Source organism: Pseudoduganella umbonata (assembly GCF_014192225.1).
Taxonomy (GTDB): Bacteria; Pseudomonadota; Gammaproteobacteria; order Burkholderiales; family Burkholderiaceae_D; genus Rugamonas; species Rugamonas umbonata.
The window spans coordinates 114433-172103 of sequence record NZ_JACHXS010000002.1; the positions used below are offsets into that span (position 1 = coordinate 114433).

47 protein-coding genes (2 of these 47 only partly in view) are annotated in these 57671 nt (G+C 65.6%); 33 read left to right on the plus strand and 14 right to left on the minus strand.

What is annotated here, in order from left to right; all coding sequences use genetic code 11:
* The 8 genes from FHS02_RS05560 to FHS02_RS05595 form a co-directional block, all read left to right on the plus strand.
* On the plus strand, positions 1–32 hold the final stretch of the coding sequence (locus FHS02_RS05560) for an NAD(P)(+) transhydrogenase (Re/Si-specific) subunit beta (RefSeq protein WP_137317551.1). Its footprint begins 1444 nt before the window's first position; 32 of the gene's 1476 nt are visible here — the last part of the coding sequence; the start codon falls outside the window, past its left edge; its stop codon occupies positions 30–32.
* A gap of 150 nt (positions 33–182) precedes the next feature.
* Positions 183–1607 carry a glycoside hydrolase family 30 protein gene (locus tag FHS02_RS05565; RefSeq protein ID WP_137314975.1) on the plus strand — a complete coding sequence of 475 codons (1425 nt, stop codon included), beginning with the start codon at positions 183–185 and terminating at the stop codon, positions 1605–1607.
* Positions 1608–1694: 87 nt separating this feature from the next.
* Positions 1695–2738, plus strand: coding sequence for a LacI family DNA-binding transcriptional regulator (locus FHS02_RS05570; protein WP_137314974.1), 1044 nt, complete (start codon positions 1695–1697; stop codon positions 2736–2738).
* A 117-nt stretch (positions 2739–2855) separates the two neighbouring features.
* A complete protein-coding gene (locus tag FHS02_RS05575) occupies positions 2856–4169 on the plus strand; it encodes a glycoside hydrolase family 5 protein (protein ID WP_217496837.1) in 1314 nt (437 codons plus the stop codon).
* A complete protein-coding gene (locus FHS02_RS05580) occupies positions 4159–5550 on the plus strand; it encodes a GH1 family beta-glucosidase (RefSeq protein ID WP_137314972.1) in 1392 nt (463 codons plus the stop codon). The genes FHS02_RS05575 and FHS02_RS05580 overlap by 11 nt, the downstream gene beginning before the upstream one ends.
* A 143-nt stretch (positions 5551–5693) precedes the next feature.
* Positions 5694–8414, plus strand: coding sequence for a TonB-dependent receptor (locus FHS02_RS05585; protein WP_137314971.1), 2721 nt, complete (start codon positions 5694–5696; stop codon positions 8412–8414).
* A gap of 36 nt (positions 8415–8450) precedes the next feature.
* A complete protein-coding gene (locus FHS02_RS05590) occupies positions 8451–10937 on the plus strand; it encodes a glycoside hydrolase family 3 protein (RefSeq protein ID WP_137314970.1) in 2487 nt (828 codons plus the stop codon).
* A 55-nt stretch (positions 10938–10992) separates the two neighbouring features.
* Positions 10993–12297 carry a sugar MFS transporter gene (locus tag FHS02_RS05595; protein ID WP_137314969.1) on the plus strand — a complete coding sequence of 435 codons (1305 nt, stop codon included), beginning with the start codon at positions 10993–10995 and terminating at the stop codon, positions 12295–12297.
* 68 nt (positions 12298–12365) lie between these two features.
* On the opposite strand, the gene FHS02_RS05600 is transcribed toward FHS02_RS05595, so the two are convergent.
* From FHS02_RS05600 to FHS02_RS05615, 4 genes are read right to left on the minus strand one after another with little or no spacing between them, the layout of a single operon-like run.
* Positions 12366–13517 (minus strand): FAD-dependent monooxygenase, encoded by a 1152-nt coding sequence (locus tag FHS02_RS05600; protein WP_137314968.1) that lies wholly within the window; start codon positions 13515–13517, stop codon positions 12366–12368.
* Entirely contained in the window at positions 13514–14860 is a 1347-nt protein-coding gene (gene pepP, locus FHS02_RS05605) for a Xaa-Pro aminopeptidase (RefSeq protein WP_137314967.1), read from the minus strand. The genes FHS02_RS05600 and pepP overlap by 4 nt, the downstream gene beginning before the upstream one ends.
* Positions 14857–15585: an N-acetylmuramate alpha-1-phosphate uridylyltransferase MurU gene (murU, locus tag FHS02_RS05610; protein WP_137314966.1), complete on the minus strand. Its 729-nt coding sequence runs from the start codon at positions 15583–15585 to the stop codon at positions 14857–14859. Before murU ends, pepP begins: the two co-directional genes overlap by 4 nt.
* A gap of 7 nt (positions 15586–15592) precedes the next feature.
* The gene (locus FHS02_RS05615; protein ID WP_371861409.1) at positions 15593–16684 is read right to left on the minus strand and encodes an aminoglycoside phosphotransferase family protein; all 1092 of its coding nucleotides are present in this window, start codon (positions 16682–16684) and stop codon (positions 15593–15595) included.
* A 136-nt stretch (positions 16685–16820) separates the two neighbouring features.
* On the opposite strand from FHS02_RS05615, the gene FHS02_RS05620 reads away from it, so the two are divergent.
* The 6 genes from FHS02_RS05620 (at position 16821) to FHS02_RS05645 (ending at position 25906) form a co-directional block, all read left to right on the plus strand.
* Positions 16821–19112, plus strand: a complete 2292-nt coding sequence (locus FHS02_RS05620) for an LPS-assembly protein LptD (protein ID WP_137314964.1) — start codon at positions 16821–16823, stop codon at positions 19110–19112.
* A 110-nt stretch (positions 19113–19222) separates the two neighbouring features.
* Entirely contained in the window at positions 19223–20647 is a 1425-nt protein-coding gene (locus FHS02_RS05625) for a peptidylprolyl isomerase (protein WP_137314963.1), read from the plus strand.
* 8 nt (positions 20648–20655) lie between these two features.
* Entirely contained in the window at positions 20656–21723 is a 1068-nt protein-coding gene (pdxA, locus tag FHS02_RS05630; protein ID WP_137314962.1) for a 4-hydroxythreonine-4-phosphate dehydrogenase PdxA, read from the plus strand.
* 220 nt (positions 21724–21943) lie between these two features.
* Positions 21944–22759 carry a 16S rRNA (adenine(1518)-N(6)/adenine(1519)-N(6))-dimethyltransferase RsmA gene (rsmA, locus tag FHS02_RS05635; RefSeq protein ID WP_137314961.1) on the plus strand — a complete coding sequence of 272 codons (816 nt, stop codon included), beginning with the start codon at positions 21944–21946 and terminating at the stop codon, positions 22757–22759.
* Between the two features lie 277 nt (positions 22760–23036).
* Positions 23037–25661: a TonB-dependent receptor gene (locus FHS02_RS05640; protein ID WP_137314960.1), complete on the plus strand. Its 2625-nt coding sequence runs from the start codon at positions 23037–23039 to the stop codon at positions 25659–25661.
* A gap of 80 nt (positions 25662–25741) precedes the next feature.
* Positions 25742–25906, plus strand: coding sequence for a hypothetical protein (locus FHS02_RS05645; protein WP_175424854.1), 165 nt, complete (start codon positions 25742–25744; stop codon positions 25904–25906).
* Between the two features lie 160 nt (positions 25907–26066).
* Here FHS02_RS05645 and FHS02_RS05650 read toward each other — a convergent pair whose 3' ends face one another.
* The 3 genes from FHS02_RS05650 to FHS02_RS05660 all read right to left on the minus strand — a co-directional run bounded on the left by FHS02_RS05650 (position 26067) and on the right by FHS02_RS05660 (position 28915).
* Positions 26067–26675, minus strand: a complete 609-nt coding sequence (locus tag FHS02_RS05650; protein ID WP_137314959.1) for a hypothetical protein — start codon at positions 26673–26675, stop codon at positions 26067–26069.
* A gap of 22 nt (positions 26676–26697) precedes the next feature.
* Entirely contained in the window at positions 26698–27297 is a 600-nt protein-coding gene (locus FHS02_RS05655) for a hypothetical protein (protein ID WP_137314958.1), read from the minus strand.
* A gap of 208 nt (positions 27298–27505) precedes the next feature.
* Positions 27506–28915 carry a metallophosphoesterase family protein gene (locus FHS02_RS05660; protein ID WP_137314957.1) on the minus strand — a complete coding sequence of 470 codons (1410 nt, stop codon included), beginning with the start codon at positions 28913–28915 and terminating at the stop codon, positions 27506–27508.
* A gap of 101 nt (positions 28916–29016) precedes the next feature.
* On the opposite strand from FHS02_RS05660, the gene FHS02_RS05665 reads away from it, so the two are divergent.
* Together FHS02_RS05665 and hrcA are read left to right on the plus strand one after the other, a co-directional pair.
* A complete protein-coding gene (locus FHS02_RS05665) occupies positions 29017–29727 on the plus strand; it encodes an HAD family hydrolase (RefSeq protein WP_137314956.1) in 711 nt (236 codons plus the stop codon).
* 54 nt (positions 29728–29781) lie between these two features.
* Complete coding sequence (hrcA, locus tag FHS02_RS05670) at positions 29782–30801, plus strand: heat-inducible transcriptional repressor HrcA (RefSeq protein ID WP_175424853.1); 1020 nt, start codon at positions 29782–29784, stop codon at positions 30799–30801.
* A 217-nt stretch (positions 30802–31018) separates the two neighbouring features.
* Here the strand turns inward: hrcA and fur are convergent, their stop codons facing one another.
* On the minus strand, positions 31019–31447 hold the full coding sequence (gene fur / locus FHS02_RS05675; protein ID WP_137314954.1) for a ferric iron uptake transcriptional regulator: 429 nt from the start codon (positions 31445–31447) through the stop codon (positions 31019–31021).
* Between the two features lie 153 nt (positions 31448–31600).
* On the opposite strand from fur, the gene FHS02_RS05680 reads away from it, so the two are divergent.
* From FHS02_RS05680 to FHS02_RS05700, 5 genes are all read left to right on the plus strand, one after another.
* Positions 31601–32206, plus strand: a complete 606-nt coding sequence (locus FHS02_RS05680; RefSeq protein ID WP_371861408.1) for an outer membrane protein assembly factor BamE — start codon at positions 31601–31603, stop codon at positions 32204–32206.
* A gap of 112 nt (positions 32207–32318) precedes the next feature.
* A complete protein-coding gene (gene dapB / locus FHS02_RS05685) occupies positions 32319–33128 on the plus strand; it encodes a 4-hydroxy-tetrahydrodipicolinate reductase (protein WP_137314952.1) in 810 nt (269 codons plus the stop codon).
* 14 nt (positions 33129–33142) lie between these two features.
* Positions 33143–33811 carry a MotA/TolQ/ExbB proton channel family protein gene (locus tag FHS02_RS05690; protein WP_137314951.1) on the plus strand — a complete coding sequence of 223 codons (669 nt, stop codon included), beginning with the start codon at positions 33143–33145 and terminating at the stop codon, positions 33809–33811.
* Positions 33812–33817: 6 nt separating this feature from the next.
* On the plus strand, positions 33818–34240 hold the full coding sequence (locus tag FHS02_RS05695; protein WP_137314950.1) for an ExbD/TolR family protein: 423 nt from the start codon (positions 33818–33820) through the stop codon (positions 34238–34240).
* On the plus strand, positions 34240–34566 hold the full coding sequence (locus FHS02_RS05700; RefSeq protein ID WP_137314949.1) for a barstar family protein: 327 nt from the start codon (positions 34240–34242) through the stop codon (positions 34564–34566). Before FHS02_RS05695 ends, FHS02_RS05700 begins: the two co-directional genes overlap by 1 nt.
* Positions 34567–34620: 54 nt before the next feature.
* On the opposite strand, the gene map is transcribed toward FHS02_RS05700, so the two are convergent.
* The 5 genes from map to FHS02_RS05725 form a co-directional block, all read right to left on the minus strand.
* Positions 34621–35412 (minus strand): type I methionyl aminopeptidase, encoded by a 792-nt coding sequence (gene map, locus FHS02_RS05705; RefSeq protein WP_137314948.1) that lies wholly within the window; start codon positions 35410–35412, stop codon positions 34621–34623.
* Positions 35405–35638 (minus strand): ParD-like family protein, encoded by a 234-nt coding sequence (locus FHS02_RS05710; protein WP_137314947.1) that lies wholly within the window; start codon positions 35636–35638, stop codon positions 35405–35407. Before FHS02_RS05710 ends, map begins: the two co-directional genes overlap by 8 nt.
* A 109-nt stretch (positions 35639–35747) precedes the next feature.
* Entirely contained in the window at positions 35748–36113 is a 366-nt protein-coding gene (locus FHS02_RS05715) for a VOC family protein (RefSeq protein WP_137314946.1), read from the minus strand.
* 73 nt (positions 36114–36186) lie between these two features.
* Complete coding sequence (locus FHS02_RS05720) at positions 36187–36951, minus strand: helix-turn-helix transcriptional regulator (protein ID WP_137314945.1); 765 nt, start codon at positions 36949–36951, stop codon at positions 36187–36189.
* 121 nt (positions 36952–37072) lie between these two features.
* Complete coding sequence (locus FHS02_RS05725; protein WP_137314944.1) at positions 37073–37816, minus strand: WecB/TagA/CpsF family glycosyltransferase; 744 nt, start codon at positions 37814–37816, stop codon at positions 37073–37075.
* 245 nt (positions 37817–38061) lie between these two features.
* Here FHS02_RS05725 and leuS point away from each other — a divergent pair, with 245 nt between their 5' ends.
* From leuS to FHS02_RS05775, 10 genes are all read left to right on the plus strand, one after another.
* A complete protein-coding gene (gene leuS, locus FHS02_RS05730; RefSeq protein WP_137314943.1) occupies positions 38062–40704 on the plus strand; it encodes a leucine--tRNA ligase in 2643 nt (880 codons plus the stop codon).
* Between the two features lie 5 nt (positions 40705–40709).
* Positions 40710–41408 carry an LPS-assembly lipoprotein LptE gene (locus tag FHS02_RS05735; RefSeq protein WP_137314942.1) on the plus strand — a complete coding sequence of 233 codons (699 nt, stop codon included), beginning with the start codon at positions 40710–40712 and terminating at the stop codon, positions 41406–41408.
* 1 nt (position 41409) lies between these two features.
* Positions 41410–42426 carry a DNA polymerase III subunit delta gene (gene holA / locus FHS02_RS05740; protein ID WP_137314941.1) on the plus strand — a complete coding sequence of 339 codons (1017 nt, stop codon included), beginning with the start codon at positions 41410–41412 and terminating at the stop codon, positions 42424–42426.
* A gap of 49 nt (positions 42427–42475) precedes the next feature.
* A complete protein-coding gene (locus FHS02_RS05745) occupies positions 42476–43753 on the plus strand; it encodes a glutamate-5-semialdehyde dehydrogenase (protein WP_229422255.1) in 1278 nt (425 codons plus the stop codon).
* 58 nt (positions 43754–43811) lie between these two features.
* The gene (locus FHS02_RS05750) at positions 43812–44240 is read left to right on the plus strand and encodes a CopD family protein (protein WP_137314940.1); all 429 of its coding nucleotides are present in this window, start codon (positions 43812–43814) and stop codon (positions 44238–44240) included.
* A gap of 108 nt (positions 44241–44348) precedes the next feature.
* Positions 44349–45620, plus strand: coding sequence for a THUMP domain-containing class I SAM-dependent RNA methyltransferase (locus FHS02_RS05755; protein ID WP_371870555.1), 1272 nt, complete (start codon positions 44349–44351; stop codon positions 45618–45620).
* 53 nt (positions 45621–45673) lie between these two features.
* Positions 45674–46960 (plus strand): multidrug effflux MFS transporter, encoded by a 1287-nt coding sequence (locus tag FHS02_RS05760; RefSeq protein WP_137314939.1) that lies wholly within the window; start codon positions 45674–45676, stop codon positions 46958–46960.
* A 202-nt stretch (positions 46961–47162) separates the two neighbouring features.
* Positions 47163–49355 (plus strand): HDOD domain-containing protein, encoded by a 2193-nt coding sequence (locus tag FHS02_RS05765; RefSeq protein WP_229422254.1) that lies wholly within the window; start codon positions 47163–47165, stop codon positions 49353–49355.
* A complete protein-coding gene (locus FHS02_RS05770; RefSeq protein ID WP_137314938.1) occupies positions 49352–51562 on the plus strand; it encodes a putative bifunctional diguanylate cyclase/phosphodiesterase in 2211 nt (736 codons plus the stop codon). The genes FHS02_RS05765 and FHS02_RS05770 overlap by 4 nt, the downstream gene beginning before the upstream one ends.
* A gap of 6 nt (positions 51563–51568) precedes the next feature.
* Positions 51569–53131 (plus strand): tetratricopeptide repeat protein, encoded by a 1563-nt coding sequence (locus tag FHS02_RS05775; protein WP_137314937.1) that lies wholly within the window; start codon positions 51569–51571, stop codon positions 53129–53131.
* A gap of 21 nt (positions 53132–53152) precedes the next feature.
* Here FHS02_RS05775 and FHS02_RS05780 read toward each other — a convergent pair whose 3' ends face one another.
* A complete protein-coding gene (locus tag FHS02_RS05780; protein WP_137314936.1) occupies positions 53153–54328 on the minus strand; it encodes a dienelactone hydrolase family protein in 1176 nt (391 codons plus the stop codon).
* Between the two features lie 142 nt (positions 54329–54470).
* Between FHS02_RS05780 and FHS02_RS05785 the strand changes: the two genes are divergently transcribed.
* On the plus strand, positions 54471–55508 hold the full coding sequence (locus tag FHS02_RS05785; protein ID WP_175424852.1) for a TraB/GumN family protein: 1038 nt from the start codon (positions 54471–54473) through the stop codon (positions 55506–55508).
* 342 nt (positions 55509–55850) lie between these two features.
* Positions 55851–57671: the 5' portion of a type VI secretion system Vgr family protein gene (locus tag FHS02_RS05790; protein ID WP_229422253.1), read on the plus strand. Its footprint extends 294 nt past the window's final position; the window shows 1821 of its 2115 coding nt (coding positions 1–1821); the start codon lies at positions 55851–55853; the stop codon falls past the right edge of the window.

The following is a 57671-nucleotide window of genomic DNA, read 5'->3' on the forward strand; positions in this document are numbered from 1 at the left end:
TCATCGAGGAAATGGTCAAGGCGGTCGAGTAACCGGACCATTTCCCGTAACGGGCAGGCGGGCGCTGTCGCAGATGCGGACGGCGCCATTTTTTTTTGTGGTGCCGCCATGAATTCCTGTATGATTTCGTCAAATTGGTAACGTTTCCATAAGCGAGACGTGGACGACATACGGGAGACGACATGGCGGGTTCGACTTCGCGGCGCTGGCTGGCGGCGCCGTTGCTGGTACCGTTGCTGGCGCTGTGCGCCGCCAGCGCGCAGGCGCAGACGGTGCAGGCGTGGATCACCAGCGGCGACCAGTCGCGGCTGATGCAGCGCGGCGCGGATGCGACCTTCGGCAAGGCCACGGACGAGCCGGTCGTCATCGACGTCGATCCCGCACGCCGCTTCCAGCAGGTGACCGGCTTCGGCGCTTCGATCACCGATGCATCCGCCTACCTGATCCAGCAGAAAATGACCGCGCCACAGCGCCAGGCGCTGCTCGACGAGCTGTTCGGCGCACCGCCCGCCGGCCTGGGGCTGTCGTTGACGCGCCTGACGATCGGCGCCTCCGATTTCTCACGCACGCATTACAGTTTCAACGACATGCCGCCTGGCGAAACCGACCCGGCGCTGAAGCACTTTTCGATCGATCCGAACCGCGCCGACGTGCTGCCGGTGACGAAAGCCGCGCTGGCGATCAATCCGCAACTGAAGGTGATGGCATCGCCCTGGAGCGCGCCCGGCTGGATGAAGAGCACGGACAGCCTGATCCAGGGCACGCTGAAGCCGGAGGCGTTCGCGCCGTTCGCCGCCTACCTGGCGAAGTACGTCGGCGCCTACCGGGCTGAAGGGGTGCCGGTCTTCGCCCTCACGCTGCAGAACGAGCCGCACTTCGAGCCGAAGAACTATCCCGGCATGCGCGTCGATCCCCAGCAACGGGCGGTATTCATCGGCGGCCACCTCGGTCCGCTGCTGGCGAAGGAACACCCGGACGTGCGCATCCTCGACTGGGATCACAACTGGGACGAACCGGGTTCGCCCGCCGCCGTGCTGCGCGATCCCGTGGCGAACAAGTATGTGGATGGCGTGGCCTGGCATTGCTACGGCGGCGACGTGCGCGTGCAGGCGGCGCTGCACGACACCTGGCCGGACAAGGAAACCTGGTTCACCGAATGCTCGGGCGGCGGCTGGGCGCCGGACTGGTCGAACAACCTGCTGTACTTCACGCGCACGCTGGTGATCGGCACCACCCGCGGCTGGGCGAAGGGCGTGCTGCTGTGGAACCTGGCGCTGGACGAGAACGGCGGCCCGCACCTGGGCGGCTGCGACAACTGCCGGGGCGTCGTCACGATCGATTCGCGCAGCGGGGAGGTAACGCGCAACGTCGAATACTATGCGCTGGCCCATGCCAGCCGCTTCGTGCGGCCCGGCGCGCACCGCGTGTGGTCCAGCAGCGGCTATGCGGACCTGGACACGGTGGCCTTCCGCAATACCGATGGCACGCTGGCGCTGGTGGTCGCCAATTCCGCCGGCGAGGCGCGCCGCTTCGCGGTACGCATCCGCGGCCGCGCGTTTGCCTACGAGCTGCCCGGCAGCAGCGTGGCGACCTTCGGCTGGAAGTAAATAATGGAAAAGAGCGATGGCCGGGCACGGTCGAATGCGCGGTCGATACAGTATGCTTGCGTCATTACAGCACGATAGGACAACGTAGTGGCAACCATCAAGGACGTGGCCCGGCTGGCGGGCGTGGGACTCGGCACCGCATCGCGCGTGGTCAGCGGCAAGGGCGCCGTATCGCCGGCCACGCAGGCCAAGGTGCGCGCGGCGATCGAGGCACTGGACTTCCGGCCGTCGCATGCGGCGCGGGCGCTGCTGTCCGGCTATTCGAAGATGATCGGCGTGTACATCCCCATCCTGAAGGGCACGTTCTACACGCCGATCCTGCAGATGATCGACACCGAGCTGCGCGCCAACGGCCTGCACATGGTGGTGGCATTCGGCGTGGGGCAGGGCGATGCGCTGCGCCAGGCGGTCGAAGGGATCGAATTCCTGCTGGAGCGCGGTTGCGACGGCATCATCTCGATGAGCAATATCCTGGGCGACGAGGACATCGCCGCACTGGGTGCGCGCGGCGCCAACATCGTCGTCGTCAACAACGCCACCAGCGGGCTGGGCGAGCAGGCATTCCAGGTCGACCATCGCAAGGGCGGCGCGCTGGCCGCCGAAGCGCTGCTGGCACAGGGACACCGCCGGATCGCCGTGATCGCCGGCCCGGCCGACGCGCCGGACAACGTGGAACGGATCGACGGCTTCCTCAAGGCGCTCAGGAAGGACGGCATCGATACCGGCGCGCTGTGGATCGCGGATAGCGACTTTTCGCCGGAAGGCGGCTTTGCCTGTGCGAAGGAACTGCTGGCATCGGGTTACGCATTCACCGCGCTGTTCTGCGCCAACGACGAGATGGCCGTCGGCGCGCTGTCGCACTTCCAGGAAGCGGGCATCGCCGTGCCGCGCGACGTGTCGGTGCTCGGCTACGACGATACGCCCAGCGCGGAGTTCTCGGCACCGCGGCTCACTTCCGTGCACATTCCGTGGCGCGACGTGGTCAAGGCCGGCCTGAATGCGCTGCTGAACCGCTGCTACGACGGCGACCGCCCGGTGGCACGCCGTTATCCACTCGGTGTCACGCACCGCGCATCGCTGGGCCCGGCGCCAGTGGCCAAGGCGCCCAGGCGCGGCAAGAAAGACATGTAAGGCCGGACATCCAGCGTATCCGGCAGGCAGGGCAGGGCGGCGCGCCCGGGTGGCGCGCCATTTTTTCGTGGCACGATGGAAAGCTTTCCATCATTGGCGAAGGTTGAGGAGGAGACGATGCGAAAACAAGTCATGGCGGTGCTGATCGCCACGGCCGGGCTGATGCACCTGCCGGGTGCCCGGGCACAGGCACAGGCGCCGTTGCCCATGCTGCACACCGAAGGCACGAAGTGGGTGGCTACCGACGGCCGGCAGGCGATCCTGCGCGGCACCAACCTGGGCAACTGGCTGATCAACGAGTTCTGGATGATGGAGCTCGACAAGACCAGCGGCGTGGAGGACCAGTGCCAGCTGGAGGCAGTGCTCGACAAACGCTTCGGCTACGCGGAACGCGAGCGCCTGTTCAAGGTCTTCCGCGACAACTGGATCACCGCGCGCGACTGGGACCTGATGCAGCGGCACGGCCTGAACGTGGTGCGGCTGCCGTTCATTCACAGCGTCATCGAGGATGAGAAAAAGCCGCGCACGCTGCGCGCCGACGCATGGCGCTACCTCGACGAGGCGATCGACCAGGCCGAGAAGCGCGGCATGTACGTGGTGCTCGACCTGCACGGCGCCGCCGGCAGCCAGGGCATCGAACACCACAGCGGCTGCGCCGGCCGCAATGCCTACTGGAGCGTGCCGGACAACCAGGCGCGCACCGTATGGCTGTGGCGGCAGGTCGCGCAGCGCTACCGGGACCGTGGCGCCGTGGCCGGCTACAGCGTGCTCAACGAACCGTGGGGCACCGATCCGGACACGATGGCGGCCAGCGTGCGCAAGCTGTACCAGGCGATCCGCGCGGTCGATCCGGACCACGTGATCATCCTGCCCGGCCATAGCAAAAACGGCATCGATTCGTACGGCAAGCCGGCCGATCACGGCATGCAGAACGTGGCGTTCGAGATGCATCCGTATCCGGGCCACTTCGGCTGGGGCAAGCCCGGCCTGAAGGTCCACAGGGACTGGCTCACCTGCGCGCCGGGCGAGGCCGACACCGTCTGCAAATGGGACGAACGGCTGCGCCGGCTGGACACCGCCTTCTTCATCGGCGAAATGCAGCCATGGGCCATGATGGGACTGGAGCTGGGCGGCCAGGTCGCGCGCGCCTCGTTCGACACGTACGCGAAGTACGGCTGGGCAGCCACCGCATGGTCGTGGAAAGTCATCACGCGGCAGGGCGGCCAGGGCGACGGCAAATGGGGCTTCGTCACGAACGCGGCTTCCCCCGCGGGCAAGCTGCCGCCGATCGATTTCGCCAGCGCGCCGAAAGCCGACATCGAAGCGCTGTTCCGCTCGTTCGGCACGCAACCCTACGAATTGCACCAGCCGCTGCTGCGCTGGCTCACTACTTCGACTCCCCGCGACATCCGAGAGATCCATGACCAATAACATACCCGATACCGCGCTGGCGCGCGGCGACTTCCCCGCCAACTTCACCTGGGGCACTTCCACGTCGTCGTACCAGATCGAGGGCGCCCGCCATGAGGACGGCCGCGTCGATTCGATCTGGGACACGTTCAGCGCCCAGCCGGGCCGCATCCGCGACGGTTCCAGCGGCGCGATCGCCTGCGATCACTACCACCGCTGGCCGGAGGACCTCGACATCGCGCGCGGCCTCGGCACGAATGCCTACCGCTTCTCGATCGCCTGGCCGCGCATCTTCGGCGCCGGCGGCGTGCCCAACGCGAAAGGACTCGATTTCTACGATCGCCTGGTCGACGGCATGCTGGAACGCGGCCTGCAGCCGTGGCCCACGCTGTACCACTGGGACCTGCCGCAGGTATTGCAGGACCTCGGCGGCTGGATGGCGCGCGACATCGTCCACCGTTTCGTGGACTACGCCGACGTCGTCACGCGCCGGCTGGGCGACCGGGTACCGCAATGGATCACGCACAACGAGCCATGGTGCACCGCGATGCACGGCCACATGGACGGCATGCACGCGCCAGGCATCCGCGACGTGGCTTCCGCGCTGCAGGCCAGCCACCACGTGCTGCTGTCGCATGGCCTCGCGGTGCCGGTGATCCGCGCCAACGTACCCGGCGCCCGCGTTGGCGCCGCGCTCAGCCTGCATCCGATTCGCCCGGCATCGGAAAGCCCCGACGACATCGCCGCCGCGCAACGCCACGACGGCCTGCGCAACCGCTGGTTCCTCGACCCGCTGTTCGGCAAGGGCTACCCGGCCGACGTACTGGCATACATACGCGAGTCGATGCGCGATGCGGCGCCGCGCATCGAAGCCGGCGACCTGGACGCGATCGCCGTACCGACCGATTTCACGGGCCTGAACTATTACTTCCCCGAAGTGATCGCGGCCGCGCCGGGCGAAGGGCCCCTGCATGCGCGCGTGGTCCATCGCGAAGGCGTGGAACGCACGGCGTTCGGCTGGGAAGTGGCGCCCGGCGGGATGGCGCAGCTGCTGAAGCGCATCCATGCGGAGTATGGGCCGAAGGCGATCTACGTGACGGAAAACGGTTCGTGCTACGACGACGTGGTGCAGGAAGGGCAGGTGCACGACGACCGGCGCACGTCGTACCTGGCGCGGCATCTCGCCGCGCTGAAGGACACCATCGGCGAGAGCGTGCCGGTGGCCGGCTACTTCGCATGGAGCCTGCTGGACAACTTCGAATGGGCGGAAGGCTACACGCGCCGTTTCGGTCTCACGTACGTCGATTTCGCCACCCAGCAGCGCATCCTGAAGGACAGCGGCAAGTGGTATCGGGCCTTCCTGGACGGCGCCCCTGCCGTGTCGAAATTTCCACAATCCTGATGTTCCGTTGACAAAAAAATCGGCCGGCCGCGATAATTGCGGCACAAATTGGTAACGTTTCCAATCGTGGCTGGAGAAACGGTATAAACCAATCCGAAGGACCGGAAAACCCGGCCTGCCGACAACACAATGGAGACGAAGAGATGACATACATCCCGCAACGGCAGGCGTTCTGCCTGACCCCGATCGCGGCCTGCACGGCGCTGCTGTTCGCTGGCGGCGCCTCGGCCCAGCAAGCCGATACCACTGAAGCGCCAGCCGCCGAGGGGACGGTGCAGTCGGTGGTCGTGACCGGCATGCGCCGCAGCATCGAGAACTCGATCGCGATCAAGCGCGATGCCGATTCGATCGTCGAGGCGGTCACCGCGGAAGATATCGGCAAGCTGCCCGACATGTCGATCGCGGAATCGATCGCCCGCCTGGCCGGCCTGACGGCGCAGCGCGTCGAAGGCCGCGCCCAGGTCATCTCCATCCGCGGCCTGGCGCCGGACTTCTCCGGCACGCTGCTGAACGGCCGCGAGCAGGTTTCCACCAGCAACAACCGCGGCGCCGAATACGACCAGTATCCGTCGGAACTGATCAACGGCGTTACCGTGTACAAGACGCCGGACGTGTCGCTGATGGGGCAGGGCCTGTCCGGCACGGTGGACCTGCAGACGGTGCGCCCGCTGGACATGCCGGGACGCACCATCGCCATCAACGTGCGCGGCGAGAAGAACTCGAACGGCAAGCTCAATGAAGGCGTCTCCGACCGCGGCGGGCGCGTGTCGGTCTCGTATGTCGACCAGTTCCTGGGCAATACGGTGGGCGTGGCCGTCGGCTTCGCGCACCTCGATGCGCCGGGCCAGCAGAAGGAATACAAGTCGTGGTGGTGGGGTGCCGAGAACAACCTGGGGCCGGACAACCAGGACGTGATCGCGCTGAAGGGCGCCGAAGTCACCGCCACGTCGCGCGAGATGGTGCGCGACGGGCTGATGGCCGTGCTGGAGTACCGGCCGGACCGGAATTTCCGCTCCGCGCTGGACCTGTACTACTCGCAGTTCGACCAGAAGACCACGATGCGCGGCGCCATGTGGAACTCGCACCAGTGGAGCAATATCGCCTACCGCGATCCCGTTATCGACACGATCGGCGGCACGCGGCTGCTGACCGGCGGCACGCTGGTGAACCTGGAACCGATCCTGCGCAACGACTACAACGAGCGCAAGGACAAGCTGGCCGCCTTCGGCTGGAACAACCGGTACAAGCTGGACAAGTGGTCGTTCGAGGGCGACCTGTCGTACTCGCATGCGAAGCGCCGCGAGCAGGTACTGGAGACCTACGCCGGCCTCGGTCCGGCCAACTCGGGCATCACCGACAACAATTTCGGGTTCAGCATCCCGGTCGGCGCCGGACTGCCCGTGTTCACGCCCTCGGTCGATTTCACGGATGCGAGCCGGATGCGGCTGGCCGACGTGGGCGGCTGGGGCAAGGATGCCGACTTGCACCAGCCGCGCGTGGAGGACAAGCTGGGTGCGCTGAAGCTGGGCGCCAAGCGCGACCTGGAAGGCCTGCTGCGCTATGTCGAGGGCGGCCTGTACTTCAGCAAGCGCGAGAAGGAGCACGGCGACACCAACCATTACTACTTCCTCAAGAACGGCCGCGCACCGGCCCTGGTGTCGGGCGACCTGCTGCGGCCTTCCACGTCGCTGGCGTTCGGCGGCATTCCGGCCGTGATCAGCTACGACGTGATGGGCGTGCTGGACAAGTACTACGACCGGCAGCCGGCGCGGCCGGACGACCAGGCCTTGCAGGACTGGGGCGTGACGGAAAAAACCTCGACCGGCTTCGCCAGGGTGGGCATCGACACCGACCTGGGCGCGGTGCCGCTGCGCGGCAACCTGGGCGTGCAGGCCGTGCACGTGAACCAGGAATCGCGCGGCGTCGCGGTGGTGGGCGGACAGCTCAAGGCAATCCATGGCGGCACCAGCTACACCGACTACCTGCCCAGCATGAACCTGATCTTCGACCTGGGCCGCTGGAGCGATGCGTGGACCGTGCGCTTCGGCGCCGCGAAGACGCTGGCCCGGCCGCAGATGTCGGACATGCGCGCCGGCGTCGCGGGCGGCGTCAGCCAGACCACGTTCGAATGGAGCGGCAGCGGCGGCAATCCGCAGCTGGAGCCATGGCGTGCCAATTCCTACGACCTGTCGATGGAAAAGTATTTCGGCAAGCGCAGCTACATCGCCGGCGCATACTTCTACAAGAAGCTCAAGACCTACATCTACAACCAGCAGACGGCGCACGATTTCACGGGCTTCCCGAATCCCTCGACGGTGGAGCCGATCACGAACATCGGCACGCTGAACCGCCCGGCCAACGGCGCCGGCGGCATGGTGCGAGGCGTGGAGCTCTCCGGTTCGCTGGAAGGCGGCATGTTCTGGGACCCGCTCGACGGCATCGGCCTGATCGCCAGCGTATCGGGCACCGAGAGCTCGATCCACCCGAACGGCCCGGGCACCAGGGAAAAGCTGCCCGGCCTGTCCGGCGTGGTGCGCAACATCACGCTGTACTACGAAAAAAGCGGCTTCTCGGCGCGCGTGAGCCAGCGCTACCGCTCCGCCTACCGGGGCGAAGTCACCGGCCTGTTCGCCCAGCGCTCGTTCAGCGAGATCCTGGCCGAGAAGCAGGTCGACTTCCAGCTCGGCTATGCGATCGAACAGGGCCAGTACAAGGGCCTGTCGTTCCTGCTGCAGGTGAATAACCTGAACAACGAACCGTACCAGACGCGCCAGGGCGACCCGTTCGCCAGCGGCGCCTATGCGCCGGAGCGCTATACCACCTATGGCCGGCAGATGCTGCTCGGCCTGAACTACAAGCTGTGATTTTTGAAGAACGCATTTAGGAAATACGGAGATACGATGAACCGACGCCTGACCCTCCTTGCTGCCGCCGTGCAGCTGCTTGCCGCCAGTGCCATGGCCGCCCCCGCATCAAAAGCTCCGCTATCGGACTGGCCGCGGCTGAAGAGCGCCGTGGCACCCGATGCTGCGCTGGAAGCGCGTATCAGGGAGATCGTGGCCGGCATGACGCTGGAACAGAAAGTGGGCCAGATGACGCAGTCCGAGATCAAGACCACGAAGCCGGACGACGTGCGCAAGTACTACCTGGGCTCGGTGCTGAACGGCGGCGGCAGCTGGCCGAACGGCAGCAAGTACGCCACGCCGGCCGACTGGGTCAAGCTGGCCGATGCGTTCTACGACGCATCGATGGCGACCGACATGCGGCACAGGATCCCGGTGATATGGGGCATCGACGCCATGCACGGCAACAGCAATGTGCTGGGTGCGACGCTGTTCCCGCATAACATCGGCCTCGGTGCCGCGCGCGATGCGAAGCGTGTCGGCGAGATGGCGGCGGCGGTCGGCAAGGCGGTACGCGCCACCGGCATCAACTGGGTATTCGCCCCCACGCTGGCGGTGGTGCGCGACGATCGCTGGGGCCGCACCTACGAAAGCTTTTCCGAGGATCCAGCGATCGTTGCCGACTATGCCGGCGCGTATGTGAAAGGCTTGCAGGGATCGCTGAAGGATGACGCCAGCGTCGTCGCCACGGCCAAGCATTACGTGGGGGACGGCGGCACAGACCAGGGCAAGGACCGCGGCGTCAACCAGGCCACGAAGGCCGACATGATGAACATCCACATGGCCGGCTACTATCCCGCGCTGGAAGCGGGTGCGCAGACCGTGATGGCGTCGTACAACAGCTGGACCGATGTCGCCGCCGGGAAGACCTATGGCAAGATGCACGGCAACAAGGAATTGCTGACGGACGTGCTGAAGCAGAAGATGGGCTTCGACGGCTTCGTCGTCACCGACTGGAACGGCATCGCCGAAGTGCCCGGCTGCCGCAACGACAGCTGCCCGCAGGCGATCAATGCCGGCATCGACATGGTGATGGTGCCGGACGACTGGAAGAGCTTCATCGCCAACACGGTGCAGCAGGTGAAGGAGGGCGCGATCCCGATGGCGCGCATCGACGATGCCGTGACGCGCATCCTGCGCGTCAAACTGCGCGCCAACCTGCAGAAGCCGTCGGCATCGGCCCATGCCGGCAAGATGGAATCGATGCAGGCGCGCGAACTGGCCCGCAAGCTGGTGCAGGAATCGCTGGTGCTGCTGAAGAACGATGGCAACGTCCTGCCGCTGGCGCGGGACCGGAAAATCCTCGTCGTCGGCAAGAGCGCCGACAGCATGGCGAACCAGAGCGGCGGCTGGACGCTGACATGGCAGGGCACCGACAACAAAAACAGCGATTTTCCGAACGGCGACACGATCCTGGCCGGCCTGAAGGAAGCGGCGCCGAACGTGACGTTCAGCGCGGACGCCGCGGGCATCAACGTTGCCGACTACGACGTGGTGGTGGCGGTGATCGGCGAAGGCCCGTATGCGGAAGGCGACGGCGACATCGGCCCGGCCGGCAACCTGCGCCACAGCGGCCGCTACCCGGAAGACCTGGCCGTGCTGAAAGCCGTGGCCGGCAAGGGCAAGCCGGTGGTGACCGTCTTCGTCACGGGCCGGCCGCTGTATGCGAACGACCTGCTGAACCTGTCGGACAGCTTCGTGGCGGCCTGGCTGCCGGGCTCCGAAGGCAAGGGCGTGGCCGACGTGCTGCTGCGCGGCGCCGACGGCAAGGTGAATGTGCCGTTCACCGGCAAGCTGTCGTTCTCATGGCCGAAGAACCCGTGCCAGGCACCGTTGAACGTGGGCGACAAGAACTATGCGCCGCTGTTCGCCTACGGTTATGGGCTGGAGTATGGCAAGGCGAAAAAAGTCGGCAGGCTGGCCGAGGACAACAGCACCGCGCCTTGCGGCAAGACCAATGCGTTCCCCGTCTTCAACCAGTCGGACCGCGCCACGTTCCCCCTGTATGTGCAAAGCGGCGGCGAGAACAAGGCGCTCGGCGCGGACCTGAACGCGACGCATGCGCTGCCCACGCTGAAGGTGGAAGTCGCCCAGGTCAATACCCAGCAGGATGCCAGGAAGGTGACATGGATGGGGCCGGGCACCATCGAGGCCCGCGCCGCGGCGCCACGCGCCTTGCCGGCGTACGCCACCAAGGATGGGGCGCTGGCGTTCGACACGATCGTCACGGCGGCTCCGCAGGGGCCGGTGCTGGTCTCGATCGGCACTTCGTCCGTGGACCTGGCCGGCGAATTCACGCGGCTGGCGGGGCAGGGCAAGAAGACCGTCAAGATTCCGCTGGCGTGCTTCAAGGGCGCGGACCTGGGCAAGGTGGACACGCCGTTTCGCGTGAACGCGCAGGGCGGCCTGGTGGCGGCGTTCGCCAATATCCAGGTCGTCGGCGGGGCCGGTGCCGACGCGGATGCCGTCGCCTGCTTGAAATAAACGGCAGTCCCATAGCCGACAGTCCCATAGCCGACAGTCCCGACAAGGAGTAGCCATGCAACATCATTCCCAGGCGGCGCTCGCGCCCGACGCCGGCGGCACGAACGCTTCCGGCAACAACACGGCCCCGCTGGTCATCGTCACGATCCTGTTCTTCATGTGGGGCCTGCTGACGTCGATGAACGACGTGCTGATCCCGCACCTGAAGGCGGTCTATACGCTGACCTACGTGCAGGCGATGCTGGTGCAGTTCTGCTTCTTCGGCGCCTACCTGCTGGTGTCGGTGCCGGCCGGGATGCTGATCCGGCGGCTCGGCTACCAGCGCGGCGCGGTCGCCGGCCTGGTCGTCGCGGCGATCGGCTGCGCGCTGTTTTATCCGGCCGCCACCTCCGGCTATGGCGTGTTCCTGTTCGCGTTCTTCGTGCTGGCCGGCGGCATCACCGTGCTGCAGGTGGCCGCCAATCCGTACGTCACGGTGCTGGGCGATCCGCGCACCGCATCGAGCCGGCTGACGCTGACGCAGGCGTTCAACTCGCTGGGCACGACGGTGGCGCCGGCGCTGGGCGGCATGCTGATCCTGTCCGGCGGCATGCTGGGCGCCGAGCAGCTGGCCGCGCTGCCGGCCGCGGAGCAGCTGGCGTACCGGGCGCGGGAAGCGGCCAGCGTGCAGGGGCCATACCTGGTGCTGGCTGGTGCGCTGCTGTTGCTGGCCGTGCTGTTCGCGCTGGCCCGGCTGCCGAAGATTGATGCTTCAGCTGGTGATGCGGCGGCCGACGGCGAGTCCGCCGGCCGCTTCGGCGACCTGTTCGCCCACAGGCACCTGGTGCTGGGCACGCTGGGCATCTTCCTGTACGTCGGCGGCGAGGTGTCGATCGGCAGCTTCCTGATCAACTTCCTGGAGGACCCGGAGATCGGCGGCATGACGGCCGCGCAGGCCGCCCACTACGTCAGCCTGTACTGGGGCGGTGCGATGGTGGGCCGCTTCATCGGCTTCGCCGTGATGCGCAAGGTCAGCCCGGGCAAGGCGCTGGCGTTCAACGCCGCCGCCAGCATCGCGCTGATCGCCATCGCGGTCGGCGGCAGCGGCACGGTGGCGATGGTGGCCATCCTGGCCGTCGGGCTGTGCAACTCCATCATGTTCCCGACCATCTTCAGCATGGCGCTGCACGGTCTCGGCAGGCAGACCGGCCAGGCTTCCGGGCTGCTGTGCATGGCCATCGTCGGCGGTGCGCTGGTGCCGTTCGCGCAGGGCGCGCTGGCCGATACGGCGGGCGTGCAGCTGTCGTTCGTGGTGCCGGCGGCGTGTTATGCGTTCATCCTGTATTTCGGGTTGAAATACGCGAATCTGCACAAGCAATAGGAAGAACCGGTGTCTGACACTATTTCCCTGCGGGAAATAGTGTTAGACACCAAGCGTATTAGCAACAATTACCGCCGGCCGTACATCATCAGCTCGGCCAGCACGGAGCGCGCGGGGCCGAACAGGTCGATGGCGGCCAGCGACAGGCCGAGGGCCGGCTGCAGCGGCGAGGTGTTGGCGAAGATGCGTGCCATCGTGTCGGTCAGCCGCACCGTGGCGTCGCGGTCCTGCCGGCGCAGCGTGGCGAATTCGGCGAGGTTGTCGGGCGTGGCGCCGCGTGCCAGCAGCCGGGCCAGCACGGTGGCGTCGCGCAGGCCCAGGTTCAGCCCCTGGCCGGCGACCGGGTGCAGCGTCTGCGCCGCGTTGCCGATCGCCGTGGTGCGCGCGGTGCCGTTCACGCCGGCGTTCAGGCCGAGCGGGAAGGCGAGGCGCCGGGTAGCGTGCGTGAAGCGGCCGAGCCGCTCGCCGAACGTGGCGTTCAGCCGCGCCAGGAAGGCGGCGTCGGCCAGCGACAGCAGTTCCTGCGCCGTTTCCGGCCGCACGCACCAGACCATGGAGTAACCCTCCCCCTGCGGCAGCATCGCCAGCGGACCTTCGTCGGTAAAGCGCTCGTAGGCGCGGTGGGCGATCGGCGCGCTGGCTTCCACCTGGGCGATGATGGCGGTCTGGCCGTAGTCGCGCATTGTCTGCTTGTCCGCCTGCGCGCCGAACAGGCCGCCCTCGGCCTGCACCGCGATCGCGGCCAGAATCATGCGCTCACCCGTGCGGCCGTCGTCCACCGCCAGGCGCACGCCGCCGGGCGTTTCTTCCAGCCCGGTCACGCGCGCCGGCCGCAGCGAGACGATGCCCAGGCGTTCGATCACGCCCGCCAGTACCGTCACGATATCGCCGTAGCGCGTCACGTAGCCCAGTGCCGGCACACGGTGTTCGTCGCGCGTGATCATGCTGCGGCCGAATGCGCCCTTGCGCGACACGTGGATTTCATGGATTTCGGTGGCCGGCACCGGCCAGGCGCCGACCTGCCCGAGGATCTGCCGGCTGCCCCAGGAGAGCGCCAGCGTGCGCGGGTCGTCGCGCGCCGCGTCCAGCGGTTTCGCGTCGACCAGCGCGATGCGCGACGGTGCCATGCCGCGTTGCGCCAGCAGGGCCGCCAGTGCCATGCCGGCCGGACCGGCGCCGCAGATCGCCACGTCGTAGTCGGTAACCTGGTATTCGCTCATGATTCCTCCGCCATCAGCCGTTCGATGTCGTCCACCGACTTCGGCACGTCGCCGGTCAGCACGCGCGGCGCGCCGCCGGCCACCACCACGTCGTCCTCGATGCGGATGCCGATGTTCCAGTACTGTTCCGGCACGCCCGGCGCCGGGCGCACGTAGATGCCCGGTTCCACCGTCAGCACCATGCCCTCGGCGAGCGGGCGCGACGGCTTGTCCGGGTGATCGGTCAGGCGGTAGGCGCCCGTGTCGTGCACGTCCATGCCCAGCCAGTGGCTGGTGCCGTGCATGTAGAAGGCGGTGTAGGCCTTGTTGGCGATCACGTCGTCCAGGCTGCCCGCGGTATCGCGGTTCAGCAGGCCCGTATCGAGCATGCCCTGCGCCAGCACGCGCACGGCGGCATCGTGCGCGGCGTGGAACGTGTTGCCCGGCCGGATCGCGTCGAAGGCCGCGGCCTGGGCAGCCAGCACGATCTCGTACAGTTCGCGCTGCGGCGCGGTGAAGCGCCCGTTGACGGGAAAGGTGCGCGTGATGTCGGATGCATAGCCATCGAGCTCGCAGCCGGCGTCGATCAGCACCAGGTCGCCGTCGCGCGTCTGCCGGTCGTTGCTGTTGTAGTGCAGGATGCAGCTGTTGGCGCCGGAAGCGACGATCGGCGTGTAGGCCGGAAATTGCGCGCCGTTCCTGCGGAACTCGTACAGCAGTTCCGCTTCCAGCGCGTATTCGAACACGCCGGCGCGCGCGGCCCGCATCGCGCGGCGGTGTGCCGCGGCCGAGATCTGGCCGGCGCGGGCCATGATGGCCTGTTCGCCGGCATCCTTGACGACGCGCATCTCGTCGACCAGCGGCGCCAGGTCGCGCAACGCGGGCGGGGCGGTGATGCCGGTACGGCCCCTGGCCCGCACGGTGTCGAACCAGCGCCGCAATTGGCCGTCCAGTCCTTTGTCGCGTGCCAGGCGGCAGTACAGCGCGGGCGCGCCGGCCAGCAGTTCCGCCATTTTTTCATCGAGCAGGGCGATCGGCCAGGCGGCATCGACACCGAATTCGGCCTGCGCCGCTTCGGGCCCGTAGCGCAGGCCATCCCAGATCTCGCGATCGACATTCTTCTCGCGGCAGAACAGGATGGCGCGTGCCGGCTGCCCGCCGGACGCGGCAACCATGGCCAGCGCGCTTTCCGGCTCGGGAAAACCGGTCAGGTAATAAAAGCTGCTGTCGTGGCGGTACGGATAATCGCTGTCGCCATTGCGCACGCTTTCCGGCGCGGTGGCGAGAACGACCACGCTGCCCGGCTCCAGCCGCGCCAGCAGGGCGGCGCGCCGTGCGGCGAACTTGCCCGCCGCATCGCTCATGGCCGCTTCGCTCCGAACGCCGCGTTCAGCCCCTCGAGCTGCGCGGGCGTGCCGATATTGTCCCAGTCGCCTTCATAGACTTCGCCGCCCAGCTGGCCCTTGGCCGCGTACTCGCGCAGCAGCTTGCCCAGGCCGGCATGCTGGCCGGGCTGGATGCCGTCGAACATTTCCGGACGGTAGACGCCGATGTTCGCGAACGTCCATGTCGGTTCGCCGGTGTCCGGGGCGGGATTCGATACCGTGTACATGTTCAGGCCGAAGTCGCCCTTCGGGTGGAACGACGGATTCTTGACGAGCCAGATCCAGGCGATGTCGCGCGCTTCGATGGCGTGCGGTTTTCCCCACAGGTCGTTGTCGTGCAATACATCCCCCACTTCGCCGAAGTCGAAGTGCGGGCACCAGATGTCGCCGGAAATCGCCAGGAAGGGCTCCTCGCCCAGCAAATGCCGCGCGTTGGCTATGCCGCCGGCGGTTTCCAGCGCTTCCCGCTCGGCGGAGTACCGGATGGTGGCGCCGAAGCGGCTGCCGTCGCCCAGGTATTGCTCGATCATGTGGCCGAGATGGGCGTGATTGATGACGATCTCGGTGATCCCGGCACGCACCAGGTTCAGCACGTGCCACTCGACCAGGGGCCGGCCGCGCACCTTCAGCAGCGGCTTCGGGCAGGTGTCCGTCAGCGGGCGCATACGCTCGCCGCGGCCGGCGGCGAAGATCATGGCTTTCATGGCAGCCTCAGAACGTGTAGCCGACGGCGGGCTGGCGGTTTTCGAGATCGTCCAGCAGCTTGACCAGCGGCTTCAGCTCGCGGTAGCGGTTGGCGGTATGGCGAACGTACTCCATCACCGTCGGCAGGTCGCCCAGGTACTGCGGCTTGCCATCGCGGTAGTTCAGGCGGCAGAACAGGCCGAGGATCTTCAGGTGGCGCTGCAGGGCCATGTATTCGAAGTCCCTGTAGAACGCGTCGAAATCCTTGTTGACGGGCAGGCCGGCCGCCTTCGCGTGCTGCCAGTAGCGGATGATCCAGTCGAGCACCAGTTCCTCGTCCCACGACACGTAGGCGTCGCGCAGCAGCGAGGCCGCGTCGTACGTGATCGGACCGTACACGGCATCCTGGAAATCGAGGATGCCGGGGTTTTTCTCGTCCATCCACATCAGGTTGCGCGAGTGGTAGTCGCGGTGCATGAACACCTGCGGCTGCGCCAGGCAGGTGGCGATGATGTGGTCGAACACCTTCTGCAGCGTGGCCGATTGCGCCTCGGTGAGGGTGGCGTTCAGGTGCTTGCCGATGTACCACTCGGGGAAGATGTTCAGTTCGCGCAGCATGAAGGCGCGGTCGAATTCGGGCAGCACGCCGGGCTGGCTGCGCAGCTGGATCTCGACCAGCGCGGACAGCGCCTCGGCATACAGCGTGGCGGCATTGTCGTGGTTCAGCGCCTGCAGGTAGGTGGTGGTGCCCAGGTCGGACAGCAGCAGGAAGCCCTGGTCGAGGTCTTGCGCATGGATCGCCGGCACGGAAACGCCGGCGTCGGCCAGCAGTGCATCCACTTTCACGAACGCTGCGGTATTCTCGCGCTCCGGCGGGGCGTCCATCGCCACCAGCGTGGCACCGAAGTTGACGCCAAGGCGCGCCTGCGCGTCCGGCAGCACGTCGAGCCGGAAATAGCGGCGGAAGCTGGCGTCGGCCGATGCGGGACGGGCCGAAGCGGCGTCCACGATGCCGAGCCCCTGCAGCCAGGTTTTCAGTTGAAGCAGGCGCGCGTCGCCATTCGCGGCGGCGCCGTTTTGTGCACCGTCGTGCGCGCCGCTGGATGATGGGTTGTTCAATGGAGTATGCAATAAAGACATGAAGTACGGCCCGAGCAAACCGGATGTTGACAAAGGAATCCCATATAATAAGGGATTCAAATCAAAAAATCGCCTGCATGGTGTTCTTTATAGTGCTTCGCGTATCCTGCCTTCCATGAGCCTGGCCCCACCCTTCAAGAAACGTTGGGCGTATGCCATCTCCGCCCTGATCGCCGCCTGCGCGGCACAGGCCCATGCCCAGCCCCAGACCCAGCCCGGTTCTGGCGTTACTGCCGGCGCGGGCGTGCCCCGTGCGGAAGATCCGGATGCGCCGGTCACGATCCATGCCGAGGAAATCACCGGCCGGCCCGAACGGGAACTGATCCTGACCCGCGATGTGGAAGTGGTGCAGGACAAGATGCGCGTGACGGCCGATGCCGCCTGCTACCGCCAGGTCGAATCCGAACTGGAGGCGAAGAGCAATGTGCGCCTGTGGCGCTTCGGCGACTATTACACGGCCGACGAATTCCGCATCAATACCGAGACCGGCGTGGGTTACATGCTGCAGCCCACCTACAAGCTGGAAATGAACAATGCGCAGGGCAAGGCCCAGCGCATCGACTTCCTTTCCGAGGAGCGTGCCAAGGTGGTCAACGGCACCTACAGCACCTGCGAAGGGCCGAACCCGGACTGGTACGTGCGGTCCAGTACGCTGACGCTGGACCAGGGCCGCGACGTGGGCCTGGCCAGCGGCACCGTCGTCTACTTCAAGGATGTGCCGCTGATCGGCACGCCGGGCATCTCGTTCTCGCTGTCCGGTGAACGGCGCTCCGGCTGGCTGCCTGCCGTGCCCGGGTTTTCCTCGCGCGGCGGAGCGGAACTGACGCTGCCGTATTACTTCAACATCGCGCCGAACCGCGACCTGACGGTGTCGCCGCACTACATCAGCCGGCGCGGCCTGCAGATGGGCGCCGTGGGCCGCTACATCGGCGAGACCGCCGCCGGCAGCTACGAAGGCCGCACCTTCGTCGAGTACCTGCGCAACGACAAGGAAAAAGGCATCGACCGCTGGCAGATCCAGTCGTCGCACTCGCAGGAGCTGGCCAAGGACTGGTCGTATGGCTGGAACGTGCGCGCCGCGTCGGACGAAAACTACCCGACCGACTTCTCGAAAACCGTGGCCGGCAGCGCCGAGCGCCAGCTGCTGAAGGAAGCGCGTACCGACTACCGCGGCGAGATCTGGAGCCTGACGGCCCGCGTGCAGAAGTACCAGGTGCTGCAGGACCCGGATACGGCGTCCGTCACGGCGCGCCCGTACGACCGCCTGCCGGCGGTGAACTTCCGCGCCGGCCAGTACGATATCGGCGGCTTCGACTGGTCGGTGGATGCCGAGGCGACCCGCTTCCACTACGCGACCGAGACCATCTGCCCGGGCGCCAATATCGGCGGCATCGCCTGCGTGAACGATGCGAAGATCAACGGCGACCGCATCGTGGTGCAGCCGCAGATCAGCTACCCGATCATCAGCCCCAGTTACTTCATTACGCCGAAGCTGATGCTCAGTGCCAGCGCCTACCAGCTCGACAGGTTCGCCGGCGAGGAATCCCGCTCGGTCACGAAGGCGATCCCCACGTTCTCGCTGGATTCCGGCCTGGAGTTCGAACGCAATACGAAGCTGTTCGGCCGCGCCGTCACGCAGACGCTGGAACCGCGGCTGTTCTATGTCTACACGCCGTACCGCGACCAGACCGACATTCCCGTGTTCGACACGGCCGATGCCACGTTCAACTTCACCCAGCTGTTCTCCGAGAACCGCTTCGTGGGCTCGGACCGGGTCGGCGATGCTAACCAGGTGACGGCGGCGGTCGTTTCGCGCTTCCTCGAGGAGTCCGGCGCCGAGCGCCTGCGCCTGGCCTTCGGCCAGCGCTTCTACTTCAACGACCAGCGCGTGCAGCTGACCAGTTCGGAGCCCGTCAGCACCGGCCGTTCCGACCTGCTGCTGGCCGCCGCCGGGCGCATTTCCGACACCTGGGGCGTGGACAGCGCGGTGCAGTACAACCAGGGCGACAAGCGCGTGGTCAGCTCGAACCTGAACGTGCAGTACCAGCCGGGCCAGCGCAAGGTGTTCAACGCCGGCTACCGCTTCCTGCGCGACAGTTTCAAGAACGTGGACTTTTCCACCCAGTGGCCGATCACGAACCGCTGGTTCGGCGTCGGCCGCATGAGCTATTCGCTGCAGGATCACCGGATCCTGGAAAGCCTGATCGGCCTCGAATACAACTGCGACTGCTGGGTGTTCCGCATGGGCGCGCAGCGCTTCGTGACGACGACCAATAAAACGTCGACGCAGGTGTTCTTCCAGCTCGAGCTGAACGGCCTGTCCAAGTTCGGCATCGGCAACCCGCTGGAGGTACTGAAAAACAGCATCCCGGGTTACCAGCAGCTGAACCCGGGCTATCGCCGCTGAGGCCAGGCCGCTGACGGCGACGTAGTCGCCGTCACTTGCTGTTACACTTTTCGCGGCATGCACCTGCTATCCTTCACCATTTTCCACCTGACCTGAAAAGCGTTTGCAATATGTTCAGTAAGCACCCGATCACCCTCGCAACCCTGCTGTTGTGCGCCATGACTGCCGGCGGCGTGGCCGCGGCGCAGGACGCGAAGCCAGCCGATCCTGCCAAGGCCGCCGCGCCGGCCGCCGCGGCCGCGCAGCCGACGACGGGCTTCACGCCGCCGGGTCAGTCCAGGAATCCCGAAATCGATTCGATCGCCGTGGTCGTCAACGACGACGTCATCACGCGCCGCGAACTGGCCGAGCGCGTCGGCGTCATCGTGCAGCGGATGAAGCAGCAGAACGTGCAGTTGCCGGACAACGCCGCGCTGCAGCGGCAGATCCTGGAGCGCATGATCGTCGAGCGCGCCCAGCTGCAGATGGCCAAGGAAATGGGCGTGCGCGTGGACGACACGATGCTCGACCGCGCGATCGCCCGCATCGCCGAACAGCAGAAGCTGTCGGTACAGCAGCTGCGCGACCAGATCGAGAAGGATGGCACGTCGTTCGCCAATTTCCGCGAAGAGATCCGCGAGGAGATCATCACCACCCGCCTGCGCGAGCACGAGGTGGATGCCAAGATCCAGATTTCGGAAGGGGAAGTGGACAGCTTCCTGGCCGCGCAGGAAGCGGCGGCCGCCGAGCAGCAGGAGCTGAACATCTCGCAGATCATGGTGCGCATCCCCGAGAACGCCTCGCCGGAAGTGATCGCCCAGCGCCAGCAGCGTGCCGAGGACGTGATGCGCCAGCTGCGCACCGGCGGCGACTTCGCCAAGGTGGCGGCCACGTATTCCGATGCGGCCGACGCGCTGCAGGGCGGCGCCGTGGGCTGGCGCCCGGCCGACCGGATTCCGCCGGTGTTCGCCCAGGCGCTGGAAAAGCTGCAGCCGGGGCAGGTCACGTCGATCATCCGCAGCGCGACCGGCTTCCACATCCTGAAGCTGGTGGACAAGCGCACGCTGGCCCAGGCGCAGGCCGAAGCGGCCGTGGAGCAGACGCACGCGCGGCACATCCTGCTGAAGGTGACGCCGGCGACCAGTGCCGAAGACGCCAAGCGCAAGCTGGCCGAGATGAAGGCGCGGCTGGACAGCAAGGCCTCCACCTTCGAGGAACTGGCGCGGCTGTATTCGACCGACGAATCGGGCAAGAAGGGCGGCGACCTGGGCTGGCTGTATCCGGGCGACACGCTGCCGGAATTCGAGAAGGCCATGAACGAGCTGAAGCCGGGTGAAGTATCGGGCCCGGTCGAGACGGCGTTCGGCTACCACCTGATCCAGGTGGTGGAGCGCAAGTCCGAAGACATGTCGAAGGAAAAGAAACGCAACGAGGCGCGCATGGCGCTGCGCGAGCGGAAGATGGTCGAGGCGGCGGAAGATTTCCAGCGCGAGGTGCGTGACCGCGCCTACGTGGAGTACCGCAGCGAAGACCTGCGCGCCGAAGCCGCGAAGTAAGGCGGCCCATGAGCGTCATCTTGCCAGCGCGCCGCCCGGGTGCCCGTCCCGCGATCGCGATCACCACCGGCGAACCGGCCGGCATCGGTCCCGAGATCTCGATCCGCGCCGCGTGGGCGATGCGCGAGCGTGTCAACTGCGTGCTGCTGGGCGACGCCGCCTTCCTCGCGATGACGGCGCACGCGATCGATCCGGACATCCGCGTCAGCGCGCTGTCGCTGATGGCGGTGCGCAACGGCGGCCTGCCGCACTTCGGGCCTGACCGGCTGGCCGTGATCGACATCCCGCTGGCCGCGCACGTGGTGCCGGGCAAGCTCGACAGCGAGAACGGCCGCGCCGTGCTGGCCACGCTCGATGCGTCGATCGAAGGCGTCAAGGCCGGCTGGTTCGAGGCGGTGGCCACGGCGCCGCTGCAGAAAAGCACGATCAACGATGCCGGCGTGGCGTTTTCCGGCCATACCGAATACTTCGCCGACCGCACCGGCACCGCGCAGGTGGTGATGATGCTGGCCGGCGAACCGCAGGGAATTCCCGGGCTTGCCCAATTGCGCGTGGCGCTGGCAACGACCCACCTGGCGCTGAAGGATGTGCCGGCGGCGCTGACGATCGCCGGCCTGGGCACCACGCTGGACATCATCGATCGCGACCTGAAATCGAAATTCGGCATTGCCGCGCCGCGCATCCTCGTTACCGGCCTGAACCCGCATGCGGGCGAGAACGGCTACCTGGGCCGCGAGGAGATCGACGTCATCGCGCCCGCGCTGGAAGCGGCACGGGCACGCGGCATCGATGCGCGCGGCCCGTATCCGGCCGACACGCTGTTCCAGCCGAAGTACCTGCAGGATGCCGACTGCGTGCTGGCGATGTACCACGACCAGGGCCTGCCGGTGCTGAAATACGCCACGTTCGGCCGCGGCATCAACGTCACGCTCGGCCTGCCGCTGATCCGCACGTCGGTCGACCACGGCACCGCCCTGGACCTGGCCGCCCGCGGCCTCGGCCATGCCGAGTGCGGCAGCATGGAACAAGCCATCAGCGCCGCGCTCGACATGGCCAACGCCAGCCGCGGTAACTAGTTTCCCGAAAAATGGGGCGGTACGGCGCGCCGGCGTGCCCCATTTTTCAGGAAATATTTCCCAAAACTGGGGACTGTCCCCGATTTTTGGCAACAAACCGTGCAAAATTCCACGACTTCAAGTGTTTGGCCGCGTCGCTGGCCTGGTCTCATGCGAAGTCCAACTATTCTTTGCTTTGTTGCTGAAAATCGGGGACTGTCCCCGTAGTAGAAAAAACAACATGAAACATATTGCCCGCAAGCGCTTCGGCCAGAATTTTTTGCAGGATGATCGCGTTCTCGGCGACATCATCGAGGCCATCGCGCCCGTGCCCGGCGACACGATGGTGGAGATCGGTCCCGGCCTGGCGGCGATGACGGATCTGCTGCTGAAGTCGCTGCCGCACATGCACGTGGTGGAGCTGGACCGCGACCTCGTCGCGCGCCTGGAAAAGCGCTTTCCGCGCGAGAAGCTGACGATCCACTCGGGCGATGCGCTGAAGTTCGACTTTGGCGCGATTCCGGTGCCGGAAGGGCGCAAGCTGCGTGTCGTCGGCAACCTGCCGTACAACATTTCCAGCCCGCTGCTGTTCCACCTGGCCGAGTTCGCGCCGCACGTCGAAGACCAGCACTTCATGCTGCAGAAGGAAGTCGTCGAACGCATGGTCGCCGAGCCGGGCACGAAGGCGTATGGCCGGCTGTCGGTGATGCTGCAGTGGCGCTACCGCATGGCGCTGATGTTCGTCGTGCCGCCGGAAGCGTTCGATCCGCCGCCGAAGGTGGAGTCGGCGATCGTGCGGATGGTCCCCATCGCCGAGCCGCTGCCGTGCGACCTGCCGACGCTGGAAGCGGTGGTGGCGAAGGCGTTCTCGCAGCGCCGCAAGGTGATCCGCAACTGCCTGGCCGGCATGTTTACCGAGCAGCAGATCGTCGACGCCGGCATCGATCCGGGCACCCGTCCGGAGACGGTGCCGATGGAGGCCTACGTGGCGCTGGCCAACAGCCTCAAACCAGTCGAGCAGCTGGGCCAACCAACGCCCCAGCAAGTGCCTCGGTAACCGGAAGGCAAGCTTCGACGCCACTTCGTTACAATCGCGCAACGCAGTGAGCAAAGTAACAGCATTTCCCCGGCGCCTTGCAAGCGGCTATTTTCCTTCTCGATACAAGGACTTGGCCGTCATCCGCGCCGATGTATATCTTTTTCATATACGTCTTCGGAAATTCTTCATTGGCTGATAACCATTTCAGCCACATAGAATTTTTATCACGAAGTTGATCGATCGGCCTGCGCGGCGGGCCGGCGGCACTTTTCGATAATAACGATACGGAGACTCCATGAAGCTCACCCCCATCGGCGCGCTGGTCCGCGCACTGTTCCTCGTCCCCGCCGCGGTTGCCACGACGTCCACCGCTTTTGCACAGGAAGCACCCCAGCAGGGCGCAGCGGCCAGCGGCGATACCGCCGTCCAGCAGGTCACTGTGACCGGTATTCGCGCATCGGTCCGCAGCGCCCTGTCCGTCAAGGAAAATTCCAACAGCATCGTGGAGGTGGTGTCGTCGGAAGACATCGGCAAGCTGCCCGATACGACGATCGCCGAATCGCTGGCCCGCCTGCCGGGCCTGGCCGCCGGCCTGGATCGCGGCAATGCCAGCCAGATCGTCGCGCGCGGCATGGGCGAGCGCTTCATCGGCGCCACGCTGAATGGCCGCGAGCTGGCGTCGTCCGAGCCGAACCGGGCGGTGCGTTTCGAGCAGTTCCCGTCCGAATCGCTGTCGGGCGCGGTGGTCTACAAGACGCAGAACGCCGATCTGGTCGAAGGCGGCGTGGCCACGTCGATCGACCTGCAGACCGTGCAGCCGCTGAAATACAAGGGCCGGCAAATCTCCGTCAAGGCCGATGCGCTGTATTACCCGCTGGCAAATGACGTGGATGCGAAGGCATGGCGCCCGCGCCTGGGCGGCATCTATATCGACCAGCTGGCCGGCGGCAGTGTCGGCGTGGCCCTGGCGGCCAGCTACCAGAAGCAGCCATCGATCGAGAAGCGCAAGAACCACTGGGCCTTCAACGAAGACCATTCCGTGGACATGAACGGCGACGGCCGCGTCGACAAGACGCCATGGGGCTTCGAGGACGAGATCAAGCGCGGCACCAACGAGCGCGCCAGCGTGCTGGGCAAGGTCGAATGGAAACTGAGCCCGGATGCGCAGATCACGGCGGACGTGTACTACGCCAAGAACAAGATCCACGAGCCGAGCGTGCAGCACTGGACCGGCGACGTCGGCAACTGGGATGGCTGGCAGACGCCAAACTTCTCGAATCTCGACATCCGCGACGGCTACGTGGTGGGCGCCACCGTGCGCGACGTCACCGTCTCGACGCACAGCACGCGCTGGTTCCAGAACATGAGCAATTTCGCCGGCGGCCTGAACGGCAAGTTCAACGTGGGCGACTGGAAGATCGATGCCGACGTCGCCGTCTCGCGTGCCGACCGCGACAGCCAGTGGGCTGACGTGCGCCAGACCAGCGCCCCGGGCACGCTGAGCTGGTCCTTCACGGGCAACGAGCAGCAATCCTATTCGTTCACGCAGGATACCGGCAATGCGGCCATCTTCGGCGCCCCGGCGCTGTACATCGATGCCGACGGCCATGTCGACGACAAGCTGAACTCCGCGCAACTGTCGGCCTGGCGCCCGGTCGAACTGGGCCCGGTCAGCCGCATCAAGTTCGGCGCGCGTTTCTCCGACCGTGAAAAATCGTTCCACCAGACGACCTGGAACCTGCCCGCCACGGCCACCTCGCTGCCTGCGTCGGCATTCGAGACGATCCGCGCGGACGAGTATTTCCCGGCGCTGATGCTGAACGATTTCAACGGCATCGTGGGTTCGCTGTTCGGCGCCGGCGCGCTGTCGCCGGACGGCCGCACGCAGACCGCGACCGACCTGCTGGCCGGCTGGCGCGTGAAGGAGCGCAGCAGCGCCGTGTATGCGCAGGGCGACCTGGACGGCGAGATGTTCGGCCTGAAATACCGCGGCAACGTGGGCCTGCGCGTGGTGCACACGAAGCAGACCGGCTATGGCATGGAATCGCGCAACGGTGCGGCGCCGACGGCGGCCGAAGGCGGCGCCTCGTACACCAAGGCACTGCCCAGCGCCAACCTGATCCTCAACCTGGACCAGGCGCAGGAGCACCAGGTGCGCTTCAGCCTGGCCCGTGCGATGTCGCGCGCGCCGATGGACGAGATGCGCGCCTCGCGCCAGCTCTCCATCGACACCACGCCCGGTTCGAACCAGCCGCTGACGGGCAGCGCCGGCAACCCTGGCCTGCTGCCGATGATGGCCAACCAGGCCGACCTGGCGTACCAGTGGTACTTCGAGAAAGGCTCGCTGCTGTCGGCCGGCCTGTTCTACAAGAAGGTGGGCAGCTACATCGGCATCACCACCGACGACACCACGATCGACGGCCGCCAGGCCACGATCACCCGCTCGATCAACGGCGACGGCGGCTATGTGCGCGGCGTGGAGCTGGCTTACCAGCAGGCGTTCACGATGCTGCCGGCACCGTTCGACGGCCTCGGCGTGGCGGCCAATTTCTCGTACAACGAAAGCAGCATCAAGGAATTCACCGCCGGCGACTTCCCGATGGTGGGCCTGATGCGGCGTAATGGCGGCGTCACGCTGTGGTACGAGAAAAACGGCTTCGAGGCACGGCTGCAGGCCAACTACCACAGCCCGTTCGTGCGCATGCCGCGCTGGACCGCCGGCTACCTGGTCGAGAACGACGAGGAAACCTACGTCTCCGCCAACATCTCGAAGTACCTGACGCCGCAGCTGCAGCTGCACCTGGGCCTGGACAACATCACCAACCAGCGGGTGATCCACAAGCAGGGCGGCAACCAGTACGTGCAGAACGTGATGGAGTACGGCCGGCGCTACAACATCGGGCTGGCGTACAAGTTCTGATCGCCGCCTGACGCCAACCGCCGCCGGTTACCGCAAGGTGCCGGCGGTTTCTTTTTCTAAGAAAGGTTTCAAAAAACCTGGTGTCTGTCACCGGTGTTGAAGAAATGTTTCAAAAAAACTGGTGTCTGTCACCGGTGTTGTTCTTAAACAGCTACATCGGCGATGCCGGCAGCCTGGTCGAATTCGCGCTGGCGCCCCAGGTCAACGGTATCCGGCGACGCGCGCACAGCTTGCATGCCTGCTGAACGAAAAGAAGGGTAGAACTGCGGACAAAAAAAAGCCGGCTCAGGGAGCCGGCTAAATCCAATTCTCAGAAAGAAGTGGAGGAGACGGGAGTGATTATGATGCGCTGCCGCATATCAATCTACTTTATTTTCAGAATGCCCATCATTCCACTGGTGAATATCACGGGTTTTTCGTGCACGTAACGAGCGTATCGGCGCGGTCGGCATCGCCCATGATGCCGGCACCGTTGGCGATCGTGCAGGTCTGGTTGAGCGGCTGCTGGAAGATCGTGATGCCGTAGGACGAGCCCACCGGGATGCCGCCGAAGCTGGTTCCCGCGGCGGCGGCCGTCACTTCCTGGACGGTCGAACCGTTGATCAGCTGCAGCCTGGCGTCGGTAGCGGCTGCTTCCGTCAGACCCTTGACAGCCACCACGACCGAGTAGGTGTTCTGCGTGCAGCTGAGCGCCACGGCAACCGATTCCATGCGGCCGGCGACACCAGCCGAGCTCTGCGGGGAGCAGGTCATGTGCTGCGGCTGGGTCTTGACCACCACGTTGTAGTTGTTGCCGTATTCGACCGTTTTCGGGAAGCTGAACGTGGTCGTGCCGACCGGGACGGAAATCTCGTCGTCGCCGTTGGCCAGCACCAGGCCCGGGTTTTTCAGGGGCACGAGATTGCCCAGCGAGTCATAGAAGCCGCCGGTGATCGTGAATTCCGACTTGCCGCCGCAGCCGGCCAGTGCCAGTGCCGCCGCCAGCACCGCCGTGCCAAGGTATGTTGCTTTCATCAAATTCTCCAGAAGCGGTGTGTCAGGAAGCGCGCGGAACGCACGAGACCGCGAGGTTCAGTTTGTCGCCCGACGGCATCGTGCCGGTGGGGTTGTCCACGGTGCAGGTCAGCCCTTCGGGTTGCTGCAGCACCGTCACGCCGTAGTTGGCGCCGTCGAATACGTTGGTCGGGAAGACGAAGCTGTTGCCCGTTTCGGGGCGGATCGTCGCGGTGACATTGCCCATAGCCAAGACCAGCTGGTCCTGCGTCAGGCCGGTCACGGTGCCGCCCAGCTTGTAGCTGTTGGTGACGCAATACACCTGCGGCCGCAGCGCGGTGTAGTAGTTGGCTGACACGTTCCTGCCGGACGCTTCATCCACGGTGCAGACCGCGGCCGTGGGCTGGGTCACGATCTCGATGTTGATCGTCGAATCCTCGGCGATCAGGTTGGGGAAATACACCTGGTTGGACCCTACCGGTACCGACACGGTCTGGTCGCCATTCTTCAACACCAGGCCCGGCTTGGCGAGGCCATTGACGGTCACCAGCAGCGTCAGGTTGCCGTTGTCGTCGCCGCCGCAGCCGGCCAGCATCGCGGCGCACAGCACGCCGGCGGTTGCGCGCGCATACATACTCTTCATAACAATAACCATCTCCAAATTGATCGGGGCGAATGCCGGGCGGCGGCGGAACCGGCAGCGGCGCCACTGCGCCGAAGGGCAACGCGGCCGGGCCGGAAGCGGCGCGTACTGAGCCGGAAGCGGCGCCTATTTTAGTTCATTTGGAAACACCCGGCGCGCTAAATCAGTGTAACGACCTGTGTCAAGACCGTGTCTCCCGGCCGCGCTGTCACGGCACGCGCCCGATGGCGCACGACGACGTGCGGCCCTTCAGCAGGCAACGGTTGCGTACCTGGCCGCCACGGTCGTGTACCGTTACCTGCCAGGTGTCCGGCCCGGTGCGCTCCATCGTCATGAAGCCGAAGCCGCCCTGCCATGCGCTGAACTGTGCGATCTCGGCGCCGGGCGCGGGCTGCACGGTGGAGACGTCGTCCGGCAGCGGCACCACGTCTTCCTGCGTGCCGGAAAAGCCGGCCACGAACTGGCTTGGATGATCCGTCCTGAAGCTGACCTGTTGCCACATGTGCACGTGGCCGGACAGCAGCGCCTGCACGCGCGGCGGCAGCAGCATCGGGTTGACCGAACCGAAGCTTTGCTGCAGGCCCGCGTCGCCCAGCTCCAGGCGGACCTGGCTGGCCTTGTCGAGGCCGGCACCGAAGCCGAGCACGGGGTGGTGGTTCGCCAGCAGGTTCCACGTGGTGCGCCGCGACAGCGCCTCGGCCTGCGCATAGGCATCGCGGTAGCGGTCGAAGCCGGTGTCGCCCGGCTTCAGGCCCCGCCATGACGTGGCGGCCGTATCCACCACGATCAGTTGCGCGTCGCCGCCCAGCGGCACCGCATACGGATCGCTGTAGTCGCCGGTGGCGTCGTCGCCCTGCGCATTGCAGTCGCGCCCGGCCTGCAGCGGGCGCGGGTCGAGGAAGCGCCACCAGCCCTGGCCGGCCCGCGCGCAGCTTTCATGGTTACCCCGCACCATGACCCAGGGCGCGGCGCGCAGCAGCGGTTCGGCGGGGCGGAAGAAGTCTTCGCGCCAGGTATCCCAGCCATAACCCCACGGGCTGCCGGCGCAGCCCGCGTTGCCGTCCGGGCAGGGGTTTTCCCGATAGTGGTAATCGCCCACGTGGATCACCAGATCGGGTCGCCAGCGGGCCGCGGCGGCCGTCACGCCGGCGAACGGGAATTGCTCGGGATCGTTGCAGGCCTGCCAGGCATGGTCGGCCTTCTTCAGCCGGCAGCCCGTATCGCCGATGACGACGATGCGGCGCGCCTCGTGCCGCGGCAGCGGCAGTTCGATGCCGGCCAGTGCCGCTTTCTGCGTGCCCGCCGGCAGCGGCGCTTCGCACGCCAGCACCGGGAACGCCGATGGCTTCGAATCCTCCGGGCTCGATGCGGTGGACCGCTGCGCGATCGTGGCGGGCGCGGCGCGTACCGCCATCGGCACCGGCCGGCCATCCACGTCCAGCGTCGGGCAGGCCGCCGCCACGGTGATCACACGCGCCGTGGCGGCGCCTTCCTCGCCCAGTACCACCCAGGTCGACAGCACGTCGGGCGGCAGTGGCGCGGTGGCACAGCCGGCCAGGATGGCGGCTGCAAGCGAAGCGAAGACAGGACGGGTAAAGCGTGGTGGCAGGAGACGCATGATGACCCCGGAGCGATGACAGTTCGTTAATTTAGCACCAACCAAATAGCAATGGGACAGTGTGCCGGGCCTTTCGTCCCCGGCCATGCGACAATGGCGCCATGAACGACATCGCACGACCCAAAGCCATCCTGTTCGACCTGGACGATACGCTGTGGCCGATCGGCCCGGTGATCGCCGAAGCGGAACTGGCCTTGCATGCCTGGCTTGCCGAGCACGCGCCGAAGGTGGCGCAGACCTTCACGATCGAAGAGTTGCGGGACCGCCGCATGGCGCTGCTGGCCGAAAAACCGGAGCATCATCTCGACCTGATCGGCCTGCGCCGCGCCGCGCTCGAAGCGGCGTTCAACCACGTGGGCGAAGACCTGGCCCGGCTCGATGGGGCGATCACGCACTTCACGGCGGCGCGCAATACCGTCAAGCTGTACCAGGACGTGCTGCCCGGCCTGCAGCGGCTGGCCGAGAAGGTCACGCTGGGATCGGTTTCGAACGGCAACGCCGATCTTGAAGTCATCGGTCTTGCCCACCATTTCAAGGTATCGCTGGCGGCCAGCCGTTTCGGCAAGGCGAAACCGGATCCCGACATCTTCCTGGCGGCATGCGAAGCGCTCGGCGTGGCCCCGCACGAAACCGTGTACGTGGGCGACGACCTGCGCCTCGACGTGGAAGGTGCGCAAAAGGCGGGCCTGAAGGCGGTGTGGATGAACCGCACCGGCAGTACGGCCCACCTGGAAGCGGGCATCGTGCCCGATGCGATTTGCCGCGACGTGGGCGAGCTGATTGCGTGGCTGGAACAACAGTTAGCCGATTGAATTCCCGGCACGCGCCCCGCGGTGCATAATGATTGCCTAGCCTGTGAATTGATCATGCAACTCGATACCCGTGCCCAAACCCTGCTCAAAGCCCTCGTAGAGCGCTATATCGCCGACGGACAGCCCGTCGGCTCGCGCGCGCTGTCGAAGATTTCCGGCCTTGACCTGTCGCCGGCCACGATTCGCAACATCATGGCGGACCTGGAAGAGCTCGGTTATGTCGCCAGCCCGCATACCTCCGCCGGGCGCGTGCCCACGCCGCGCGGCTACCGCATCTTCGTCGACACGCTGCTGACCGTGCAGCCGATGGACGAGCGCGCCGTCGAATCCCGGCTGCGCGCGCCGTCGCAACCGCCGCAGAAGCTGATCGCCAATGCGGCGCAGATGCTGTCGTCGCTGTCCCAGTTCGCCGGCGTGGTGATGAGTCCGCGCCGTGAATCGGTGTTCCGGCAGATCGAATTCCTGCGCCTGGGCGAGAAACGGATCCTGCTGGTGATCGTCGCGCCCGGTGGCGACGTGCAGAACCGGCTGCTGCTGACGGATGTCGACTACACGCCGTCCCAGTTGCAGCAATCGGCCAACTTCATCAACCAGCACTACAGCGGCCTCGCGTTCGACGAAGTGCGCACCCGCATGCAGGGCGAACTGCGCCAGTTGCGCGACGACATGGGCCGCCTGATGCAGGCGGCGGTGGAGGCGGGCAGCGAAGCGATGGCCGATACCGGCGACGACATGGTGATTTCCGGCGAGCGCAACCTGCTGTCGGTCAGCGACCTGTCATCGAACATGACGTCGCTGCGCCAGATGTTCGACATGTTCGAGCAGAAGACGGGACTGATGCAGTTGCTGGACGTGTCGTCGAAGGCGTCCGGCGTGCAGATCTTCATCGGCGGCGAATCGACGCTGGTGCCGCTGGACGAGATGAGCGTGGTCACGGCACCGTACCAAGCCAACGGGCGGATCGTCGGCACGCTCGGCGTGATCGGTCCGACCCGGATGGCCTATGAGCGGGTGATCCCGATCGTGGACATCACGTCGCGGCTGCTGTCGAATGCACTGAGCCAGGGTTCATGAAATAAAAACGGCCCTAAAGTTGTTGGCGGAGGGGACTGGGCAGTGTGATGGCATGCATGCCATCACCCGCTACGCAGGCGAGGAACAGGTTCCTCGAAACCCCTGCTTCGCCCCCGGTTTTGCTTGCTTGGGGTCTGTCCCCGGTCCATAGTCGCGCCGCATGATAAAAACGGCCCTTGCGGGCCGTTTGCTATCAAGCGTTCAGTGCTTCAAGCGTTCAGTGCCGGTGCGGGCACTTGTCTTTCGTGCAACTTCCATAGATCGCCAGCGCATGCTCGGCGATCTTGAAGCCGCGTTCAACGGCGATGCGCTGCTGGCGGGCTTCGATTTCCTCGTCGACGAATTCCTCGACGCGGCCGCAATCGAGGCACACCAGGTGGTCATGGTGGGAACCCTCGTTCAATTCGAAGATCGCCTTGCCGCTTTCAAAATGGTTGCGGTTCAACAGGCCAGCCTGTTCGAATTGCGTCAGCACGCGATAAACGGTGGCGAGACCGACGTCCATATTGTCGGCCAGCAGGATCTTGTAGACATCTTCGGCCGTCAGGTGGCGCACGGAACTGTTCTGAAAAATGTCGAGGATCTTCAGGCGCGGCAGGGTGGCCTTCAGGCCGCTGGCCTTCAGGTCGGTGGGGCTGTTACTCATGTTCGGTGGTCGGTTTGGGCTAGAGTGCTTTATGATATAGCGTTTCGGCACTTCCGCTCAATCGATTTGAGGTCACATATGCGCGTCACCCAAGCGTCACCATCGTCTGTCCTGCCTGCTGGCTTGCCTGAAATGAATCAGCGGAAATCCCGCTTGCCCCTGTTTGCAGCAGCGGCCTGCGTGGCGCTTGCACTGGGCGGTTGTGCCGGCAAGACCGTGCTGGGACCGAAGGAGGGCGCGCAGGTGGCTCAGCAGGCGAATCCGGTCGTCGATCCGGCGCAGGGCGCGGTGACAACCAAGGCGTCGCAGATCCAGCGCTTCATGTGGTTCTTCTCGCCATACCGCCCCGATATCCAGCAAGGCAACTTCGTCTCGAAGGAAATGCTGGGGCAGCTGAAGCCGGGCATGACGCGCGACCAGGTACGCTTCGTCATGGGCTCGCCGCTGCTGAACGACATCTTCCACGAGAACCGCTGGGACTATCCGTTCCGCTTTGCCCGCGGCGACGGCGAGTTGACGACGAGCAGCGTGGTGCTGCATTTCGACAAGGAAGGCAAGCTGGAACGCTTCGAAGGCGGCGAACTGCCGACCGAGCGCGAGTACATTGCCCGCATCGCCGGTCCGATCAGGAAATTCCAGAAGGACGAGAAGCGCAACAGCGAAAACCAGCCGGCCGCCGCGCGCGCGCCGCTGCCGAGCGGCCAGGATTCCGGCAACCGTAACCCGGTTGAAATCAGCACGCCGCCTTCCGGGCAGTAAGCGCTCAGGCAAGCGCTCAGGCAGGCGACCAGGCAAGCGATCGCGCGGGCGCCCGAGCCGGCGATCGAACGAACCCGCAAGAACAATACAAGAACAACCTCAGGATTTACACATGACCACACTGAACATCGCCATCGCCGGTGCCGGCGGCCGCATGGGCCGCATGCTGGTGGAAGCCGTGCTGAATGCGGATGACCTGCGTCTGTCCGGCGCGCTCGGCATCGCCGGCAGCGACGGCCTGGGCCAGGATGCAGCGGCGTTCCTCGGCAAGGCATCCGGCGCGATCGTCACCGCGGACCTGGCCGAAGGCCTGCGCGGCGCGGACGTGCTGATCGACTTCACCCGTCCCGAAGGCACGCTGCAGCATGCCGAATACTGCGCCGCGCACGGCATCAAGCTGGTGATCGGCACCACCGGCTTCGACGATGCGGGCAAGGCCGCGCTGAAGGCCGCCGCCGAAAAGACGGCGATCGTGTTCGCGCCGAACATGAGCGTGGGCGTCAACGTCACGCTGAAGCTGCTGGAACTGGCCGCGAAAAGCCTCTCCACCGGCTACGACATCGAAATCATCGAGGCGCACCATCGCCACAAGGTCGATGCGCCGTCCGGCACCGCGCTGAAGATGGGCGAGGTGATCGCCGACGCACTGGGCCGCGACCTGAAGGAATGCGCCGTGTACGGCCGCGAAGGCGTGACCGGCGAACGCGATCCGTCGACGATCGGCTTTGCCACCATCCGTGGCGGCGACATCATCGGCGACCACACCGTGCTGTTCGCCGGCACGGGCGAACGCATCGAGATCAGCCACAAGTCCAGCAGCCGCGCCGGCTATGCGCAAGGCTCGCTGCGCGCGTCGCGCTTCCTGGCCGACAAGGCGACCGGGCTGTTCGACATGTACGACGTGCTGGGCCTGAACACCTGATGCCGTGTGACTGAATGGAGCACTTCACGTTCGCGGGGTATTGGGAACGGGGCGACGCGATCAGCCACGCGATCGCCTGGCTGCTGCTGGCGATGTCGCTGGCGAGCTGGTTCTTCATCCTGTCGAAAGGGGTGATGGCATGGCGGGTGCGGCGCAGCGCGCACGTGGTGCAGCGGTTCTGGAATGCGCCCACGCTGGCCGATGGCGTAGCCGTGGTATCGGCGGGCGACCCGGAAGGCATCTACCTGGCGCTGGCCGAGCAGGGCGCGGTACCGGCACTGCATGGCAGGAGTGAAGGAAAAGCCGGCTCGCTCGGCACGTCGGTGGGCCGTTCCGAGCAGGTCACGCGGCTGTTGCGCGATGCGATCCACCGCTCCACCGTGCGGCTGGAATCGGGCCTGACGCTGCTGGCGTCGATCGCGTCGACCGCCCCGTTCGTCGGCCTGCTGGGCACCGTGTGGGGCATCTACCATGCGCTGGCGGCCGTGTCGTCGTCCGGCAGCGTGGAAATCGACAAGGTCGCCGGCCCGGTCGGCGAAGCGCTGATCATGACGGGCGTGGGCCTGATGGTGGCGATTCCCGCGGTGCTGGCCTATAACGGCTTCAATCGGATCAACCGCCTGACGCTCTCCGAGCTCGACGCGTTCGCCCACGATCTGCATGCCTACCTGACCAGGGAATAGCACAGCATGGCTTTCGGCGCTTTCAACCATCACCGGCAAAAAGAGTCGATGGCCGACATCAACGTCACGCCGATGGTGGACGTGATGCTGGTGCTGCTGGTGATCTTCATCCTGTCCGCGCCGATGTTTACGCACGCGGTGAAACTCGACCTGCCGAAGGCGCAGGCGGCCAATGCGCCGCAACCGCCCGATGCCGTGCACATCTCGATCGATGCCGAAGGCACCGTCTACTGGAACGACGAAGCGGTCAAGCCCGCCGAACTGCAGCCGCGCCTGGCCTCGGCCGCGCGGCGCGATCCGCAACCCGAACTGCAATTGCGCGCCGACCGCGCCACCCGCTACGAAGCGGTGGCGCAACTGATGGCGGCGGCGCAGCAGGAAGGCTTGACGAAGCTGGTCTTCGTCACCGACCCGAAGGAAAACAAATAATGGCGACTGCCACCCTGGATGGCGCGGCGATCCGCGACGAAGCAAGTTTTCATGCCGCCAGCCGCGCGGCATTCGGTTTCAACGACCACGTGGCCGCCACGATGGATTCGTGGATCGATGCGCTGTCCTACCTGCGCGACGACGAGGGCATGACGAAGTTCCGGCTCAAGCCGAACGAGGTGCTGGAGATCGTCGTCGCGAACGCCGCCGCGATGAAGGCTGCGGTGCCGGATCTGCTCGATGAGATCGCGTTCTGCATCGGCGGCATCAACGAGCGCTACGAGGACTATGGCGAGAAGCCGGCGCTGAAGCTGGTGCTGAAGTAAGGCCCCGCTGCCGGGCACCCGCGGGTGCCCGGCAGGGTGTCGATCGACGATCGCCTACAGCGCCTTTTCTCCCGGCGCCAGCGTCAGCACGTCGAATCCGGTGGCCGTCACGGTGACCATGTGCTCCCACTGCGCGGACAGCGAGCGGTCCGCGGTCACCACGGTCCAGCCGTCCGGCAGCGCGCGGGTCTGGTGCTTGCCGGCGTTGATCATCGGCTCGATCGTGAAGATCATGCCCGGTTCCAGCTTCAGTCCCATGCCGGGGCGGCCATAATGCAGTACCTGCGGATCCTCGTGGTACACCATGCCGATGCCGTGGCCGCAGTAGTCGCGCACCACCGAGTAGCCGGCGTTTTCGGCCACCACCTGGATCGCATGGCCCACGTCGCCCATCGTCGCGCCCGGCTTCACGGCACGGATGCCGGCCCACATGGCGTCATACGTCACTTCGCATAGCTTCCTGGCCGCCTTGCCCGGGTTGCCGACGTAGTACATGCGGCTGGTGTCGCCGAACCAGCCATCCTTGATCACGGCCACGTCGATGTTGATGATGTCGCCATCCTTCAGCACTTTCTTCGGCGAGGGGATGCCATGGCAAACCACCTCGTTGACGGAAGTGCAGACGGTCTTCGTGAAGCCGGCATAGCCCACGTTGGCCGGGATGACCTGCAGCACGTTGACGATGTACTCGTTGCACAGCTTGTCCAGGTCCTCGGTGGTCACGCCCGGCTTCACGTACGGGCCGATCATCGTCAGCACGTCCGCCGCCAGCTGGCCGGCGATGCGGGAAAGTTCGACCTGCTCCGGCGACTTGATCAGGATGGCATTGTTGTTCTTCTTACGCATCGTGCAACGCCTCCCCTTTCACGGGTGTCAGGCGCAGCGGACCCTGGCCGGTGTCGCCGCGCAGCAGCAGCTGGCACAGTTCGCTGTAGTTCAGGTCGGGATTGGTTTCGGCCAGCAGGCCGATGCGGAGCCAGTGCTCGGCCTGCGCATTGATCGAGCGGCTCAGCGCGCCGCTGGCGATGCGCAGGTTCTCATGCATCTGGTCGGAGATTTTGACGATACCCATATTGTCCTTAATATACGTTCTATATATGGAGCGTATATTACCACAACTTGGGCGTGCGATATACGTTTCGTATATTGAACGTATATCGCAGTCTGCAGCGATCGCCCGGTCAGCGCACCGCTTGCGGATCGAAATGCGGGTTGTAGATCAGCCCGAGCACATTGCCGAACGGATCGGCCAGTTCGGCCACCTTGATGCCTTCACCCACGTCCTGGATCGCCGAATGCGTCGTGGCGCCCAGCGCGGTGATGCGTTCCACTTCGGCGTCGATATCGTCCACGCCCCAATAAGCCTGTGTACCGGCCTTGCCCGGTTCGCCATCCGGCGTCAGTCCCAGCTCGAAGCCGCCGATCGCATAGCCCACGTAGAACGGCTGGTCGAAATAGGGCGCGGTACCGAACACCTCGGTGTACCAGGCTTTCGCGGCGGGCAGGTCGTTGACGGGATAGATGGCGGTGCGCAGTCCGTTGATCATGCTGGTCTCCTGGAGTGGTTGATTCCCGCATCATGCCATCGGCCGCGCGCAGGGGGATTGGAAAAATGGAAGGTCAGAAGGCGCCCGGCGTGCGCTCGGCGAAATCGCGAAAGTCCCGGATCAGGTGCGACTGGTCGAAATAGCCGCATTCGGCAGCCAGTGCCGCCAGGTCGCCGGCGCGCCGCGCATCGCGCAGCAGTGCCAGCGCGCGGCGGAACCGGCAAATCCGCGCAAACAGTTTGGGCGCGATGCCCACCTGCTGGCGAAATTGCAGGGTGAGATGCTGGCGCGAGACGCCCAGGGTGTCCGCCAGCGCGTCGACGGACACCGCTCCGTTGGCCGCTTCGATCGCCGCCACGGCGCGCATTCCAAGGGGAGCTGCGCGCGCGGCGTCCGATGCGGCCTCCATGGCGGCGAGCCGGCCCAGCAGGGTAGTCTCGATGAGCCGCAGCCGCTGCGCGTCGGACAGGTCATCGGTCCACAGCGCGTCATCGAGCCGGCCTGCCGGGGAGCGGCCCCACAGGTCGGCCAGTCCGGCGCGGGTATCCGTCAACGGGTGCAGCGGCATGCCGAGGAACAATCCGGCCGCGCCGGGCTTGAACCGCACGGCCACCGTGCGCACCGGCCGGGCCGCCGGCACCGTGAACGAGGCGCTCATCATGCCCACGGCATAAGCCTGGCGGCCATCGTCCTGCCACAGGATGTCCACGCAGTTGTCCGGCAGTACCCGGTGCACGTGCGCCGCCGCGGCTGCCATCGGCGCCGTCACGCGCGCCGTCCACAGGCATGCGACATGCGCCCGCAGCGCTGGATGAGGTGGATATTCCCGGTAAATCATATGGCAGCGACTTTAACGGAAAAGTTCCGCTGCGGCACGTGACGGATGGCGACGGCGCCGGAAATAGCGAAACCGGCGCGCCGCGAGAGCGGGACGCCGGTTTTCCAGGAACAGGGAGCGCTCAGCGCTTTGCTGTCATTTCCTTGATGAACAGCCAGAAGAAGGCCATGTCGTCGATGAAATAGCGGCGGAACATGCGGCGCGGTTCCTGCAGGAAGCGATAGAACCATTCAAGGCCGTTGCGCTGCATCCAGACGGGAGCGCGCTTCACCCTGCCGATGCTGACGTCGAACGTGCCGCCCACGCCCATCGCGAACGGGATCTTCATTTCGGCCTGGTAGCGGCCGAGGAATTGTTCCTTCTTCGGGGAGCTGATCGCCACGAACAGCAGGTCGGCGCGGCTGTCGCGGATCTGTTCGACGACCTGGCGCTCTTCTTCCTCGCCCTTCCAGTAGCCGTTGCGGTAGCCGGCCAGCTCCAGGCGCGGGTACTTGCGCTGGTAGGTCGTGGCCACCGCGCTCACGACTTCCTCGCGGGCGCCGAGCAGGAACACGCGCCAGCCTTTTTCACCGGCGCGGCGCATCAGGGCTTCGAACAGGTCGACACCGGCAACGCGTTCCTTCAGCGGCTTGCCGAGCAGCCGCGATGCCCAGACGACGGGCATGCCGTCGACGTTGACCAGGGCACAATCGTTGATGATCTTGCGCAGCTGGGAATCCCGGCTGGCCTTGACGAGCTTGTCGACGTTGACCACCACGTGCTGGTGTGGCGTGCCGTCGATAATGAATTCTTCGACTTTCTGCAGAGTTTCTTCCATTGTCAGGTTATCAACCTGGCAACCCATTAACGAGATTCGTTCAGTCATACAAGATGGCCTTTGCTGGTGTGGTTACCCGCGTTCGACGCCGCCGTTGCAGGAAGTCTGGGACGGGTGGTCCTATTTGGAAGAGCGGCCAGTATAAAATAAACATGCTTTATATGCAATGCGCGCACGATTGGACGGGACCGTACGGAGCGGGTGGCGGCCGGTGAGGCTGCTGTTGCCAGGCATGAACCGGTATAATGTCCGGTTCATATCCTTCCACCGTTCTTCTAAATTCTGCATCCATCATGCAAGACAAATACAGTCCCGCCGACGTCGAAAAAGCCGCCCAATCGCACTGGAAAGCAATCGATGCCTATAAAGCCGTCGAAAACGATCCGCGCTTCCCGAAGGGTAAGTATTACGCCTGCTCGATGCTGCCTTACCCGTCGGGCAAGCTGCACATGGGCCACGTGCGCAACTATACGATCAACGATGTGATGTACCGCTACCTGCGGATGAACGGCTACAACGTGCTGATGCCGATGGGCTGGGATGCCTTCGGCATGCCGGCGGAAAACGCGGCCATGGCGAACAACGTGCCGCCGGCGCAGTGGACGTATTCGAACATCGCCCACATGCGCTCGCAGATGGAAATGATGGGCCTGGCCATCGACTGGTCGCGCGAAATGACGGCCTGCAAGCCCGAGTACTACAAGTGGAACCAGTGGATGTTCCTGAAGATGCTCGAGAAGGGCATCATCTACAAGAAGACGGGTACGGTGAACTGGGACCCGGTCGACCAGACCGTGCTGGCCAACGAGCAGGTGGTCGATGGCCGCGGCTGGCGTTCCGGCGCGCTGATCGAGAAGCGCGAGATCCCGATGTACTACGCGCGCATCACCGACTACGCCGAGGAGCTGCTGGACTTCGTCGACAACAAGCTGCCCGGCTGGCCCGAGCGCGTGCGCATCATGCAGTCGAACTGGATCGGCAAGTCGACCGGCGTGCGCTTTGCCTTCCCGCACACGATCGCCGGTGACGACGGCCAGCCGATCGGCGACGGCAAGATGTACGTGTTCACCACGCGTCCGGACACGATCATGGGCGTCACGTTCTGCGCGGTCGCCGCCGAGCACCCGCTGGCGACGCATGCGGCGAAGAACAACCCGGAACTGCAGGCGTTCATCGCCGAGTGCAAGATGGGTTCCGTGATCGAGGCCGACATGGCCACGATGGAAAAGAAGGGCATGCCTACGGGCCTGTTCGTCACCCACCCGCTGACCAATGAGCAGGTCGAGGTCTGGGTCGGCAACTACGTGCTGATCACCTACGGCGACGGCGCCGTGATGGGCGTGCCGGCGCACGACGAGCGCGATTTCGCGTTCGCCAACAAGTACAGCCTGCCGATCAAGCAGGTCATTACGACCGCCGACAACCACGAGTACTCGAGTGCCGAATGGCAGGAGTGGTACGGCGACAAGGCCATCTCGATCGTCACCAATTCCGGCAAGTACGACGGCCTGAAATACGCCGAAGCCGTCGATGCCGTGGCTACCGACCTGGCCGCGCTGGGCCTGGGCGAGAAGAAAGTCACGTTCCGCCTGCGCGACTGGGGCATCTCGCGCCAGCGCTACTGGGGCACGCCGATCCCGATGATCAACTGCGCCGATTGCGGCGCGGTGCCGGTGCCTGAAAAAGACCTGCCGGTGGTGTTGCCGGAAGACTGCGTGCCGGACGGCACGGGCAACCCGCTGAACAAGCATGAAGCCTTCCTGAAGTGCGACTGCCCGCAGTGCGGCAAGCCGGCCCGCCGCGAGACGGACACGATGGATACCTTCGTCGATTCGAGCTGGTATTACATGAAATATACGTCGCCCGGTTCCGAGTCGATGGTCGACAGCCGCAACGACTACTGGATGCCGATGGACCAGTACATCGGCGGCATCGAGCACGCCGTGCTGCACCTGCTGTACGCGCGCTTCTGGACCAAGGTGATGCGCGACTTCGGCCTGGTGAAGTTCGACGAGCCGTTCGTCAACCTGCTGACCCAGGGCATGGTGCTGAACGAAACCTACTATCGCGAGGAAGAGAACGGCAAGAAGATCTGGTTCAACCCGACCGACGTGGAACTGACCACCGACGACAAGGGCCGCCCGGTCTCCGCGCTGCTGAAGGCGGACGGCCAGCCGGTGTCGATCGGTGGTACCGAGAAGATGTCGAAGTCGAAGAACAACGGCATCGACCCGCAGGCACAGATCGAACAGTACGGTGCCGATACCGCCCGCCTGTTCACGATGTTCGCCTCGCCGCCGGAGCAGACGCTGGAATGGTCGGGCAGCGGCGTGGAAGGCGCCAACCGCTTCCTGCGCCGTGTCTGGGCCTATGCGTACGCGCAGAAGGACCGCGTGGCCGCCGCCAATGCCGTCGTTACCGCCACGGCAGGCACCGATGCGGGCAAGACGCTGCGCCGCGAACTGCACAAGGTGCTGCAGCAGGCCGACTACGACCTGAAGCGCATCCAGTACAACACCGTGGTGTCGGCCTGCATGAAGATGCTGAACACGCTGGAATCGGCCAAGCTGGACGACTCGGCCGAATCGTCGGCCGTGATCTCCGAAGGCCTGTCGATCTTCCTGCGCCTGCTGAACCCGGTCGCGCCGCACATCACGCACGCGCTGTGGTCGGAGCTGGGCTATGCCGCCGCCAACAAGGACATCCTCGATACCGCCTGGCCGCAGGTCGACCCGGCCGCGCTGGAACAGTCCGAGATCGAGATGATGATCCAGGTGAACGGCAAGCTGCGCGGCTCCGTGAAGGTGCCGAAGGCGGCCGACAAGGCATCCATCGAAGCGGCCGCGCTGGCCGAGGAAAGCGTGCAGAAATTCATCGAAGGCACGCCGAAGAAGGTCATCGTGGTGCCGGGCAAGCTGGTCAACATCGTGGTGTGAAACATATGACGACTCTGAAGGGATTCCTCCGCAATACGGTGCTGGTGGCCGCGCTGGCGGGTTCGGTGACGGCCTGCGGCTTCCACCTGCGCGGCTCGGGCGGCAACTACACGCTGCCGTTCGCGTCGATGTATGTCGGCCTGCCGGAGTCGTCGCCGCTGGCGATCGACCTGAAGCGCAATATCCGCGTCAACGGCAACACGACGGTCTCGAACGATCCGCTGTCGGCGGATGCGACGATCGAGGTCATCACCGACCCGGAAAAAACGCGCAGCAAGTCGATCCTGTCGCTGAACAGCGCGGGCCGCGTCAGCGAATACCTGCTGGCGTATAACATCGTGTTCCGCGTGAAGGACCGGACCGGCCGCGAACTGCTGGGTCCCACGCAAATCACGCTGACCCGCCCGATCACGTTCAGCGAAACGCAGCTGCTGGCGAAGGAGCAGGAAGAAGCGCAGCTGTACCGCGACATGCAGAAGGACCTGGTGCAGCAGATGATGCGCCGGATGGCGGCGATCAAGCCGTCGCGTCCCGACGCCACGCCGACCAGCACCGTCAGCCCGCTGACGCTGCCGGGTATCGTGTCGCCGGGTTCGGTGGCCACGCCGGCCGGTTCGCCGTCGACGCTGCAGCCGTCGTCCGCCCCGGTCGAAAAAGCAACCGAACCAGTCGTCGAGCCGGCCCGCCCGACACGCCAGGAGTAGCATGCAACTGCGTCCCGACGCGCTGGACGGCCACCTGGCCAAGTCCCTGGCGCCGCTGTACGTGATCACCAGCGACGAGCATCTGCTGGCGCTGGAAGCGGCGGACAAGATCCGCCGCACCGCCCGCGCGCAAGGGTTCTCCGAGCGCGACGTGCTCACCGTGGAACGCAGCTTCAAGTGGGGCGAGCTGCTTGCCGCCAACCAGGAACTCTCGCTGTTCGGCGACAAGAAGCTGATCGAGCTGCGCATCCCCACCGGCAAGCCGGGCAAGGATGGCGGTGCCGCGCTGCAGGCTTATGTCAAGAACCTGTCGCCGGACAACCTCACGCTGATCACGCTGCCGAAGCTGGACTGGCAGACCGCGAAGGCGGCCTGGGTGACGGCGCTGCAGTCGGCCGCGGTGTATATCGAGATCCCGAACATCGAACGCGCCCAGCTGCCGAACTGGATTTCGCTGCGCCTGTCGATGCAGGGGCAGAGCGCGGACCGGCAAAGCCTGGATTTCATTGCCGACCGTGTCGAGGGCAACCTGCTGGCGGCGCACCAGGAAATCCAGAAACTGGGCCTGCTGCACGAGCCTGGAAAACTGGCGTACGAGCAGGTACACGACGCCGTGCTGAACGTGGCGCGCTACGACGTGTTCAAGCTGTCCGAAGCGATGCTGCTGGGCGATCCGGTCCGGCTGGCGCGCATGCTGGAAGGCCTGAAAGGCGAGGGCGAGGCGCTGCCGCTGGTGCTGTGGGCCGTCTCGGAAGAAATCCGGACACTGCTAAAATTGAAGGCAGGGATGGCGCAGGGGCGGCCGCTGGCGGCACTGCTGAAGGAATACCGTATCTGGGGCCCGCGCGAGCGGATGATGGAACCGGCGCTGCGCCGCGTGTCGCTGGCAACGCTGGAAGACGCTCTGCGGCAGGCCTCCCAGGTCGACAGGATGGTCAAGGGCCTGCGCGCCAGGGCATATGCCGGCGACCAGTGGGATGCCATGCTGCAGCTGGCATTGAAGGTGGCACGTGGGTAGCACGTGGTTAGCACGTGGTTAGCGGGAAAATGAGCAAGAGGATGAGCAGATGAGCACCGACGTCAAAGAGTACATGGAAGCCCTGGGCCAGCGCGCCCGTGCCGCCTCGCGCGCCATGGCGCGCGCCGACAGCGCCACCCGCAACAGGGCGCTGTCGCTGATCGCCGATGCGATCGAACGCGAAGCAGAAGCGCTGCGCGCCGCCAACGGGCAAGACCTCGAAGCGGCCCGCGCCAACGGCCTGGCGGCGGCGATGGTCGACCGCCTCACGCTATCGGACAAGGCCATCGCCACGATGGTCGAAGGCCTGCGCCAGATCGTCGCGCTGCCGGACCCGGTGGGTGAAATCTCGAACATGAAGACGCGCCCGACCGGTATCCAGGTCGGGCAGATGCGCGTGCCGCTGGGCGTCATCGGCATCATCTACGAGGCACGGCCGAACGTGACGGTGGATGCGGCCGGCCTGTGCATCAAGAGCGGCAACGCCACGATCCTGCGCGGCGGTTCGGAAGCGATCCACTGCAACCGTGCGCTGGCGAAGATCGTCAAGCAGGGCCTGATCGATGCCGGCCTGCCGGAGGACGGCGTGCAGGTGGTCGACACGACCGACCGCGCGGCCGTGGGCGCGCTGATCACGATGCCGCAATACGTGGACGTCATCGTGCCGCGCGGCGGCAAGGGCCTGATCGCCCGGCTGATGGAAGAAGCCACCGTGCCGATGATCAAGCACCTGGACGGCATCTGCCACGTGTACATCGACGCGAAAGCCGACCTGCAAAAGGCGCTGGACATCGGCTTCAATGCCAAGTGCCACCGCTACGGCACCTGCAACACGATGGAAACGCTGCTGGTCGAGCGAACCGTCGCGCCGGCAGTGCTGCCGGAACTGGCCAGGCTGTACCTGGCCGAAAAAGTCGAGCTGCGCGCCGACGCCGAAGCGTTCGCGATATTGGACGCCGCGGCGTATCCGCACCTGGCGCAGGCGACGGAGCAGGACTGGGCCACCGAGTACCTGGCGCCGATCCTGGCCGTGCGCATCGTCGACGGCATCGACGCGGCGATGGACCACATCAACACCTGGTCGTCCAAGCATACCGAGGCGATCGTCACCGAGGACTACAGCGCGGCGATGCGCTTCCTGCGCGAAGTCGACAGCGCATCGGTGATGGTCAACGCATCGACGCGCTTCGCCGACGGCTTCGAATACGGGCTGGGCGCCGAGATCGGCATCTCCAACGACAAGCTGCACGCCCGCGGCCCGGTCGGGCTGGAAGGGCTGACGTCGCTGAAGTATGTGGTGTTCGGCCACGGCGAAGTACGCAAGTAAATCTCGGACAAGGGGACTGTCCCCGAAGGGGCCTGTCCCCTCATCTCAAAGGAATCCCATGCTCTGGATCAAGGCACTGCACATCATCTTCGTCACCTCGTGGTTCGCCGGCCTGTTCTACCTGCCGCGCATCTTCGTCAACCTGGCGCAGGAAACGCCGGGCCCGACGACCGAGCGCCTGCTGTTGATGTCCCGCAAGCTGTACCGGTTCACGACGATGCTGGCGGTGGCCGCGCTCGTGTTCGGCCTGGTCCTCACATGGATGCAATACCATTCGCCGGACGGCATGAAGCTGCCCGGCTGGCTGCACGCGAAGCTGACCTTCGTCCTGCTCGTGCTGGGCTACCACCACGCCTGCGGCTCGCTGCTGAAGAAGTTCGAGCGCGGCGTCAACAAGCGCGGCCACGTGTTCTACCGCTGGTTCAACGAAGTGCCCGTGCTGCTGCTCGTGGCGATCGTGATCCTGGTGGTCGTCAAGCCGTTCTGATCTGATCGCAAAAGTTGCAAGAAAACCGGTGACAGACACCGGTTTATTGGAAATGTTTCAAAAAAACTGGTGTCTGTCACCGGTTTTTCAACGGACAAAGGTACACCGATGACCACTTCTTATTTCTGCCCATGCCCGCGCGGCATGGAAGCGGCGCTGGCCGAGGAACTCCTCGAGATCGCGCAAACCACGAAAAGCCCCACGCTGAAGGTGCACAACCAGGTTCCCGGCGGCGTGCACTGCTCGGGCGACCTGTATGACGCCTACCGCATCAACCTGCATTCGCGCATCGCTTCGCGCGTGCTGATGCGGATGGGCGTATGCCACTACCAGAACGAAAACGACATCTACGACCTCGTGCTCGCGCAGGCGTGGGAGGAATGGTTCGGCGTGGACCACACGATCCGCGTGGACGTCACCGCGATCAAGTCGCCGCTGAAAAGCCTCGAGTTCATCACGCTGAAGATCAAGGACGCCGTGTGCGACCGCTTCCGCGACATGTACAACAAGCGCCCGTCGGTCGACACCCGCGAGCCGGACATGCGCATCGCCGGCTTCCTCGACCAGCGCCAGTTCACCATCTACCTCGATACATCCGGTGAAGCGCTGTTCAAGCGCGGCTGGCGTACCGAGACGGGCGACGCGCCGCTGCGCGAGAACCTGGCTGCCGGCCTGCTGCGGGTATCGGGATGGAAGCCGGGCGTACCGCTGTTCGATCCGATGTGCGGCTCCGGCACGATCCTGTGCGAAGCGGCGCAGATGGTGCAGGGCGTGCCGCCCGGCGCGCGCCGCCGCTTCGCATTCGAGAAATTCCACGACTTCGACCCGGCCCCGTGGCAGGACATGAAGGCGGCCATCAAGCCCAATCCGCTGCCCTCCGAACCGACGATCTTCGGTTCCGACATTTCCGGCGACATGGTGGCAATGACGCGCCACAATCTGAAGTGCGCCGGTATCCTGTTCGAAGTGCCGCTGAAGCAGATCGAGGCGCAGCAGGTACAGCCGCCGGTACCGGTTGAACAATACGGTTCCGGCATCCTGCTGACGAATCCCCCGTACGGCGAGCGGATCGGCGTGCGCGGCGACAGCTCGCTGGAGGAAGACGAGCTGGCCAAGTCGTTCTACGCCGACCTGTCGAAAACGCTGAAGCAGCGCTTCGCCGGCTGGACCGCGTTCCTGTTCACGGCCGACCTGACCCTGCCGAAGATGCTGCGGCTGAAGGAATCGCGCAAGACGCCATTCTTCAATGGCGCGCTGGAATGCCGGCTGTTCCGCTTCGACATGGTGGCCGGCTTCAACCGGCGCGAGGAAGCGATTCCGGCAAAAGCTGCAGCGCAGGAAAAGGCCGCGGCACCCGAAGAACCGACAAGCAAAGAGTGACGTCGACCGGCGATGGTGCCGGTCCGCATTCGAGAACGATACAACGACCCGACATGCTCCCTGACACCCCCGCCAACATCCCTCCCGACCCGGTCCCGCCCGTCCCGCCACGCAAGAAGCCGCACACCCGGCCGCTGAGCCATGCCGGGCTGGCGATCGTGCTGGCCGCGCTGTCGATGCTGGGGCCGTTCTGCATCGACGCCTACCTGCCCGCGTTTCCCGAGATTGGCCAGTCGCTGGGCGCCACGTCCATCGAGGTGCAGCAAAGCCTGACGGCCTACATGCTGGCGTTCGCCGGCATGGTGCTGTGGCATGGCGCGCTGTCCGATGCGTTCGGCCGCCGCAACGTGATCCTCGTGTCGCTGATCCTGTTTGCGATCGGCACGGTCGGCTGCGCCGCCGTGCACAGCGTGGAGTACCTGTGGTTCTTCCGCATCCTGCAAGGAATATCGGCCGGTGCCGGTGTCGTCGTCGGGCGCGCCATCATCCGCGACCTGTACCACGACGCCGAAGCGGCCCGGCTGCTGTCGCTGGTCACGATGATCTTTGCGATCGCCCCGGCGCTGGCGCCGATCATGGGCGGCTACATCGTCAAGTACTTCGACTGGCGCGCCATCTTCCTGGTGCTGTTCGTGTTCTCGGTCGGGCTGTTCATTGTCTGCTGGCGGCGGCTGCCCGAAACGCTGCCGCTGCACAAGCGCCAGCCGTTCAACCCGCGCTTCCTGTGGGGCAGCTACCGGCAGATCCTCGGCTCGCCGCTGTTCCACCTGAAATCGCTGATCGTGGCGTTCAATTTCGCCGGGCTGTTCGTCTTCATCACGGCGGCCCCGGAATTCCTGCCGAAGCAGCTGCACCTGGGGCCGGACCAGTTCGGATGGCTGTTCATTCCCTCGGTGTCCGGCATCTTTACCGGCGCGCTGTTCGCCAACCGGCTGGCCGGCAAGATCACCTTCGAACGCCAGATCGCCATCGGTTTTTCCTTCCTGGTCGCGGCGGCCGGCGCGAATGTGCTGTATCACCTGTTCATGCCGCCGTCGGTGCCGTGGAGCGTGTTGCCGCTGTTCTTCTACACGTTCGGCATGTCGGTGGTGGGGCCGGCCGCTACACTGATGGCGCTCGACCTGTTCCCGCACATCCGCGGCACGGTGGCTTCCTGCCAGTCGTTCGAAACCACGCTGGCCGGCGCGATCGTTGCCGGCGTGGTGGCGCCGGCACTGGCCGGCTCGGTGCTGTGGCTGGCCATGGGCCAGCTGGCTTTCACCGGTTCGGCGCTGGGCCTGTGGCTGGTGGCGCGGGTAGTCCGCCGGACCTTGCCGACTGCTACTGTAGAGCAACAGTAAACAAAGCGCACGGTCGTTTCTAAGTTGTTTTCATGCAAGACAGTAGCAATCTATGCTACGATTAACTGATGTTGCATATGGTAAATATATTGCAACTTGCTTGACGACATCATAAAACTACCAGACTGTTACCAGGGTGGCATGCCGGATTGAGGCAGGACCGCCTTTTCCCGGGGAATACGCTCACTGCGGCAGTGCCACGATGCATCCACCAGACCACGACATTCGCAACCGCCTGATGCTCGCGCGGCTGCCGGCCATGCCGCAGATCCTGATCAAGCTGATCGAGATGCTGCAGGCGGACGATGCCGGCATACCCGAGCTGGCCGCGCTGATTGCCAAGGATGCGGGGATGACGGGCAAGATCCTGGCCGTGGCGAACAGTTCCGCCTACCATCGCGCCAGCCGTGTTCCCGGCCTGGAGCAATCGCTCGTATCGCTCGGCACGGACATGATCAAGACGCTGGTGATCAGCGAATCCGTGTTCCAGACCTTCAACAGCTTCCCCCATTCCTGCAGCGCCGACCTGCGCGCTTTCTGGAAGCATGCGCTGGGCGCCGCCGTGGTGGCGCGGGACATCGCCCGCGCCACCGCCTACCCGCAGGTGGAGGAAGCCTACCTGGCGGGCCTGCTGCACAACGTGGGCCGGCTGGCGCTGCTGGCCGCCGCGCCGCGCGAATACGGCGTGAACTTCATGGCGCGCGACGATGCCGACCTGTGCGCCGTCGAGCAGCGCACGCTGCAGATCACGCACACCGAAGCGGGCGCATGGCTGATCGAACGCTGGAACCTCGATTCCTTCCTGGCCGACAGCGTGCTGTACCACCATGAGCCGGTCGAGCGGCTGGAGGCCGCGCACGCCCTGATCCGCATCGTGCGGCTGGCGCACCTGCTGGTGCACCATCCGGAATCGGCGGGCCCGATTGCCGCCATGGCCGGCTATTGCGGCATCGACATGCAAGACCTCGATGCGATCCTGAAGGGCGCCGCACGCCAGGTACAGAAGGCGGCCGACTACCTGGGCATCGACCTGGCGGGCGCGGACGACGTTCCCGCACTGCCCGCCGTCAACCCTGCGGCACCGGTCGACCCGGTACAGGCGCGGCTGCAGGAAGAGATGCGCAACATGATGCTGGTCGCCGAAATGGGCCAGGCGTTCGCGCGCCAGCAGGGCGAAGGGGCACTGCTCGAAGCGGTCGCGCGCTCGGCGCGCATCCTGTTTGACCTGGGCACTACCGTCGTGCTGTTGCAGGATCCCGCCAGGCAGGCGCTGGTGGGCGTTGCCGCCGGCGAGCAGCAGGGGCGCCTGGCCGGCTTCTCGATTCCGCTGAACCGGGGTGGCGCGATCGCCGGCGCCGCCGCGGCACGGCACGTCGCGCTGCTGGCACCCGGCACGCAGCCGCTCGGCATCGCCGAGGAACAGCTGCTGCGCATCCTCGGCACCGAAGCGATGGTGTGCGTGCCGCTGGCGAGCGGCAACCGCTGCGCCGGCGTACTGCTCGGCGGCGTGGCGGCCTGGCAGCTGCCGGCGCTGCACAAGCGCGAACGCTTCCTGCTGTCGTTCGGCGGGCAGGCCGCCGCCGCGCTCGAGGCAGCGGGCGCCGAACATGGCGCGGCGCAGCGCCAGATCGCGCACGTGGCGCAGGAATACCGCGAAGCGTCGCGGCGCGTGGTGCACGAGGTGAACAACCCGCTGTCGATCATCAAGAACTACCTGTCCGTACTCGACGACAAGCTGGCGCGCCGCGAGCCGGTGGTCGCCGAACTGTCGGTGCTGAACGAGGAGATCGACCGCGTCGGGCAGCTGATCGGCGGGCTGACCGACGTGGAGCTGTCCGCGGCCGGCTGCGGGGCCGCCGCTGACGGGGCCGCTGGTGCCGTGAATGTCGCGCGCGTGGCCGACGACGTGCTGCGCGTGTTCCGCGCCACCGGCTTCATCCCGCCCGCCGTGCAGGTGCTGGTGCGCATGCCGGATGGTCCGGACGATCCGAACGGGATCGATGGCGATGCGGACGTGCTGAAGCAGATCCTGATCAACCTGGTCAAGAATGCGGTCGAGGCAATGCCGGACGGCGGGCGGATCGAGATCGCCAACCGCGGGCACGTGGTGCGCGAACGATGCCTGTACGTGGAGCTGGTGGTGGCCGATACCGGGCCGGGCCTGGCACCGGAAGTGCTGGCCAACCTGTTCTCGGAAGTGAAGAGCGCCAAGCAAGGCCGGCACCATGGCCTGGGACTGTCGATCGTGCATTCCCTGGTGCAGAAGCTGAACGGGCTGATCGCCTGCCGCAGCGGCACGGCCGGCACCAGCTTTGAAATCCTGCTGCCGGCGCGCCGCGGCAATACCCGGCCCGCGGCACTGCCCGTGGCCACCATGGACACAACGCAAGAATGAACGTAAACGACGACCTGGGCCAGGGCGGCGCTGCCGCCAGCCTGCCCCGCCTGCTGCTCGTCGACGACGAGCCGCGCCTGCTGTCCTCGCTGTACGAGCTGCTGCGCGACCGCGACTATCGCCTGGTCACCGCCGCCAGCGGCAGCGAGGCGCTGGTGCACCTGGATGCGATGCGCTTCGACCTGGTCCTGCTCGACCTGCGCCTGCCCGATATCGGCGGCCATGAAATCATGGACGTGATCAACGGCCGCGGCTACGACTGCGACGTGATCGTGATGAGCGGCGAGGTGGGCATCGATGCCGCGATCGGCGCGCTGAAGCGGGGCGCCTACGATTACCTGCGCAAGCCGTACAGCCGCGAGGAACTGCTGAAGACGGTGGAGAACGCGCTGCAGAAGCGCCGCCTGGCCGGCGACAACCAGCGTATCGCGCAGCGGCTGGAAACGTCCGAGAAGATGTACCGCTACCTGGTGGACAGCTCGCCGGACATCATCTACACGCTCGATCACGAAGGCCGCTTCACGTTCGTCAACGACCGCGCCTACCAGCTGCTGGGTTTTACGCGCGAAGAGCTGATCGGCCGCCATTATTCGTTCGTGGTGCACGACGAAGACCTGGACCGCGCGCGCTACGTGTTCAACGAGCGCCGCGTGGACGAGCGCGCGTCGCGCAACGTGGAATTGCGGCTCAAGTGCAATACGGCGCACGGTGCAGCCAACGGCGAGCGCACGTTCACCAACACGCTGATGACGATCTCGCTGAACGCGATCGGCATGCACGTGCCGGACGGCAGCGCGAAAAAGCGCGAATTCTTCGGCACCTACGGCGTGGCGCGCGACATCACGGACCGCAAGCGGGCCGAGGAAATGATCTCTTACCAGGCCTACCACGACATCCTGACGGACCTGCCGAACCGCATGCTGTTCAAGGACCGCCTGGGCCTGGCCGTGATCCAGGCCAAGCGCAAGCTGACGGAACTGGCCGTGATGTTCATCGACCTGGACCGCTTCAAGCTGGTCAACGACACGCTGGGTCACGTGAAGGGCGACGAGCTGCTGCAGCAGGCCGCGGCCCGGCTGAAAGCCTGCCTGCGCCGCGGCGACACGCTGGCGCGCCAGGGCGGCGACGAATTCACCATCGTGCTGCCCGAGCTGCGCGACCGCAACGACGCCAAGGCGGTTGCCGAAAAATTCCTCGACGCGCTGCAGAAGCCGTTCGACCTCGATGGCCACGTGGTGCACATCTCGGCATCGATCGGCATCGCGGTCTATCCGGGCGACGGCGAAACGATCGACGAGCTGCTGCGCCATGCCGACATCGCCATGTACCAGGTGAAAGCGCTGGGCAAGAATGGCCACAGCTTCTACCATGCGTCGATGCTGGACATGTCGCACCAGAAGATCGCGCTGGAACAGGCGCTGCGCCGCGCGCTCGAAAACGGCGAGCTGGAAATGTATTACCAGCCCCAGGTGGACGTGATCACCGGCCGCATCGTCGGCGCCGAAGGGCTGATGCGGTGGAACCACCCGGAACGCGGCCTGCTGTCGGCCGGCGAGTTCCTGCCGTTCGCCGAAGAAAACGGGCTGATGCTGCCGCTGTCGGACTGGATGCTGGGCGCGCTGTGCCGCGACCTGCTGGTATGGAACGCGGCCGGCGGCGACACGCTGCGACTGTCGCTGAACCTGTCGCCGCAATACCTGGACCGGGGCGACTTCTTCGAGAAGATGCGCGGCGCCTTGTCGCGCTACGGCATTTCGCCGGCGCAGATCGAAGTGGAAATCACCGAGAACATCTGCATCCGCAATCCGCAGTATGCGATCGACCAGCTCAATAAACTGTGCCAGCTGGGCGTGTCGGTGGCGATCGACGATTTCGGCACCGGCTATTCGTCGCTTGCCTACCTGCACCGGTTCCCGATCCACACGATCAAGATCGACCAGAGCTTCGTCAAGGAGATCCACGACGAGGGCGGGCATTACCCGGTGATCCTGGCGATCATTTCGATCGCGCGCGGGCTCGGCCTGCACCTGGTGGCCGAAGGCGTGGAAACGGATGCCCAGGCCCGCTACCTGCAGGCCAACGGCTGCACCACGATGCAGGGCTACCTGTACTACCGGCCGGTATCGCTGGCCACGTTCGTCGACGTGCTGAAGGCGCGCGACCCGTTGCCGGAACAGGATACGCTGCCGCTGGCCCTGCGGGCCTGACCGCGGATGGGCGATCTCGCGCACATCCGGGCGCTGGCGGAAGACGGCGTTGCGCATGCCCAGCATGCGCTGGGCTTCCGGTACTTCAACGGCGACGGCGTACCGCAAAGCCACGAGATGGCGCTGGCGTGGTACCGGCAGGCCGCCAATGCGGGACTCGAGCAGGCGCAATACAACCTCGGCGTGATGTACCAGAAGGGCCAGGGTGTCGACATCGACCTGGCGGAAGCGGCGCGCTGGTACCGGCTTGCCGCCGAACAGGGCTATCCCGCCGCGCAGTACAACCTCGGCTGGCTGTATGCCAAGGGCCACGGCATCGCCCAGGATACCGAGCAGGCGCGCCACTGGTTCGGCAAGGCCGCCGACCAGGGCGATCCGGGCGCCCAGAACAATCTCGGCATGATGTACGACACCGGCAGGGGCGTGCCGCAGGACCATGCACAGGCGATCGCCTGGTACCGCAAGGCCGCCGACCAGGGTTACGCGCGCGCCCAGTTCAACCTGGGGCAGCGCTACGAGAACGGGCAGGGCGTGGCGCGCGACGTGGACGCAGCAATCGGCTGGTACCGCAAGGCGGCCGGGCAGGGCCACGCGCCGGCGCAGTTCAACCTCGCGCTGCGCCATGAAAAAGGCGACGGCGTGGCGCAGGACAGCGCCGCGGCCGTGCGCTGGTACCGCGCGGCGGCGGAGCAGAACCACGTCAGCTCCCAGTTCAACCTGGCCCTGATCCATGACAACGGCCTGGGCATGCCGCGCGACGAGCGGCAGGCACTCGACTGGTACCGGCGCGCGGCCGCGCTGGGCCATGCCGCCGCGCAGGATAATCTTGGCCAGCGTTACGAACTGGGGCAGGGCGTGCCGCGCGACCTGGCCGAAGCGGCGCACTGGTACCGCAAGGCCGCCGAGCAGGGTTTCCCGGCGGCCCAATACCACCTGGGGCAGCTGTACGAGACGGGAGCCGGCGACGGCAGCGGGGTGCCGCGCGATATCGATGCGGCGATCGCCTGGTACCGCAAGGCGGCCGGCCAGGGCCACGTACGCGCCCAGTTCGACCTGGGCCTGCGCTACGAAACCGGCCAGGGCGTGGCGCTCGACCTGCCGGAGGCAATGCACTGGTACGGCCGCGCGGCCGAACAGGAATACGCCGCCGCCCAGTACAACCTCGGCGTGCTGCACGACCGCGACGACGGGCCCGCGCCGGATGTGATGCAGGCGACCGCCTGGTACGGCAAGGCTGCAGGGCAGGGCCACACGCTGGCCCAGTTCGCGCTGGCGCTGCGGTACGACAACGGGCTGGGCATACCGCGCGATTTCGCCATGGCGTTCGACTGGTACCGCAAGGCCGCGCTGCAGGGCCACGCCCGCGCCCAGCTGAACGTGGGGCTGATGTATCTTGCCGGCCAGGGCACCCCGGCCGACCCGGCCCAGGCGCTGCAGTGGTTCCAGCTTGCCGAACGCAATGGCGAATCCGGCGCCACGCGCTACGTGCGCGAGGCCAGCCTGCGGCTGGGGGCCGTTGCCACGGTTGCTGACACGGCAGCCGGCCAGGGGACGTGGAATCTGGCCTGACGAGCCAGGCTCACCGGTGCATCATCGGCGCTTGCCGAAGTGCCGGTCCAGCCAGTCGTACGCGTAATCCTGCGCTTCTTTCGGGAACTCGTGGCCGCCCGGCCGCACGATCGCCTCGAACCGGTCCGCCGCGCCGTAGGCCTGCCACACCTTGCCCATCTTGGCGTACGCGGCCCGCACCGAGGCCACGGGGAACAGCTTGTCCGTTTCGCCGGCGATGAACAGGGTGGGCTTGGGCGCCGCGAGGCTGGCCACGTCCGGATGATCGAGGTAGCGCAGCAGGCCCGGATGCATCATCTGGAAGGCGGACGAACCGCGCAGCTGGTTGCTGCCCGGGACCATCAGGCCTTCCGTGGTAGCCATCCAGTTCGATGCGATGACGGCCGTGATCGCGTCCGACAGCGCGCCCGCCTGCCAGGCGCGGAACGCACCCATTGAAAAGCCCAGCACCGCCACGCGCTTCGTGTCCACTTCCGGCAGCGACGCGAGGAACTCCGCCGCACGCACATCCTCGAGTGCCATGTTGCCGGACATCGAACTGCCCAGGTTGAAGAAGTTCGATGCCAGCGCCTGCTGCCCCTCGCCCGTCAGCGGGCCGCGGTCGCCCCAACCCACCGCGTCCGCACACAGCACCACGTAGCCGCGTGCGGCCAGCGCATCGCCGGGCCAGCGGCCGGAAAAATGCTTGTCGGCCCACGCCTTCGCGGAGGCATGCTTCGCCGTATCCGCCGCGCCGTTCATGCCGAACGGCTCGATCATCTTTTCCTTGCCGATGTCGAACTTGCCACCGTGATCGTGCAGCATCAGTGCGGCCGGATGCTTGCCGGCGGATTTCGGCACCAGCAGCAGCGCACGCACGCGGCTCATGCCGGTGAGGTTGAACACCACCTGCCGCGCCACGTAGCTGCCGCGGTCCTCCTCGGCGATCACTACTGGCTTGAAAGGCGTCGTGTCGGGCTGCTGCAGCGTGGCTTCCCACACCTTCGCACGGCCCTTGTCGCGCCAGGCTTTCAGGTCCTTCACGTCGGGCGACCATGCCATCGGGTAGGTCATCCTCGCCTTCAGCGCGGGAGCGAAGATGGGCATGTTGTGTTCGACGCCTGGCGCTTCGTAGTCCTGGGCATCGGAAGCCAGCGGGATGGATAGCAGGGCAGGCAACAGGGCGGACAGCAGGGCGGTGCGGCGGTGCTTTGTCATTCGGTCTCCATGGTCTTATCGGCATCGGCGTGGCTGCATTTTGCCATGCTGGATTACTTTGCGGAATTGCAATACGATGGGCCAGCTTTCGCATCGCGACGAAAGCGCCCGGGTTGCCAACAACAAGACCAAGGAGTCCTCGATGTCCCGTCGTGCCATTTCCGCTGCCGTTCCCGCACTTTGCTTCTCCCTGCTGACCGCGTCCGCCTGGTCCCAGACCGAGCCGGCGCAGCCGGCCGCCGGGACCGCAATCGAAACTGCCGCCGCGCCCGAGGCGCCGCCCGAACAGATCCTCGTCGTCGGCCAGAAACCCGGCCCGGGCCTGTGGAAGGTCTCGAAGGACGATCACGTGATGTGGGTATTCGGCAGCTATGGCCCGCTGCCGAAGAACCTGGAATGGCGCTCGCAGCAGGTGGAAAAGATCATCGCGCAATCGCAGGAGCTGATCACCGCGCCGAGCGCCAACCTGGGCATGGGCTGGCTGCGCAGCCTGACCGTGCTGCCGTTCATGATCGGCATGGAGGACAACCCGGACGGCAAGGTGCTGAGCGACCTGGTGCCACCGGAAACGCACCAGCGCTGGCTTGCGTTGCGCAAGAAATACCTGAAGGACGACGACGATTTCGAGCGCAAGCGCCCGCTGTTCGCGGCCGGCGAGCTGGCGAACAAGGCCACGTCCGCCGCCGGCCTGTCCAAGCAGGTGGACCTGACCGCCAAGATGGTCCAGATCGCCGAGCAGAACAAGGTCAAGGTCACGTGGGCCACGGTGAAGATGGAGCTGGACAGCCCCGTCAAGGCCATCCGCGAGTTCAAGAAAACGCCGCTGGAGGACGTGGCCTGCTTCACCAAAACGATCGACCGGTTCGAGACCGACCTCGATGCACTGCGCACCCGCGCCAATGCGTGGGCCAAAGGCGATATCGATGCGATCCGCTCGCTCGATTTTTCCGAGCAGGAAGCGGCCTGCCTGAACGCGGTCCAGAACAGCAAGGTCATGCAGGAACGGGGCCTTGGAGACATCGACGGCAAGATGCGCGCCACATGGCTCGGCGCCGCCGAAAAAGCGCTGGCCGCCAACAAGAGCACGTTCGCCGTGCTGCCGCTCCGATTCATCCTCGGCAAGCAGGGTTACCTGGCGGAGCTGCAGGCCAAGGGATATGCGGTGGAACAGCCCGACTAAGACAGCCCGACTAAGACAGCACGATTAAGTCAGCCCGCTCAAGCAGCGCGGGCGGCCGCCGGCTTGCGGCATGCAAGCCTAAAAAATGTGCATCTCTTCTTCTTATCTTATTTATAATGCCAACGGCTTCGCTGCATGCGCCGTTGGCGCGCAATGCCTTGCAATCGTGTAGCGAGTGCCAGCCAGGCCCGCCGTGGCCGTCCAGCAGTTTCCGAACAGATCACCGTTTTTTCAAACGTATCCACGCCAGTGTGAGCTTGGGATCACGCTTCGTGGCAAACCGGACTCATGACACAGATGGACACGATAGTGAATGGAGCACTTGGCGCGGGATTCCCGTTATTGAGCAGGCTCCGCCAGCACAATCGCCTGTTGCGCCTGGTATTCCCCAACGACGACGGACCGGAAGCCCTGATGCTGGCCAACCGGCTCGACGCGAGGGAAGGCCTGTCGCGCGATTTCCGCTTCATGGTGGAAGTGATCTCGAACGATGCCAACATCGCCCTGAAAGATGTGCAGGGCAAGATGGTCACGGTCGAAATGGTGCGCGAAGACGGCAGCATCCGCTACTTCAACGGTTACGTCTTCGAGTTCCGCCGCGAGGGCAGCGATGGCGGCGCGGTCTTCTATCACATGGTGCTGATGCCATGGATGGCCTACCTTCGGCTGAGGCGCGACAACTACCTCTTTCACAACAAGACCGTTGGCGAGCAGACCGAGGAGATCTTCGCCGACTACCCGATGGCCGCCGCGCAGTTGCAGGTCGCGGGCGACGATCCGGAAATGACCTTCGCCTGCCAGTACGACGAATCCGACTACAACTACCTGCACCGCCGCTGGGAGCAGCTGGGCTGGCATTACCGGTATGAGCACAGCGCCGATGGGCACACGCTGATCCTGTCGAACGATTCCGTGCAGTCTCCACCCATCGACGGCGCACGCACGGACATCCCCTTCCAGAGCGAGGCGGGCAGCAACGAGGATGACGGCCTGGCGAAATGGACGTCGATACGCCGCCTCGTTCCCGCCAGCGTGGCGCTGTCGAGCTTTGATTTCAAGAAGCCGCGGCCGGTCGCGGTCGACCTGCCCTCGATCAATGAACAGGGCGACGTGCTGCGCATGGAATCCTATGCCTATGCCGGCGCCTTCGGCTTCAAGGATCGCGCGGACGGCGAGGCCCATGCGCGCATCCGTTCGGAAGAGATCGAGGCGGTCGGCAAATGCTTCGAGGGGATCGGCAACGATCGCACCGCGCAGCCTGGCCGCAAGTTCACGCTGAGCGGCCACTTCGATGGCGAGCTCGGGGCGGACCTGGACTTCCTCATCGTCGAAGCGCACCACACCGCGACCAACAACCTGCAGGATGGTTCCGAGGCCGCATCCCGCTACGCCAACCGGATCACCTGCAGCCGCACGCGCGTGCCATGGCGCCCGGGCCGCGGCTACAACAGCACCGAACCGAAGATCTACGGCCTGCAGACGGCCATCGTCGTCGGGCCGCCCGGAGAGGAAATCTATACCGACGAGTATGGCCGCGTGCGCGTGCAGTTCCACTGGGACCGCGTCGGCCAGTTCGATGACAAGAGTTCGGCCTGGGTGCGTGTCGCCACCGCGTGGTCCGGCGCGAACTTCGGCATGACATCGGTGCCCCGCATCGGCTCGGAAGTCATCGTCCAGTTCCTGGACGGGAATCCGGACCGCCCCCTCGTTACCGGTATGGTGCCCAATGCCGACACCATGCCGCCTTGGCCGCTGCCGGCCAACAAGACGCAAAGCGGCATCCTGTCGCGCTCCACGCCGGGCGGCGCGTACGAGAACGCCAACGCCATCCGCTTCGAGGACAGGAAGGGTTCGGAGCAGCTCTGGCTGCACGCGGAGAAGGACCAGCTGACCGAAGTCGAGCACGACGAGGACAAGTGGGTGGGCAACGACCGCCGCAAGACCATCGACCGCGACGAGAACAGCCATATCAAGCGCGACCGCACGGAGCAGGTGGGCCGCAACGAGAAGATCAGCATCGGCGCCAATCGCGCCGAGGACGTGGCGAAGAACGAAACCATCAGCATCGGCGAGAACCGCACGGAAGACGTGGGCGCTGACGAAAACGTCAGCATCGGCGGCAGCCGGCACGTGGTGATCGGCAAGGTCAAGACCGAAACGGTG

Bases quoted from the DNA above. Each gene is read 5' to 3' on its own strand.
- FHS02_RS05640 (WP_137314960.1), top strand. From the start codon at position 23,037: ATGAAGCTCACCCCCATCGGCGCGCTGGTCCGCGCACTGTTCCTCGTC.
- FHS02_RS05750 (WP_137314940.1), top strand. From the start codon at position 43,812: ATGCTCTGGATCAAGGCACTGCACATCATCTTCGTCACCTCGTGGTTC.
- FHS02_RS05665 (WP_137314956.1), top strand. From the start codon at position 29,017: ATGAACGACATCGCACGACCCAAAGCCATCCTGTTCGACCTGGACGAT.
- FHS02_RS05755 (WP_371870555.1), top strand. From the start codon at position 44,349: ATGACCACTTCTTATTTCTGCCCATGCCCGCGCGGCATGGAAGCGGCG.
- FHS02_RS05725 (WP_137314944.1), bottom strand. From the start codon at position 37,816: ATGACTGAACGAATCTCGTTAATGGGTTGCCAGGTTGATAACCTGACA.
- FHS02_RS05575 (WP_217496837.1), top strand. From the start codon at position 2,856: ATGCGAAAACAAGTCATGGCGGTGCTGATCGCCACGGCCGGGCTGATG.
- FHS02_RS05715 (WP_137314946.1), bottom strand. From the start codon at position 36,113: ATGATCAACGGACTGCGCACCGCCATCTATCCCGTCAACGACCTGCCC.
- FHS02_RS05720 (WP_137314945.1), bottom strand. From the start codon at position 36,951: ATGATTTACCGGGAATATCCACCTCATCCAGCGCTGCGGGCGCATGTC.
- FHS02_RS05655 (WP_137314958.1), bottom strand. From the start codon at position 27,297: ATGAAGAGTATGTATGCGCGCGCAACCGCCGGCGTGCTGTGCGCCGCG.
- FHS02_RS05775 (WP_137314937.1), top strand. From the start codon at position 51,569: ATGGGCGATCTCGCGCACATCCGGGCGCTGGCGGAAGACGGCGTTGCG.
- FHS02_RS05585 (WP_137314971.1), top strand. From the start codon at position 5,694: ATGACATACATCCCGCAACGGCAGGCGTTCTGCCTGACCCCGATCGCG.
- FHS02_RS05690 (WP_137314951.1), top strand. From the start codon at position 33,143: ATGGAGCACTTCACGTTCGCGGGGTATTGGGAACGGGGCGACGCGATC.
- FHS02_RS05765 (WP_229422254.1), top strand. From the start codon at position 47,163: ATGCATCCACCAGACCACGACATTCGCAACCGCCTGATGCTCGCGCGG.
- FHS02_RS05620 (WP_137314964.1), top strand. From the start codon at position 16,821: ATGAGCCTGGCCCCACCCTTCAAGAAACGTTGGGCGTATGCCATCTCC.
- FHS02_RS05595 (WP_137314969.1), top strand. From the start codon at position 10,993: ATGCAACATCATTCCCAGGCGGCGCTCGCGCCCGACGCCGGCGGCACG.
- FHS02_RS05780 (WP_137314936.1), bottom strand. From the start codon at position 54,328: ATGACAAAGCACCGCCGCACCGCCCTGCTGTCCGCCCTGTTGCCTGCC.
- holA (WP_137314941.1), top strand. From the start codon at position 41,410: ATGCAACTGCGTCCCGACGCGCTGGACGGCCACCTGGCCAAGTCCCTG.
- rsmA (WP_137314961.1), top strand. From the start codon at position 21,944: ATGAAACATATTGCCCGCAAGCGCTTCGGCCAGAATTTTTTGCAGGAT.
- FHS02_RS05785 (WP_175424852.1), top strand. From the start codon at position 54,471: ATGTCCCGTCGTGCCATTTCCGCTGCCGTTCCCGCACTTTGCTTCTCC.
- FHS02_RS05660 (WP_137314957.1), bottom strand. From the start codon at position 28,915: ATGCGTCTCCTGCCACCACGCTTTACCCGTCCTGTCTTCGCTTCGCTT.
- FHS02_RS05650 (WP_137314959.1), bottom strand. From the start codon at position 26,675: ATGAAAGCAACATACCTTGGCACGGCGGTGCTGGCGGCGGCACTGGCA.
- hrcA (WP_175424853.1), top strand. From the start codon at position 29,782: ATGCAACTCGATACCCGTGCCCAAACCCTGCTCAAAGCCCTCGTAGAG.
- FHS02_RS05710 (WP_137314947.1), bottom strand. From the start codon at position 35,638: ATGGGTATCGTCAAAATCTCCGACCAGATGCATGAGAACCTGCGCATC.
- murU (WP_137314966.1), bottom strand. From the start codon at position 15,585: ATGAAAGCCATGATCTTCGCCGCCGGCCGCGGCGAGCGTATGCGCCCG.
- leuS (WP_137314943.1), top strand. From the start codon at position 38,062: ATGCAAGACAAATACAGTCCCGCCGACGTCGAAAAAGCCGCCCAATCG.
- pdxA (WP_137314962.1), top strand. From the start codon at position 20,656: ATGAGCGTCATCTTGCCAGCGCGCCGCCCGGGTGCCCGTCCCGCGATC.
- FHS02_RS05745 (WP_229422255.1), top strand. From the start codon at position 42,476: ATGAGCACCGACGTCAAAGAGTACATGGAAGCCCTGGGCCAGCGCGCC.
- fur (WP_137314954.1), bottom strand. From the start codon at position 31,447: ATGAGTAACAGCCCCACCGACCTGAAGGCCAGCGGCCTGAAGGCCACC.
- dapB (WP_137314952.1), top strand. From the start codon at position 32,319: ATGACCACACTGAACATCGCCATCGCCGGTGCCGGCGGCCGCATGGGC.
- FHS02_RS05695 (WP_137314950.1), top strand. From the start codon at position 33,818: ATGGCTTTCGGCGCTTTCAACCATCACCGGCAAAAAGAGTCGATGGCC.
- FHS02_RS05565 (WP_137314975.1), top strand. From the start codon at position 183: ATGGCGGGTTCGACTTCGCGGCGCTGGCTGGCGGCGCCGTTGCTGGTA.
- FHS02_RS05760 (WP_137314939.1), top strand. From the start codon at position 45,674: ATGCTCCCTGACACCCCCGCCAACATCCCTCCCGACCCGGTCCCGCCC.
- FHS02_RS05600 (WP_137314968.1), bottom strand. From the start codon at position 13,517: ATGAGCGAATACCAGGTTACCGACTACGACGTGGCGATCTGCGGCGCC.
- FHS02_RS05625 (WP_137314963.1), top strand. From the start codon at position 19,223: ATGTTCAGTAAGCACCCGATCACCCTCGCAACCCTGCTGTTGTGCGCC.
- FHS02_RS05735 (WP_137314942.1), top strand. From the start codon at position 40,710: ATGACGACTCTGAAGGGATTCCTCCGCAATACGGTGCTGGTGGCCGCG.
- FHS02_RS05590 (WP_137314970.1), top strand. From the start codon at position 8,451: ATGAACCGACGCCTGACCCTCCTTGCTGCCGCCGTGCAGCTGCTTGCC.
- FHS02_RS05700 (WP_137314949.1), top strand. From the start codon at position 34,240: ATGGCGACTGCCACCCTGGATGGCGCGGCGATCCGCGACGAAGCAAGT.
- FHS02_RS05580 (WP_137314972.1), top strand. From the start codon at position 4,159: ATGACCAATAACATACCCGATACCGCGCTGGCGCGCGGCGACTTCCCC.
- FHS02_RS05770 (WP_137314938.1), top strand. From the start codon at position 49,352: ATGAACGTAAACGACGACCTGGGCCAGGGCGGCGCTGCCGCCAGCCTG.
- map (WP_137314948.1), bottom strand. From the start codon at position 35,412: ATGCGTAAGAAGAACAACAATGCCATCCTGATCAAGTCGCCGGAGCAG.
- pepP (WP_137314967.1), bottom strand. From the start codon at position 14,860: ATGAGCGATGCGGCGGGCAAGTTCGCCGCACGGCGCGCCGCCCTGCTG.